The 57,671-nt window shown below is 68.5% G+C and carries 43 protein-coding genes; 28 read left to right on the top strand and 15 right to left on the bottom strand.

Going from position 1 to position 57,671, the window contains the following annotated elements; genetic code table 11:
• Positions 1-211 precede the first annotated feature (211 nt).
• The 6 genes from HKD39_RS13475 (at position 212) to ahcY (ending at position 5,807) form a co-directional block, all read left to right on the top strand.
• Positions 212-799: a recombinase family protein gene (locus HKD39_RS13475; RefSeq protein WP_212754546.1), complete on the top strand. Its 588-nt coding sequence runs from the start codon at positions 212-214 to the stop codon at positions 797-799.
• Positions 796-1,323: a hypothetical protein gene (locus HKD39_RS13470; protein WP_171200386.1), complete on the top strand. Its 528-nt coding sequence runs from the start codon at positions 796-798 to the stop codon at positions 1,321-1,323. Before HKD39_RS13475 ends, HKD39_RS13470 begins: the two co-directional genes overlap by 4 nt.
• A 252-nt stretch (positions 1,324-1,575) precedes the next feature.
• A complete protein-coding gene (locus tag HKD39_RS13465) occupies positions 1,576-2,274 on the top strand; it encodes a hypothetical protein (RefSeq protein ID WP_171200385.1) in 699 nt (232 codons plus the stop codon).
• A 105-nt stretch (positions 2,275-2,379) separates the two neighbouring features.
• The gene (locus HKD39_RS13460; RefSeq protein WP_171200384.1) at positions 2,380-3,045 is read left to right on the top strand and encodes an N-acetyltransferase; all 666 of its coding nucleotides are present in this window, start codon (positions 2,380-2,382) and stop codon (positions 3,043-3,045) included.
• A gap of 155 nt (positions 3,046-3,200) precedes the next feature.
• Positions 3,201-4,106, top strand: a complete 906-nt coding sequence (locus tag HKD39_RS13455) for an SGNH/GDSL hydrolase family protein (protein ID WP_171200383.1) — start codon at positions 3,201-3,203, stop codon at positions 4,104-4,106.
• Between the two features lie 210 nt (positions 4,107-4,316).
• Positions 4,317-5,807 carry an adenosylhomocysteinase gene (ahcY, locus tag HKD39_RS13450; RefSeq protein WP_171200416.1) on the top strand — a complete coding sequence of 497 codons (1,491 nt, stop codon included), beginning with the start codon at positions 4,317-4,319 and terminating at the stop codon, positions 5,805-5,807.
• A 120-nt stretch (positions 5,808-5,927) separates the two neighbouring features.
• Here ahcY and HKD39_RS13445 read toward each other — a convergent pair whose 3' ends face one another.
• Complete coding sequence (locus tag HKD39_RS13445) at positions 5,928-7,541, bottom strand: discoidin domain-containing protein (RefSeq protein ID WP_171200382.1); 1,614 nt, start codon at positions 7,539-7,541, stop codon at positions 5,928-5,930.
• Between the two features lie 21 nt (positions 7,542-7,562).
• Here HKD39_RS13445 and HKD39_RS13440 point away from each other — a divergent pair, with 21 nt between their 5' ends.
• On the top strand, positions 7,563-7,925 hold the full coding sequence (locus HKD39_RS13440; RefSeq protein ID WP_171200381.1) for a hypothetical protein: 363 nt from the start codon (positions 7,563-7,565) through the stop codon (positions 7,923-7,925).
• A gap of 821 nt (positions 7,926-8,746) precedes the next feature.
• Positions 8,747-9,394: a LuxR C-terminal-related transcriptional regulator gene (locus tag HKD39_RS20595; protein WP_171200380.1), complete on the top strand. Its 648-nt coding sequence runs from the start codon at positions 8,747-8,749 to the stop codon at positions 9,392-9,394.
• 400 nt (positions 9,395-9,794) lie between these two features.
• Here the strand turns inward: HKD39_RS20595 and HKD39_RS13430 are convergent, their stop codons facing one another.
• The 3 genes from HKD39_RS13430 to HKD39_RS13420 are packed head-to-tail and all read right to left on the bottom strand — an operon-like array spanning position 9,795 to position 15,328.
• Positions 9,795-11,600: an FAD/NAD(P)-binding protein gene (locus HKD39_RS13430; RefSeq protein ID WP_171200379.1), complete on the bottom strand. Its 1,806-nt coding sequence runs from the start codon at positions 11,598-11,600 to the stop codon at positions 9,795-9,797.
• Between the two features lie 54 nt (positions 11,601-11,654).
• Positions 11,655-14,396, bottom strand: a complete 2,742-nt coding sequence (locus HKD39_RS13425) for an aldehyde dehydrogenase family protein (protein ID WP_171200378.1) — start codon at positions 14,394-14,396, stop codon at positions 11,655-11,657.
• Positions 14,393-15,328: a ribonucleotide-diphosphate reductase subunit beta gene (locus tag HKD39_RS13420; RefSeq protein ID WP_171200377.1), complete on the bottom strand. Its 936-nt coding sequence runs from the start codon at positions 15,326-15,328 to the stop codon at positions 14,393-14,395. Before HKD39_RS13420 ends, HKD39_RS13425 begins: the two co-directional genes overlap by 4 nt.
• Before the next feature lie 648 nt (positions 15,329-15,976).
• Between HKD39_RS13420 and HKD39_RS13410 the strand changes: the two genes are divergently transcribed.
• The 9 genes from HKD39_RS13410 (at position 15,977) to HKD39_RS13370 (ending at position 28,675) form a co-directional block, all read left to right on the top strand.
• Entirely contained in the window at positions 15,977-16,642 is a 666-nt protein-coding gene (locus HKD39_RS13410) for a GNAT family N-acetyltransferase (RefSeq protein ID WP_171200375.1), read from the top strand.
• Positions 16,643-16,683: 41 nt separating this feature from the next.
• Entirely contained in the window at positions 16,684-19,551 is a 2,868-nt protein-coding gene (lanKC, locus tag HKD39_RS13405) for a class III lanthionine synthetase LanKC (RefSeq protein ID WP_171200374.1), read from the top strand.
• A gap of 577 nt (positions 19,552-20,128) precedes the next feature.
• Positions 20,129-21,538, top strand: coding sequence for an MFS transporter (locus HKD39_RS13400; RefSeq protein ID WP_171200373.1), 1,410 nt, complete (start codon positions 20,129-20,131; stop codon positions 21,536-21,538).
• Positions 21,535-22,590 (top strand): ACP S-malonyltransferase, encoded by a 1,056-nt coding sequence (locus tag HKD39_RS13395; protein ID WP_171200372.1) that lies wholly within the window; start codon positions 21,535-21,537, stop codon positions 22,588-22,590. Before HKD39_RS13400 ends, HKD39_RS13395 begins: the two co-directional genes overlap by 4 nt.
• Positions 22,587-24,323, top strand: coding sequence for a thiamine pyrophosphate-binding protein (locus tag HKD39_RS13390; RefSeq protein WP_171200371.1), 1,737 nt, complete (start codon positions 22,587-22,589; stop codon positions 24,321-24,323). Before HKD39_RS13395 ends, HKD39_RS13390 begins: the two co-directional genes overlap by 4 nt.
• A 7-nt stretch (positions 24,324-24,330) precedes the next feature.
• A complete protein-coding gene (gene fabF / locus HKD39_RS13385) occupies positions 24,331-25,590 on the top strand; it encodes a beta-ketoacyl-ACP synthase II (RefSeq protein ID WP_171200370.1) in 1,260 nt (419 codons plus the stop codon).
• The gene (gene fabI / locus HKD39_RS13380) at positions 25,587-26,399 is read left to right on the top strand and encodes an enoyl-ACP reductase FabI (protein WP_343074709.1); all 813 of its coding nucleotides are present in this window, start codon (positions 25,587-25,589) and stop codon (positions 26,397-26,399) included. Before fabF ends, fabI begins: the two co-directional genes overlap by 4 nt.
• 326 nt (positions 26,400-26,725) lie before the next feature.
• Positions 26,726-28,339 carry an MFS transporter gene (locus tag HKD39_RS13375; RefSeq protein WP_212754521.1) on the top strand — a complete coding sequence of 538 codons (1,614 nt, stop codon included), beginning with the start codon at positions 26,726-26,728 and terminating at the stop codon, positions 28,337-28,339.
• A 129-nt stretch (positions 28,340-28,468) separates the two neighbouring features.
• The gene (locus HKD39_RS13370) at positions 28,469-28,675 is read left to right on the top strand and encodes a DUF5708 family protein (RefSeq protein WP_171200368.1); all 207 of its coding nucleotides are present in this window, start codon (positions 28,469-28,471) and stop codon (positions 28,673-28,675) included.
• A 127-nt stretch (positions 28,676-28,802) separates the two neighbouring features.
• On the opposite strand, the gene HKD39_RS13365 is transcribed toward HKD39_RS13370, so the two are convergent.
• Entirely contained in the window at positions 28,803-30,413 is a 1,611-nt protein-coding gene (locus HKD39_RS13365; protein WP_171200367.1) for a serine hydrolase domain-containing protein, read from the bottom strand.
• An 87-nt stretch (positions 30,414-30,500) separates the two neighbouring features.
• A complete protein-coding gene (locus tag HKD39_RS13360) occupies positions 30,501-30,875 on the bottom strand; it encodes an FKBP-type peptidyl-prolyl cis-trans isomerase (protein WP_171200366.1) in 375 nt (124 codons plus the stop codon).
• 199 nt (positions 30,876-31,074) lie between these two features.
• Between HKD39_RS13360 and HKD39_RS13355 the strand changes: the two genes are divergently transcribed.
• Positions 31,075-31,824 (top strand): dTMP kinase, encoded by a 750-nt coding sequence (locus HKD39_RS13355; protein WP_171200365.1) that lies wholly within the window; start codon positions 31,075-31,077, stop codon positions 31,822-31,824.
• Positions 31,825-31,964: 140 nt separating this feature from the next.
• Here the strand turns inward: HKD39_RS13355 and HKD39_RS13350 are convergent, their stop codons facing one another.
• Positions 31,965-32,837, bottom strand: a complete 873-nt coding sequence (locus HKD39_RS13350) for a hypothetical protein (RefSeq protein WP_171200364.1) — start codon at positions 32,835-32,837, stop codon at positions 31,965-31,967.
• A 172-nt stretch (positions 32,838-33,009) separates the two neighbouring features.
• Between HKD39_RS13350 and mtrA the strand changes: the two genes are divergently transcribed.
• The 6 genes from mtrA (at position 33,010) to secA (ending at position 42,912) form a co-directional block, all read left to right on the top strand.
• Entirely contained in the window at positions 33,010-33,687 is a 678-nt protein-coding gene (gene mtrA / locus HKD39_RS13345; RefSeq protein ID WP_171200363.1) for an MtrAB system response regulator MtrA, read from the top strand.
• Positions 33,688-33,700: 13 nt separating this feature from the next.
• Entirely contained in the window at positions 33,701-35,563 is a 1,863-nt protein-coding gene (gene mtrB / locus HKD39_RS13340; RefSeq protein WP_171200362.1) for an MtrAB system histidine kinase MtrB, read from the top strand.
• A gap of 103 nt (positions 35,564-35,666) precedes the next feature.
• Positions 35,667-37,463 carry an LpqB family beta-propeller domain-containing protein gene (locus tag HKD39_RS13335; RefSeq protein WP_171200361.1) on the top strand — a complete coding sequence of 599 codons (1,797 nt, stop codon included), beginning with the start codon at positions 35,667-35,669 and terminating at the stop codon, positions 37,461-37,463.
• 135 nt (positions 37,464-37,598) lie between these two features.
• Positions 37,599-38,354, top strand: coding sequence for a ComF family protein (locus HKD39_RS13330; RefSeq protein ID WP_212754520.1), 756 nt, complete (start codon positions 37,599-37,601; stop codon positions 38,352-38,354).
• A gap of 291 nt (positions 38,355-38,645) precedes the next feature.
• Positions 38,646-39,398: a ribosome hibernation-promoting factor, HPF/YfiA family gene (gene hpf, locus HKD39_RS13325; RefSeq protein WP_212754519.1), complete on the top strand. Its 753-nt coding sequence runs from the start codon at positions 38,646-38,648 to the stop codon at positions 39,396-39,398.
• A 232-nt stretch (positions 39,399-39,630) separates the two neighbouring features.
• On the top strand, positions 39,631-42,912 hold the full coding sequence (gene secA, locus HKD39_RS13320; protein ID WP_171200359.1) for a preprotein translocase subunit SecA: 3,282 nt from the start codon (positions 39,631-39,633) through the stop codon (positions 42,910-42,912).
• A gap of 157 nt (positions 42,913-43,069) precedes the next feature.
• Here secA and HKD39_RS13315 read toward each other — a convergent pair whose 3' ends face one another.
• The 6 genes from HKD39_RS13315 to HKD39_RS13290 form a co-directional block, all read right to left on the bottom strand.
• Entirely contained in the window at positions 43,070-43,759 is a 690-nt protein-coding gene (locus HKD39_RS13315; protein ID WP_171200358.1) for an Rv3235 family protein, read from the bottom strand.
• 101 nt (positions 43,760-43,860) lie between these two features.
• Entirely contained in the window at positions 43,861-45,252 is a 1,392-nt protein-coding gene (locus HKD39_RS13310; protein WP_171200357.1) for a LysM peptidoglycan-binding domain-containing protein, read from the bottom strand.
• A gap of 256 nt (positions 45,253-45,508) precedes the next feature.
• On the bottom strand, positions 45,509-46,585 hold the full coding sequence (locus tag HKD39_RS13305) for a LacI family DNA-binding transcriptional regulator (RefSeq protein ID WP_171200356.1): 1,077 nt from the start codon (positions 46,583-46,585) through the stop codon (positions 45,509-45,511).
• 41 nt (positions 46,586-46,626) lie between these two features.
• Entirely contained in the window at positions 46,627-47,538 is a 912-nt protein-coding gene (locus HKD39_RS13300) for a carbohydrate ABC transporter permease (RefSeq protein WP_246232635.1), read from the bottom strand.
• Positions 47,539-47,555: 17 nt separating this feature from the next.
• Positions 47,556-48,560: a carbohydrate ABC transporter permease gene (locus HKD39_RS13295; protein ID WP_171200354.1), complete on the bottom strand. Its 1,005-nt coding sequence runs from the start codon at positions 48,558-48,560 to the stop codon at positions 47,556-47,558.
• A 282-nt stretch (positions 48,561-48,842) separates the two neighbouring features.
• Complete coding sequence (locus HKD39_RS13290; RefSeq protein WP_171200353.1) at positions 48,843-50,411, bottom strand: ABC transporter substrate-binding protein; 1,569 nt, start codon at positions 50,409-50,411, stop codon at positions 48,843-48,845.
• Positions 50,412-50,834: 423 nt separating this feature from the next.
• On the opposite strand from HKD39_RS13290, the gene HKD39_RS13285 reads away from it, so the two are divergent.
• A complete protein-coding gene (locus HKD39_RS13285) occupies positions 50,835-51,413 on the top strand; it encodes a hypothetical protein (protein WP_171200352.1) in 579 nt (192 codons plus the stop codon).
• Between the two features lie 242 nt (positions 51,414-51,655).
• On the opposite strand, the gene HKD39_RS13280 is transcribed toward HKD39_RS13285, so the two are convergent.
• Positions 51,656-51,958, bottom strand: coding sequence for a helix-turn-helix domain-containing protein (locus HKD39_RS13280; protein WP_343074718.1), 303 nt, complete (start codon positions 51,956-51,958; stop codon positions 51,656-51,658).
• Between the two features lie 374 nt (positions 51,959-52,332).
• On the opposite strand from HKD39_RS13280, the gene HKD39_RS13275 reads away from it, so the two are divergent.
• The 3 genes from HKD39_RS13275 (at position 52,333) to HKD39_RS13265 (ending at position 56,034) form a co-directional block, all read left to right on the top strand.
• Positions 52,333-53,037 (top strand): SAF domain-containing protein, encoded by a 705-nt coding sequence (locus HKD39_RS13275; protein ID WP_171200350.1) that lies wholly within the window; start codon positions 52,333-52,335, stop codon positions 53,035-53,037.
• Entirely contained in the window at positions 53,034-54,320 is a 1,287-nt protein-coding gene (locus HKD39_RS13270; RefSeq protein ID WP_171200349.1) for a nucleotide-binding protein, read from the top strand. The genes HKD39_RS13275 and HKD39_RS13270 overlap by 4 nt, the downstream gene beginning before the upstream one ends.
• Positions 54,321-54,453: 133 nt before the next feature.
• Positions 54,454-56,034 carry a wax ester/triacylglycerol synthase domain-containing protein gene (locus HKD39_RS13265; RefSeq protein ID WP_171200348.1) on the top strand — a complete coding sequence of 527 codons (1,581 nt, stop codon included), beginning with the start codon at positions 54,454-54,456 and terminating at the stop codon, positions 56,032-56,034.
• Positions 56,035-56,300: 266 nt separating this feature from the next.
• Here the strand turns inward: HKD39_RS13265 and HKD39_RS13260 are convergent, their stop codons facing one another.
• Positions 56,301-56,885 carry a YceI family protein gene (locus tag HKD39_RS13260; RefSeq protein ID WP_171200347.1) on the bottom strand — a complete coding sequence of 195 codons (585 nt, stop codon included), beginning with the start codon at positions 56,883-56,885 and terminating at the stop codon, positions 56,301-56,303.
• Positions 56,886-57,671: the final 786 nt, after the last annotated feature.

The raw sequence follows: 57,671 nt of genomic DNA, 5'->3' as shown, positions 1-57,671 counted from the left end.
AACGTCGCCGAAAGTGGGCTTCCAGTCGCCGGCGCCGTCCAGACCCGCGTCGTGCGCGTCCCGCGAGAGGAACGGCATACGGGACACCTGCGACGACGCTCGATGACACGAAAGCCAGCAGCGTTCGTCGGCAGCGGCGAATCCCACAACACCCGCCCGCAATAAAGCCCGGTGAAGCCGGCTCAACCGCTACAGTCCTGCGGTGGCCAGGATGCTCGTCGGATACGCCCGCTGCTCGACCGACGCCCAAGACCTGACCGCGCAGCGAGACGCGCTCGCCGCGCTCGGCGTGAAGCCGAACCGGATCTACGTCGACCACGGGCTGACCGGCACCAACCGCGCCCGCCCAGGGCTGCGCGAAGCGCTCGCCGCATGCCGCTCCGGCGACACCCTGGTCGTCACCAAGCTCGACCGGCTCGCCCGATCGCTGACCGATGCCCGCAACATCGACGAGGAGCTCACCGAGGCCGGCGTAAAGCTCAACATCGGCGGCTCCGTGCACGACCCGACCGACCCAGTCGGGCGGTTGCTGTTCAACGTCCTCGGAATGATCGCCGAATTCGAGTCCGACTTGATCCGGATGCGGACCAGGGAAGGCATGAAGGTCGCCAAGGCCAAGGGCCGGTTGCGTGGCAAACAGCCCAAGCTCAAGCCCGCGCAAGAGAAGCACCTCGTCGAACTGTGGCGCGGCGGCACGCACACCAGCGCCGAACTCGCCGAGCTGTTCTCCGTCGCCCGCTCCACCGTGTACCGCGCCGTCCAACGCGCCGGCGAGCCGAAGCCAACCCGCCGCGCGTGAGCAGCCACGTCTTCGTCGACGAGACCAAACGCCGCGGCTATCTACTCGTCGCCAGCGCTGTCGTCACCGGCGACCTCGCCGACACCCGCCGCATGCTGCGCGGCCTCGTGCTGCCCGGGCAGCGTCGCCTGCACATGAAGGACGAGAGCGACTCCCGCAAGCGATCCATCGCCACCGCGATCGCCGTCAGTGGAATCAGCGCGACGATCTATGACGCCGGCCGACGCCACCAGAGCGAGCGCGAACGGCGAGCCGAATGCCTACGGACCCTCGTCAGCGATCTTGCAGGACGCGACATCGCGATGCTGGTCCTCGAGCAAGACGACACCCTGGTCGCTTCCGACCGCAAGCTGCTGTACCGCGCTACTCGCGACGCCGGCTGCGCCGAGCTGCGCTATGAACACCACCGCGCCGCCACCGAGCAGCTGCTCGCCCTACCAGACGCCATCGCCTGGTGCTGGGCCAAGGGAGAAGACTGGCGACGGCGCATCGAACCTGTCGTCACCGACGTCCGAACGGTGTAAATCCACCCGGAAAGCGCGAAGCCCGAGCGCCACGGTCGTCCGGCCGGGTCTCGGGCTCACTTCCCGCAGCTAATGCCACGGACCGCCCAAGCATAGAACACTGCCGGCCTCGTCGTCACCCATCTCCGGAACGCCAGCTCGGCCAAGGGACCAGATTTGTTCCGCTGCTAAGGGGACCCCTATCTGGTCGGCACCTTCAACGGCAAGCTGGGAATCGCGCGCTACAGCGAGGCGTCCGGAAAGATGTCGACGGTGACGACGCTCGCCGCGGGCGGTACCGACGGCACCGTGGTCGCCTCGCGGGGCAAGTGGTGGGCCGTCTGGGCCGAGAACGGCAACCTGTACCAGCGCCGCACCATGTACACACCGCAGCCGCGCACCCAGATCACCTCCGACTTCCGGCACGACTCCGCGCCCCGCATCGGCCTGCGCAACGGCGTCGCCACCTTGGTGTGGCTGCGCTCCGGACCGATGGTGTACTACGAGAACCGGGTTGCCGAGTCGATCAACGGCGGATCGTGGACGTCACGGACGCTGGAGGTCGGAGCGGGTGTCGCGGACGTGACAGCGCCGGATCTTCGGGTGGCCAGCAATGCCGGTGGCATCGCCTGGTCGCGCTACGACGGGGAGCAGACCACCAAGTCGGTCCAGGAGATCGGGTCGGACGAACGCCGCGACACCTCGGCGTGGCTCGGCGGCGACGACGACGGCTCGGCAGCGGCGAACATGAAGGTGTTCGGCGGCCGGAACCACACCATCTTCTGGAACGACATCGCCGAGCGGGTCATCCGCATGGGCGAGTTCTTCGACGCCGACGGTCCCGGGTACGGCTGGCACATCAGCACGCTGCCGGTAACAGGGAAGCTGCAGGGCGTCGCCGAGGTGGGTAGCAGGATGGGCGTGCTGTACTCCACCGGCAACCAGCTGCGCCTGATCATCCGCACCTCATGAACGGCTGGTGAGGCAACGGTTTTCGGGCGGCCAACCGGCCCGCCGGTGTGACTGAATGCGCTTTCAACGGCGGGTGCCGAGGGGCGGCGCGGCTAGGCTTTCGCCATGCCGCGCCGCCCTCATCCCTTGCAGCACACCATTTCCGCGATCGCAGCCGGCCGGTATCCGGAGGTGGACGGTGGCTGGACCAGAGTGCCGCGCTGGCGCCAAGGGGTGGACGCAGTGCTCGCCGTCACCGGACGCGCTTACCTCGCGCTGCCCTCGCCGCCGGACGGACCGTCCGATGCCGACCTTGATGCCTTGGGCTGCAACGGTTTCGGGGGAGCGCACGATCCCCGGGTGGCCTTGGCCATCGCCGGCACTGATGGCCGGTGCGGCGTTCTCGACATGCTGATGGCCGCCACCGCCTCCGGCGCGGAGCAGCGGCTGGTCCGGCGGGACGACCTTGCATCGCATCCGCGGGTGCGCTCGGCCGCCGACGTGCGCGACGAGGTGACCAGCTGGGGCTACCACGACAAGGCCAGCGGCGACGTCGCCAGCATCGGCCGGGGAGTTGCCGGTCTCACCGAGATCGGCATCGAGGCGGAACATCCGGGCGGCGGCTCCCGGTTGGCTGCCGACGTGTTGGCCACGCTGCCGGCGGGCGAGCTGGTGCTCGCCGCGGTCTCGCCCGGAAACGCCAGATCGGTGCTTTCGTTGCTGCGGGCCGGGTTCCGTCCCATCGGCTCCGTGCAACTGATCACCCACCCCGCAGGTGCGGACGCGCCGTAACCGCAACCGGCCGGCCACACCTGCGTGCCGAGATCAGCCACGATCAGCCGGCCGGGACCAGCCGAGCCCAGCCTGCGTTGCCGGGTCGCCAACTCGGGTCGCCAACTCGGGTTGCCTGCTCTGGGTTGCTTGTTCTGGGTGCCTATTCTGAGTTCATGATCACTTGCCGCACCCGCAGGTCCGTCCGCGCGCTGGTGCTGGCTGTCGCGACGCTCGCCGCGGCGGGCACGGTGGCGGCCACCCCGGCGCGCGCGGCCGAACCCGCCTACCGCTACGCCGCTCTCGGCGACTCGGGCGCCTCCGGCAACGGAACGGGGGAGTACATCGGCGGCAATGCCGACGGCTGCTACCGGTCGGAGTATGCATACCCGTCGCTGCTGGCCGCCAAGTACTCGATCCCGCTGACCTTCGCCGCCTGCGCCGGGGCATCGATGTGGAGCGTCGCCGACCTGCAGCTGCCGCACGTGCCCACCGACACCGGCTACATCTCGCTCGAGGTCGGCGCGAACGACGCTCAGCTCGGCAACGCCGTGAACTACTGCAGCTATTCGACACCGCAGGCCTGCGAGCAGGCGTTCGCGACCAGCAGTGGGCTGATCGCCAACGAGATTCCCGGCTGGTACCGGCAGCTGCTCACCATGATCCGACAGCGGGCGCCGCTCGCCAGGGTGGTGATCGTCGGCTACCCGCTGATGTTCTCCGGGGCCAGCTGCGCCGACCAGCGGTTGGACGCCACTATGCAGTCCAGACTGAACAGCCTCACCGACAGGCTGAACGAGGCGATGAAGCAGGCCGCGGCGGCCACCGGCGTCGGCTATGTGGAGACCCGGCCGGCGTTCACTTCGCACGCGTTGTGCTCACCCGACCCGTGGATCCTGCCGGGCAACGTGCAGCCGTGGGAGGCCCTGCACCCGAACCGGGCCGGCCATCGGCTGGGCCTGGCACCGGCCGTCGAGGCGGCGCTGTCCAGCCCGGCCAGCGCGGCTCCGAGCCGGTCGGCAGCGCGCGCCGGCGCCGCCCCCGTTCCGGCGCTGGCGCAGCTGGAGCCGGCAACGCGCTGACCGGACACCCCGTCACGAAGCGGTAACATCAGCGGTGACACGCACGTCCCGTCGGCCCATGGCGCGACGTCCGGTGCAGGGTCAGCCGCCAGTCGGCGGGCCCGAGTCCGACCCTCCCATCACAGGCAGCCGCCGTTGTTCGACGTCGGTGGTGCCTGTCCGCAGTCGTCAAGGAGACCTGTGTCCGCCCCCACTACCGATTCCGCCGAGCTGACCGTCGATCTGCAGCCCGATGTGGTCAACGGCCTCGACTTCAAGGTTGCCGACCTGTCGCTGGCCGACTTCGGCCGCAAGGAAATCACCCTTGCCGAGCATGAAATGCCGGGCCTGATGAGCCTGCGCAAGGAGTACGCCGACGTCCAGCCGCTCAAGGGCGCCAGGATCGCCGGCAGCCTGCACATGACGGTGCAGACCGCTGTGCTGATCGAGACCCTGGTGGCGCTCGGCGCCGACGTGCGCTGGGTGAGCTGCAACATCTACTCGACGCAGGATCACGCCGCCGCCGCTGTTGTGGTCGGCCCGCACGGCACCCCGGAGGACCCCAAGGGCGTGTCGGTGTACGCCTGGAAGGGCGAGACGCTGCCCGAGTACTGGTGGTGCACCGAGCAGATGCTGCACTGGCAGGGACCGGAGGGCGCCAGCAACAACGGCGGCCCGGAGGGCCCGAACATGATCCTGGACGACGGTGGCGACGCCACCCTGCTGATTCACAAGGGTCTGCAGTACGAGAAGGCCGGCGCGGTGCCGTCCGCCGCCGAGGACGACTCCGACGAGTACAAGGTGATTCTCGAGCTGCTGCGCAACTCGGTGGCCAAGGATCCCGGCTTCTTCTCCCGCACCGCCCCCGAGATCAAGGGCGTCACCGAAGAGACCACCACCGGTGTGCTGCGGCTCTACCAGTTGGCTGCCGCCGGCGAGTTGCTGTTCCCCGCGATCAACGTGAACGACTCGGTCACCAAGAGCAAGTTCGACAACAAGTACGGCTGCCGGCATTCGCTGATCGACGGCATCAACCGCGCCACCGACACCCTGATCGGCGGCAAGGTGGCGCTGATCGCCGGCTACGGCGACGTCGGCAAGGGTTCGGCGGAATCGCTGCGCGGCCAGGGCGCCCGGGTGATCGTTGCCGAGATCGACCCGATCTGCGCGCTGCAGGCGCTGATGGACGGCTACGAGGTGGACACCGTCGACAACGCCATCGGCAAGGCCGACATCGTGGTCACCACCACCGGCAACAAGGACATCATCACCGTCGACCACATGAAGCAGATGAAGCACCAGGCGATCCTGGGCAACATCGGTCACTTCGACAACGAGATCGACATGGCCGCGCTGGCCCGCAGCGGCGCCACCAAGATCGAGATCAAGCCGCAGGTGCACCTGTGGACCTTCCCGAACGGCAACACCATCCTGGTGCTGAGCGAGGGCCGGCTGCTGAACCTCGGTAACGCCACCGGGCATCCGTCATTCGTGATGAGCTCGTCGTTCGCCAACCAGACGATCGCCCAGATCGAGCTGTTCACCAAGAACAACGAGTACGACAAAGAGGTCTACCGGCTGCCCAAGAACCTGGACGAGAAGGTCGCCAAGATTCACGTGGAAGCGTTGGGCGGCAACCTGACCAAGCTCACCAAGGACCAGGCCGAGTACATCGGTGTGGACGTCGAGGGCCCGTACAAGCCCGACCACTACCGCTACTGACCGCCTGGCAGGCAACGGATCTCGTTGCCGCGCCCGCCTTGGCGGCGGCCGGAACATCGCACCGGAAGGCCCGGACACCATCGGTGTCCGGGCCTTCCGGCGCTGCTGCGTTGTTGAGCGTCAGCCGATGCTGACGTTGTCGTAGCTGTGCTCGATGTTGATGTCGGTGTCGTTGATGCCGGTGCTCGGCCGGAATCCGTTGAAGCTGGCAACGGTGCCGGCCTTGACGTCGGTGGTGACCGCGTCACCGGACACGGTCACCGTCGCCGAGTCGGCGGTCGCCGAGATGGAGATCGGGAAGAAGTTGTAGTTCTCCACCCAGGTGCCGATATTGCCGAGCGAGACCCATGCGGTGCCGTTCCAGGCCGACAGCTTGAACGCCTTGTTGGCGAAATCCGGTGCCAGGTGGAACTTCCAGCCCGTCACCGCATTCCCGGAGGCGTCCTTGCCGATCAGCTCCCAGACCGGGCCGGCGCCGTAGCCCTGCCCCGAGTAGTCGAACGCGACGGTGGTTTTCGCGCGTGCCGACATTTCGAAGGTGGCGCGGGCGCGGGAGTCCGGATCGGAGTCGATCAGGTTCAACCGCCGCTGGGAGTGGGCGCTGCCCATGTACCGGAAGGTGTCTGCGGTGAGCGCGTGCAGGGTGTCCTTCAGGCCGCGTGGCACCGCGTTCACCGGGTCGTTCTCGAAGGTGTACGTGTCGGCGTAGAGCTCCACCTCGTTCACCGCGGTGAGCGGTGCGCCGGCGTCGCTGGTGATGCGTACGTATTTGGCGGTGACCGGCTGGCTCAGCTGGTGGTAGCGCACCGCGTAGTCGGTGGAGTTGCGTTGCTGGACAACGGGTCTGCCCCAGTTCTTGCCATCGGTGGAGAGTTGTACTTTGGCGCTGTTGGCGGTTCCGCGGTCCAGCATCAGGCCGATCTTGTTGATCGGGTAGGCCTTGTCCAGCTCGATCACCAGGCCGCGGTTGGCGGCGCCGGCATTGGCGAACCTGGCGGCGGCGCGGTACTCGCTTGACCCGTCGACCGCGCCCTCCAGCCGCTGCTGCGCGAAGCGGGCGTCGGCGGCGGTCACCGATCCGGACAGCTTCGTCACGCCCTGCCGGACACCGGTGGCAAGGTCGATTTTGCCGACGCCACCGGTGGCGGCGTCGACGCGGCGCACCCAGATCCCGGTCTGCTGGCCGTATTCCGAGCACGACCAGATGTTGTGGCAGATGTCGCCGAAGTTCAGCGAGTAGTTGGCCTCCGCCGGGGCCAGCGACGTGTTGCCGGACGAGCCCATCCAGCGTCCCACCTTGGTGTCACGAATGTAGTTGGAGTACACCAGCTTTCCGTCGTCCCAGGTGCGGCCGGTGCCGTCCCACGAGACGGCGACATAGTTGTCCGGTCGGCCGTAGGTGAGCAGCAACGCGCCGTTGGGCTGCAGCACCAACTCCGGCATGATGCCGAACTTCGGGTAGCCGGCCGGCGGTACGTACGGCTGCTTGGTCCAGGTGAGGCCGTCGTCGTCGGAGTAGAACTGCCACATCGGCTTGGTCGGGGTGCCCCCGGCTTCGGCGGCCCTGGAGATGCCGACCAGCCGCCCGTCGCTGGTGCGGGACAGCGCCAGCTCTGTGGAATCGCCGTCGGTGTTGAGCAGACTGCGCTGGGTCCAAGACTTACCGCGATCGGTGGACTGCATGATGAGCGTGTAGCTGCCCTTGACGCCATTGATGGTGGCCCCGCCGTACATCCCTGCAGCAGTGTCCCGTCGTTGAGTTCGATGGTTCCGCGGGTGGTGCGGTACCAGTCGAACTTCCACTTGTTCTCGGTGATGGGCCCGGTGACCAGCGACCAGGTCTTGCCGTTGTCGGTGCTCCACGCGCTGCGCAGGCCGCCGCGCGGCGTCCCGGCGACTGGCTTCGGAGTGAAATCTATGTTCACCAGGGCACCGTCGCGCAGCTGCGCACCCTGGTTCATGGAGAAGTCTGCCGGCAGCGCCGGATCATCGACGAAGCGGTTTCCATTGTCCTCCGCGGACATCTTGGTGTTGAAGATCTGGGCGCCGGACGAGTCCTCGTTGCGGGTGATCGTCAGCATCGTCTTCTTGGTGCGACGACCGTCGTTCAGCACCTGATCCCAGGTCATTGTTCCAGGGACGGCTCCCATCTCGCCGGGACGGGCGCTGTAGGCCCACCACTGGTCGCCAAGGCTGAGCTGGTTGGTGTTCGGGTCGGTGCCGTCGGCGGCAGTGTTGCCCTTGCCGCCGCTGGGCGCCGGATAATTGGCCCAGTGCTCCCAGGCCGGTGGTGCCGCGGCCAGGGCCATCGGCGCCACCAGCACGCTGACGGCCGCCACCGGTACCGCGGTCCGCCACCAGCGCCGTTGTCCGAGTTGTCGGTTACGTATAACTGCCTTTCGATGGTTGAGGTCAACGCCGCGTTGCGTTGTGAAAATGCATTCCACTTTCTTAGCCGATCGGAAGGCCACAGGGAAGAGTCGTGCCTGGCCGGGCAGCTGCTGGCGGAGATCGAACTCGGCGCTGGCACCGGATCGCGCACGCCCCGCCCCCCCGTGCAGAGTGACCGGCCCCGTTGCGATCTGGGCAGGGCTGGGCCAGCCGGAGTGTGTCGTCGAAGATGCACACCGAGCCCGGTCTGACCCGTGTGGTGGGCGAATCGCCGGTCACTGTGACAGTTGCCGGGTCGGCGCACTCGACTGATTGCGCCAAATGGATGACGTGACGCGCGCTCCCTGAGCGCCGGGAACGGCTGTGTTAGCGTGTGGGTGTTCGGCCCACCCGCGCCGTACTGCCGTCTTTTGTTCGGACAAGAGCGCCATAGTGCCGGTGGGGCAACGTTGTCGGTCGGAGGATTGACTCGATGTCGGGACTGCAGGTCGATGCCCGCTTGGTGGCGGCCGATGGCTGAGCTCGGACGCCCCGGCGAGCAGCAGGACGTGGTCGAGACCGTCGCGGTGCAGCGCGTCGAAGATCCCAATGAGGTGCGCCAAGTACTGCTACGTCTCGGCCAGCAGGCCAAACGTCAGATGTGTAGCGCCCTACCCGGTTCGCCGAGGGTCGACTACCTGCGCAGCAGTTGGGAAGACGACGTCGGCGTGCTGCGGCGCGGTGTCGAGGTCAAGGAACTTGTCACCCCGCAGGCGATCAACACTCCGGCCGGACTTGGCTACTTCACCGAGCTTGCCGAACAGGGCGCGCAGCTGCGGATGTCGCACCGGGTGCTGCAGCGCGTTTTCCTGGTCGACCGCAAGGTGGCGGTGGTCCCGGCGGCGGTGGAGGCCAGGGGCGGCGCTGCTCTGGTGGTCCGCGAGCCTGCGATGCTGCTCAGTCTCTATCAGCAGTTCGACGCCATCTGGCGCAACGCTGTGCCGATCGGAAACGGGCCGTCGGACGTTTTGCAGGTGGAGGGCGTCACCGAAGTATTGAAATTGCTGGCGCAGGGGCTCACCGACGATGCTATTGCTCGCCGGTTGCAAGTTTCGCATCGCACGGTACAACGGCGGGTGGGTGCCGTAATGGAAATGCTGGGCGCCTCGAGCAGATTCTCGGCGGGCGCCGCCGCCCAGGAGATGGGTTGGTTGTAGCTGGTGACGCTCTCAGTGTCCAAGCCGCCGGCTGCGTGATATGGCTCGTGGAACTGAGAGTTGTTGCACGCGAATCGATTTGCAAGTCTCAGACGTCGTCCCAGCACTGCATGCACAAGGGTGGCGGTGTCAGTGTAAGAGAGCCGGACACTGTTGCGCGCGTGCCCGCTGGTTTGCGGAGATCATTCTCTGATTCGCTGTCGCCGCCGGTAAAGATGAAGACGAACCCGACAGCTGCACTGGTGACGAGCGTTTTGAACATGGTGCATCCTTTCGTTTGATATAATTGACATTTGTTGATTCGAAGAACGGAACCGGCGCCCTATCGAACGCGCCCAGTGGGGGCTGTGTTCGGTGTATTCACCGGAAGGAGTGCTGAACGTGTCCTTATTCTCGCAGGTCAACTGGCAGATCGGATTGCTGTTGACGCAAAGGCGTCAGCAGCCCCCGGTGTTCTTGACAGCCCGCGTTCCAGCAGCCCGACGAGCTGGTCGACCACCACAGTGTCGACCTGTCTCGGCGCCGGCACCGACAGCTCGGGTCGGCTGGCTGCGCCGGCCATGGCTGAGGGCGGCAGGCGCCGGACCAGCGGGCCCACTGCCCAACGCCGGGGATGCGCCCGACCGCCGCGACTGAGTAGCCGCTGCCGGTGGTCCACCGCGATTGCGGTGATGGGTCGGTGGGCGTCGCCTGGGTTGCTCAGGCCGTCAGTGACGCCGATTGCGCTCCCGCTGCTCAGCAGCTCGCAGATGAGCCGGTCGCGGGTGTGCGCCAAATCCGGGCTGGCCAACCTGGCCTCGACCAGGGCGTCGACGGCAGTTGGCCCTGAACTGGCCATTCCCCATACGCGCAGCCCGCTGGTACTGGAGCGAGCCGCCATTGCTCCGCCGAGGAATCGAACGACGCCGGCGTCGGCCAAGGCGACCAACTGCTGCAGTCGGCCGCGGGGCGGCCCGCTGGTCAACGCGCTGGACATCGGCTCAAACCATCCTGCGACGTCGCGCTCGACGGATCGCCGCGACAGCCAACCTCCGTGGTGCAGGGCGATCACCGCCTCGGTGGCGCGAACGAATGCGGACCGAGCTGCCAGGCGCGCCGGATAGTCGGGAAGTTGGCACTGGGCCAAGTCACGCAGCACTGCGCGGCGTACGTCAACCGCCGGTGCGCTGTCCGGCAGGTATCCCTCCCACCAGCCGTCTGCCCGCCGGAAGGTGGCGTGTGGAAGCGCGAGACGCCGCGACCAGCTGCCCATGGCGCGAACGTGGTGGCGATATGCGGCCGAGACTTCGGCGCGCACCAAGGGCCACACATCTGACCGGAAGTCGTAGCACGCGTACTTGGCCGGGTCGAACGCCTCTTGGGTCAGGAACCAGGGTGTTTGGCGAGCCGAGACCGGTCTGCCGGGCGGAGGTTTTGCCCGATGAGGCAGGCCGCGCCTCGACCCGATCCAGATGGTCGGCTCGTCACCGGAGGGCAGGTAACGCAGGCTCCGCCCGGAGTCAACGGCAAACCGGCCTCCGCGGCCCTTGGTCAGGAGAGTGAGCAGGTCGATGGCGGCTAAACCGAAGCCTCGCAAGGCGATCGGCCGCCCGGCCGGCAGCGCCGCTGCACGGTCCGCCGTTGTCATACCGCTGGGTTGATAGTTCCAGCCGTGCCGCTCGGCCGCAGCCGCCCAGCGCTGCTCTGTCGGTGAGATCCCGGCGCTGGCGTGGCCTTGCGCGAGGACAACGGCGTCCACGTGCAATTCGGTCCCGTCGGCGAGCTCGAGAAGCTGCCTGTCGCCGACATTATCGGCATCGCGAAGCCGCACAGCGGTGCTGTTGTGCACCACGACCCTGACGGCCGGGTTGGCGCGGCTCAGCCGGTCGAAGACCTCTCGCAGATATCGACCGACCGTCCGGCGTGGGGTGAAGCCGGGGCAGAACTCGTCGCCGTCGAAGGTGCGGCCGGCCAACCAACCGGCGAAGTCCGGCACCGCGGCCGAGCCCTCGCTGACGAGCAGATCCGTTGGGCCCGAAGGAGAGTTCATCAGCAACTCCGTCGGCTGGGAAGTTGCCCACACCTGGCCGGCACCAGGTTCACCCGGCTCCACCACATGTACCCGCACCAGGTCTTCCTGGTTACCTCGAAGCCTGCCGGTCAACTGTTGGACGAGTGCGGTGCCGCGTGGACCGCCACCCACCATGGCCACTCGCAGATCGGTCATCAGGGCTCCCGGACTTCACAGGCCAGTAGGAATCCGAGCTCAACGTGCCGCGCGTCAGGCACTCGCCGGACGAACCGGACCGTGGGCAGCGGGCTGCCCCGCCGGCTTGGCATACTCGGCGATCGCCTTGGACAGCAGTAGTGGCTCGGCGTACCGGGCGCCGCGAACGGCGATGTAATTGGCGCGGATGCCGCGCCCCCCGAAAGGCGAGTTGCCGTCGTCCTCATCGAGCAGCGTCGTCTCGACGCACACGTGATGCCGCTCGCGCAGGAGCTCGACGGTCGCCTCGCCGCAGCCGTACACCATGGCACCCATGGCGCGTTCGGCAAAGTACGGCGAACGCAGTACCCGGTGCAGCGACGCGTCGTCCGGATAGGTGACGACGTTGAAGATCGGTGCGAACAGTTCTTCGCAGGTGAGTTTCGACGGCAACGGGCGCCGCAGCACCGTCGGTTCCAGGTGGCGCTGCCGCAACTGGACCGCACCACCGTGCACGATCGTGTCGGCCATCCGCTGTAGATGTTCGACCGCACCCCCGAAGGCTTGCTCGTACAACAGCGGGCCGTAATCAGCGGTCGGATCGGCATATTCACCGAACCGCAGCGCGGTGAGCTTGGCCTGCAAGCGGGCAACGAACTCGTCGGCGATGCTGTCGTGCACCAGAATCACGTCAGGACCGAAACAGTCCTGGCCGTTGTTGATCATCCTGATCCTGAGTACGTCGGCGACCGCCGCCGCCAGGTCGGCATCAGTACCGACCACCACGGGGTTCACACCCTGACCGAAGAACAGCATCAGCTGATCCGGTCGCAGCTCATCGCGGATCCTCTCGGCGTTGGCGTAGGTCCCGGTGAAGACAACGACATCGCTGTTCGCCACCGGCCCTGTCAGGAACTCCCGCTGGGTCTGCAGGCTCAACTCGATGTCCAAGCCATGCAGCCCCGACAGATACTCATGCAGCGCGACGGTGGCGTCGCGGATATGGCTCGACGGCCGGAACGCAATGCGATCGGTGTAGAGCGACGGAACCAACAGATGCAAGACGTAGGAGTACAGCGGGATATTCGATGGCATGAACACGGCGAGGCGGTCGATCTGACCGGGCTGGTAGCGCAGCACCTCGTCCCGAGCGCCGCGCAGTGTCGCCACTGCGGCGTCCACTTCGTCCGCGGCGGCCTGGTGGCCGACCACCGCCGTCAACAGCGAGATCGCCAATGCCCTGTCCTGCTCCAGCCGATCAGCGACAACTGACAGCCGGTCCCACCGAGCTTGCGCGCGAGCCGGCCAGCTCTTGACGGCCGATGACGCAGGCGAAACGGTCTGGCCGGCTAATTCTCCCTCAGCGTGTCTGGTGCCGAAGCCGTTGTCCCGCACCAATTCTCGCAGCCCGTCCAACGACGGCTTCCCTGTGGAGCCAGTCGGGAACCGGTCGACGACCAGCACCCGGTTGGGCCATTCCGCGCGGTCGAGCACCGAGCAAAAGCGACGGCGCCAGTCGGCCGCCGAGCCGCGGTCAGGCTCGGCCGCCACCACAAAAGTCAATCGACTGCCGGTGCGCTCGTCGGCGTCCGCGATCACCTGGACCGGGGCTCCGCACACCTCAGCGCGAGCCGCAATCGCTTCGGGGTACAGCGTGTGTCCGAGCCGGTGCACGGCCTTGGCCCGGCCAATGACCGTCAACCGACCGTGCTCGTCGAGCCGGCCGAGGTCACCGGTCGCGAAGTAGCCGGCAGCCACCGGCTGCCAAGGCTCGCCGACCGGCTTACGGGCAATGAGTTGATCGGGGGAGGCGACCAGGATGCGTCCGACTGTGCCGGGCGCTACGGGGCTGCCGTCTTCGTCAACAATCTGCACGCTGACTCCGTCCAACGGTCGGCCGCAGCCGATCGGGTCCTGCGGATCCGCCAGTGCGATGTTGCCCAGCTCACTGCTGCCGTAGCCGTCCAACAACGGACGACCGAATGCATCGGACATCGCCGTGCGCAGCGCCGCGCCCACAGGTGAACCGCCGACGCACCACATGCGGACTGCCGAGAGGTCGAGCTTGTTCTGGGCAGCGTTGCCGGTGAACCGGATCAACCGCAGCAAGCTGTGATAGCTGGCCGGGGTCGCGTCGACAACAGTGACCTGGCACGCCGCGGCGGCCTGCAGCGCGGTACCCAAAGACTGCGGAGCAATACTGACCAACGCGCACCCGGACAGCCACCACAGCAGCACCATCGAGAATCCGTACTGATGCGAGTACGGCAACAGCGGCATGAGCACATCCGTTGTCCGGTAACCCATTCGCCGCTGAGTACGCGCGAGGTTTTCGCGCAATCCCGGCCCAGGACGGACGATCGCACATGGCGTTCCGGTGGTTCCGGACGAGAACACCACCAAGGCGTCAGAGCGGCGCCACCATGCGGTGACGTCGAGCTGCCGTGAGCTGTCGCGCTGGTTGGCCACGGATAGCTGCTCGGTGCTCAGAACGTCGACGCCGGCCAACTGACGGTCGGTGTCGCTGACGACCAGATCGGTCCCGGCCTGGTGGCAGCGTTCGGCGACCCGACGGTCGTCAAGGGTCGGGTCGATCAGCACGATCGATGCGTCGGCGTGCATCAAGGCCAACGCCGCTGCGACGAAGCCCGGCCCGTTCCGGCACAGTAATCCGATCCGGTCGCCGGGCTCGCCGCCGCGCTGGGCAAGTCGCGCGGCTATTGCCAGCGCCCCGTCGACCAGCTGCTCGCGTTCCAGTCTGGTGGCAGTCGATATGGTTGTCGCGCCGACCCAATCGTGCAGCGGCCCACCCCTCATGACGCCTCCTTGGTTCGGCGCTCCCACGGCGCCATCAGGTGGTTGGCGAACTGCTGATCAGCGCCGATCGACGTGAGGTGCCGGCGCGCCATGGTCGTTGTCATGTCGTGGAACTCGGTCGAGATGTTGCTGAACTCGCTGTCGAATCGGAACACCAGCGGTACCGCCTTCTCGAGTACTTCGTAAATGGTCTCGGCGTGTCCTTCGGCCATCCCGGTGCGGAGGGCGTGCAAGCCGAATCCGATGTGTCTGGATTCGTCGCGGCACATGGCCAGGAACACCGATTTGGTTGAGTCGAACATCGGAACGTCGCGGAGCAGATGCACCAGCGCGCGTTGGCCGACCAGGGCCAGCAGCCCTTCGGTGATGAAGTGGAACAGCGTTACCGCCTGCAACCACCGCCGGTAATCCAGTGGCCGCGAGTTGAGCTCGCGGACGATAGAGGTCTCCAGCATCGCAAGCTCGGCGTGAGCGGGACTCACCATTTGCCAGGCACTGGCCAATTGGGTCCTCGGGTCCGGCGGAAGTCCCAGCACCTCCTCGCCCATTCGGAACACCACGCGCGAATGTCTTGTCTCATCGGCGATCTGGGTGCCGAGAAACAGCGAGTAGCTCTCGTCGGGGGAGCCGGTGAGAATCGGTCCGAGCATGTCGAGCCCGGTGTACTCACCGATGATGAAGGTCGCAATGGAGTCTCGCAGGGCCGACTTCAGATGTGATGGAAGCCGTCGATTGGAGTACAGCGCACGATCCCGATCGAAGGTCAGCTGCTCCGCTGACCACTGCTGCTGCTCCCATCTGCGATACAGGTCCAACGGCACCGGCCGTTGTGCCGCTACCAGATCCGCATGCCGGAAGGCCTCCGCCACAGGGACTTTCGGCAGTTCGGACAACTGCGCGGAGTCCATCAGCAGAGTGCTCCACCTGCTCATCGAACGCTCCTTCACCGTGGTGGGCTGATCCGCCGCCACGCAGGCGGCGCTGGTGCCGAGTCAATCGATCAGTCCTTGCGGCGGCAACCGAGCTGTCGCAATCACGTCAGCGCAGGTCAGGTGGCTGACGTGATTGCGACAGCCTGACCCGGAATCGTTGACGACCGCCGCCGAGCTCGGTCAGAGTCGATGCCAGTCATCGCCCCGCCCAGCGGGTTCCGCAGTTGCAGTGACGTTGGACCAACGGGATCGCAGAACATCTTTCAGCACAAGCGATCTCACTCCGTACACCGCGACAGTTCAACGATGACCCACAGTCTGCACGTGCTCTGGGTAATTCCGAGCAAGGTTCATCACCGGGAGGAGGTGTCACGGTGTTGCTTCGTTGCTTGTGGTGTTTCGGAATGTGGTGTCGCGGTGTATCGACGCGGTCTGCACCGCGACGGCACGGATGAGCGCGCATCAGTTGCTGCGGACGGCAGCCATGCAATTCCCGCTCGACGGCCGGCTGGACGAGCCCCTGGTCCCGCTGCCGACAGCGCCGCGTCGTAAGCGTTGGTGGCGCCGTGCCGCTGGGCAACCGTCCGATGCGCCGGCAGCGACCGAACAGCTCAGCGCGACCCCAGCTCGAGAACTGGAGGAACAGAAATGAAGAGCCAACGGTGCCGCCTGGACTGGCCGGTCGAGGATGAGTACGAGCTGATCGAGAGCTGGCTGCGGCCGACCTCGACGGCCGCCGGCTTGACCGGTGATACAGCGGAAATCGTGACAGCAAAGGCGATCCGGGACATCAATGAGTCCGGACAGGTTCGCTATCTGATGGTCAAGGATGCTGCCGGGTCCCCGGTCGGGGTGGTGAACTATCGGCGCCTGAACATTGCGGCCGGGTCGTTCTCGATAGGCGGCGCCATCGGCGAGACCACGTTGTGGGGCTCGGGGATCGGCTTCGAAGCGTTGCGGCTGTTGGTGGATCACCTGTTCCACGGCGAGAACGCTCACCGCGTCGAGTTCGTCACGGCGGGTTACAACCGGCACACCCTCGGGATGCTGACCAAAGGCGGCTTCGTGTTGGAGGGCGTCCTGCGTGACTACCACTACCTGGACGGCAGTTACCACCACCGCACCGTGTGGTCGATCCTGCGCGACGAATTCGAGCGGTCCGTCGCCGAGTACGGCGAGCGATACCCCATCCATGACGTGGTGCCGGCGGACGACAAGAGGACGGCGGAACTCGCGCTGGTGCGTTACCTCGCCACCCACCCCTCCACCTCGTTCGACAGGGTCGCGATGGTCTCGACCGGCATGGCCCAGTAGCAATCCATCGACACCCGAAGCGATCTCGGAAAGGAGTAGCGATGCGAGCCAACACCGAGTTGTTCAGCCTCGCCGACCCGGTCTTCTTCGACCACCCGGCGCGGTGGAATGCTGAGCGGCCGGCGTTCGCCCTTGCGACCGGGCCGGTACCAGCCGGCTGGCGGCGCGGCGAGCGGGACGGTTGGGTGAGCTTGTCACCGATCGGGTGTCAGCTGCCCTGGCAGGGGTGGAAGATCCACGTGAGCAGCACCCCGGAAGCGGCGGAACGCTGCCTGGCAAAGGCTTCCGCGCTACTCACCGATGAGGGGGTGGCCTTCAAATTTCTGCGCAGCCCTGCGCTGGTGCGTGCGGTCAACCTGAAGTACGCGGCCAGGTCCTCCAGCGGCAAGTTCATCACTGTATATCCGAGCGATCTATCCGTCTTCGAAGAGTTGCTACCGGCTTTGGCCTCGGCGCTCGACGGGCTCGACGGGCCCTACATCCTGAGCGACCAACGCTTCCGGAACGGCCCGGTCTTCGCCCGCTACGGCGGGTTCCGGTCGCGCTTTTGCTACCGGCCGGACGGCGAGCGCTGCTTGGCCGTGGAACAACCCGACGGAGTGCTGGTACCGGACGAGCGAGCCCCTGGCGCGGTCGCGCCCAACTGGGCAGAATCACCAAAAGTCCTGCGCGACACGACCATCGAGGCCGGGGACGGCCCGGTGACCGAGTTTCCCTACCGGGTGGAATCGGCGCTGCACTTCTCCAACGGCGGCGGCGTCTATCTGGCGCGGACACGGTCTGCCGACGGGGCCGGGACCGAGGTGATCCTCAAGGAAGCGCGCCCCCTTGCTGGCTGCTCCGGCGACGGCGTTGACGCCGTCACGCGGCTGCGCAAAGAGGCTGCCGCGCTGCTGGCGTTGCATGAGGTGCCTGGGGTTCCCGGTCTTCTGGGAGAACATCAGGTCTGGGAGCACCACTTCATCGCAGTCGAGAAGATGCCTGGCATCACTCTGCAAGCATGGGTGGCCAGCAACAATCCGTTGATCGGGTTCGAGCCGAACACCACGGACTGCCAGGCATACACGCGCCGTGCCGCCCGAGTGCTGACCCGCCTGCGGGGAGTTGTCGACCGGGTGCACCGCGCCGGGTACGTGGTCGGCGATGTGCACCCGGCAAACATCATGGTGGATGCCGACGATCAGGTCAGCCTGGTCGATTTCGAGGCAGCCGTCCCGGTGGAAGCGGCCGTCCGTCAGCACAATGGGCATGCCGGCTTCGTTGATCGCACCGCCAAAGGATTCGAGATCGACGAGCGGGCCATCGACGTGGTGGCGCTATGGCTGCTGCTGCCCATGACCGAACTTCTTGCGCTTGATCCAGGGCGACGCCCTGCGCTGACGCAGATTGCCCTGCAGCACTTTCCGTCGGCCGCCGCGTGGTTGCCGCAGCAGCATGCTGCGGAGCCCGACAACACGTCAACCCGCAGCGGTACGGCCGGTGCCGGCCGTCCGGATCGCCGCGGGCGGCCCCTGGCAGCTGCCAAGCGGACGGGGCCTGCCGACGCATCACTCGGCCCGGATCTCGGCTCGGCCGCCGCGCGTGCGGCGATGGCCGAGGCCCTGCGGATGTCCATGACCCTCGACCGTGCCGACCGGCTCTTTCCCGGCGACTTCATCCAGTTCGAGCCTGGGCAGGCCGCCGCCTTCGGGCACGGCGCTGCCGGTGTGCTGTGGTCGTTGCGGTTGACCGGTCACCCGGCGCCGGACGGCGCGGTGGAGTGGCTGCGCCGCCGGGCGTTCCCACCTGGAACCGGACCGGGCTTCATGGACGGTTCGGCCGGCGTTGCCTATGTGTTGGCACAGCTCGGCTGTACCGAAACCGCCGATTCGCTGTTGGACAGCAGCCTTTCACAGGCAGCCGCCGTCACCGACGTGTCCTTGCACTCCGGACTCGCCGGCATCGGTTGGGCGCTGCTGCACACTCAGGCCGGCGACGCCGCCGAACGGCTGACAGCCGCAAAAGGACTGGGCGACAGACTGATCGCGCTGATCGACGACGGACTACCGCACGGTGTCGACGTGCCGAGCGGATCGGCTGGACGGCCGGCCGATGCCGGCACCAACGCCGGCCTGCTGCGCGGCTGGTCGGGTGTTGCCCTGTTCCTGCAACATCTGCAGGCAACCACCGGCGAATGGCGATGGGGTGCGGCAGCAACCCGAGCCGTCCGCCGCGATCTGGCGCTGTGCGTACGTGCGCACAACGGCACCCTGCAGGTCGACGGCGGATTCCGGAGCTGGCCCTACTTGGAGGTGGGCAGCGCTGGTATCGCGCTGGTGCTGGACGAGTTGATCGCACACCAGCTGCCTGGATCGCCCCAGCACCGACAGGAGCTCGCTGAACTGCACGCCGAGCTGCCGTTGCTCGCCGCTGCGTTGCGGAGCACCTTCGTCATCGATGCCCATCTGCGCCGCGGCCGGGCCGGGTTGATGGCCGCAGCCGCACGCCTGGCCCAGACCCGCCCGGAGCTCGGCACCGCGGAGTTGGCCGCGAACCACCTCAGCCGACTGCGTTGGCACGCGATTGATTGGCGCGGGGCGCTGGCGTTCCCCGCGGACGGATTGCATCGATTGTCAATGGATTACTTGACAGGGACGGCTGGGGTACTGGCCGCCGTCACCGCGACGGTTGACCCGACCAAGCCGTTCCTGCCGTTTTTCGATGCGGCCGCAGGCCAGATCGACCCGCAAACCACCGGGACCGGCACCGAGACGCTGATGCGTGTCGGTGCCGGCGCCCGGGCACAACTCCCCGTAACCCCGCGGCCCACCCAGCGCACCCACAAGGTGCTGGTGCCGGCGGACGGGCCACGGAGAGAAACCAGCGCCGGCCGACAGTGTGTGCCTGGCGTACCGACAGAACCGGTGTGATCACCGTTCGGCCCGACCAAGCGAACGCCTTGCACCGGCGAATGTTTCAGAGAGGAGGAACGACATGTCCGTGCTCGACCTGCAGCAGCTGCCGACCACCGCGGCGGAGACCCAGACGCTGGGAAGCACCATCTCGAACGCCTGCTGAGCAGGCCCCGCGTCCACTCCGACCACTTCGTGAGCCCGGAAAGGAGGATCACCATGTCTGTCCTGGACCTGCAGCAGCTGCCGACCACCGTTGAGGAGTCGCAGACGCTGGGAAGCACCATCTCGAACAGCTGCTGAAAGCGGCCTGCTCGGCGCTGAGCGCCGAGCCGACGGTTCGGCCGGACCACCCGCGTTGGTGGTCCGGCCGGGCCGGCGGGGTCAACAGCGTCGCGACCTCGCGAGAACGACATCCAACAAGCAGTGAGCAGCAAACAACAAGTGTGCCAACAACAACGGCAACATTCACCAACTGATACGCGGGCCACCGACGACCGACCCAGGTTGTCCGCCGAACCATCAACCCAGACCAGCATCTGACAACCATCAGACAAGCATCAGACAAGTTCGAAACAACCGAGAGGTACCCGTCATGAGCGACCAAGCAGCCGCAGTGGGACTTCGTGCAGTCTTGCCGCTGCACGCTGCATTCGGTCTGAACCTGCTGGGTAACGCCGTCGGTACCTGCGGTCTTCCGGTGGTGGCTCTGGCAGTCACCAACAACATTGCGGCCGCCGGCGTGGCGGTGGCCGCCGCGGTGATCGGGGCGACGATCTCCGGCTTGCTGTCCGGCCCGATCATCGACCGGGTGGGGGCCAGGATTGCCTGGCTGTGCTCGATCACCGCCGGTTCGCTACTGGCGCTGCTGACCTGCGTGCTCTGGCTTGCTGACTCGCTGACGTCCGCCGCGTTCATCGGCCTGTGCGGACTGCGTGCTCTCGCCGAGGAGCCCGGTCGACTGGCCACCTATGGCTGGATGCCCGAACTCGCTCGCCGAGGTGGCATGCGGTTGGAGCGGGCCAACGCCGTTGTCCGGATGCTCAATTCCGTTGCGCAGATTGCAGGTCCTGCGGTGTCCGGGCTGATCCTGATCGGCTGGCACCCGATTGCCACGGTCGCGGTGGACGCCGGGCTCGGGTTTCTGGCCGCCGCGATCATCGTGGCAAGTGGCAGGGCAAAGGCGCCGGCGCCGGCATTGCGTGATGCCCGGTCGCAACCCCGGCAGGCCCAGTCGTATCGCCGCACGTTCCGGTCCGCGCTGTCGGTGCTGGCCAGAGACCCCCTGCTGATCAGCATGACGGTGGCGATGACGGTGTTCGGTGCGCTGGACACCAGCCTGGCGACGGTGGGACTCACCTCCTACAGCGCGGAGGTGCTCGGCCAGGTCAACTGGTACAGCGCGCTGCTGTTCGCCTTCGGAATCGGTGGCATCCTCGGCGTAGCCGGGTTCGGGGTGATCGGCCATCGGCTACCGCGCCGCGCTGCCTTCCTCGGCGGCTACATCGGGGTTGCCGCGCTGAGCGGGCTGCTGGCCTGGGGAGTGCCCTTCGGCGTGGCGTTCGTGTTAGTCCTGCTGGTCGGGATGCTGACCAGCCCGATCGACCTGATCTACTTGATCAGTCTCCAGGAACGGGTGCCACCCGCGCTGTTGAACTCCGTGACCGGGGTGGCCACCACCATCGCGTCGGCGCCGAGCCCGCTGTTGATCCCGATCGTCGCCACCATGCTCGCCGAGGCCGGCCCCAAGGCGACCTTCGCCGTGCTCGGACTGATCTACCTGATCACCCTGTCGATCTGCTGGATTCTGCCCGCCATGCGCACGCCGGAGAACGCGATCCCTGCTGCCAGGGCGTCCGGTAGGCCGGCGACGCAGGGTCAGCCAAAACCCGTTCAGCCGCAGGGATCCGATGCTGATGCGAGCGAACTCGCCACTCGTGGATCAACGCCCACCCCGGCACCGGCACCAACACCGACAACAGAAGTGAGGGGTGAGTCCGGATGAGCAGCCAGGCCGTCCCCGTCGATCCGGCAACCAATACCCGCGTTGACCACGTCGGCAGCGCCGAGAACACAGAGAGTGCCGAGAGCGCCCGCTCAGGTGCCCGGACTGGTTCGCACCCCGGCACCGGTTCAGGTGACGCCTTCTATTTTCCTGGACTGGTCCCGGTGCGCTTCGAAACTCTTGAACCCTTCCTGCGGGCTGACCCACACATCCGGGATCTGCTGCCAACTGTCGACCGCGTTCTTGGTTATCCGTTGCTGGAGCGCGCGGCCGACGCCGAGATCTACGACTGGGAGGTGTTCGAGGCAGTCCACGTGGTCGTGGGTCTTGCGTTGGCACGTGGCCTGACCTCGCGGTCGGCCGTTCGGCCGGAACTGGTTGGTGGACAAAGCTTCGGCGCCGTCACCGCCGCCATTCACGCCGGCGCTCTCGACCTCGCCGACGGCATGAGGTTGATCGCCGCGAGTACCGAGGTGGAGGTCGACTACTTCGCCGGGCTGGATCGACAGGTCGGAACGCTGTTCTTCTACCGGCTCGCCACCCACCAGGTCGATCAACTGGTCGCCGCTGCGCGTGCGGCCGGCCATCAGCTGGAGATCAGCGTCTATCTCGACAACCTGGTCCATGCCGTGTGTGGACCGTTGGACGAGCTGAACATCTTCGCGGACCAGGTCCGTCACCATGGCGGGCATGTCTTCTACCTGATGAACCGTGCCGAACACTGTGGTTCCCTCGCCGAACTGCGACACCGGCTGGAAATCGAGGTGTACCAACACTTCCGGTGGAACGACCCGACCGTACCGGCCATCTCCGACGTCGACGGGTCAACGCTGACCACCGGCGCGCAGATCAGCGCGGATCTGACCAAGGGCTGGGTCACGCCGGTCCGCTGGTCTTTGGTCGCCGACAGTCTGATTGCCAGCGGGGTCCAGCGGATCTTCGTGATCGGGCCGCCATCCATGTTCACCCGACTGGTCGGGCGCAGTGTGCCCACCGTCGAGGTATCTCCCCGCCAACCCGGCCCTGTGCCGACTTCTGGAGGTTCACGATGAACGAGTCTCATTCAGGTGCGTCGTTCGACGGTTGCTGGTCGGCGGTCGCACAGTTCTTGCGCGCAGCGCACGTCAGCGACGTCTTCGGCCTGCCCTCCGACGACCTGACCGCCCTCGCTGAGCTGAGCAGCGCGGGCGTCCGGATGGTGGTCTGCCGCGACCAGCGCAATGCGATGCACATGGCCACCGGTTATGCCCAACGGCTGGGCAAGCCGGCGGTGTGCATCGTCGGCAAGGGGCCGGCTGTCAGCAACCTCGTCACCGGTCTGCTGGAGGCCGCCACCTCGCGCACCCCGGTGCTGGTGCTCGCGGTTTCCACCCCTCCCGACCGGCAACACGCCGGCGCTTTCCAAGACTGCGACCAGCTCGCGATGGTGCGCGCAACCGTGAAGCGGGCGCTCCGTGTCGACGATGCCGGCCGGGTGCCTGCTGTACTCCAGCAGGCGTGGTCGGCGGCCTCCAGTGGGGCTCCAGGCCCGGTGTTCGTCGAGTTCGGTGAACAGCTGCTGAGCGCAGCGATCCCGCCTCCAGTGAGCTGGGCGATCGGTCCGGAACGGACCGAAGGCTTTGTGCCGCCGGCTGATTCGGCGGCCCTTGCCCTGCTGGGTCAGGCCAGCCGGCCGCTCATCGTCGTCGGTGGGGGAGCCCGCAGGGCAGACGCCGGTGCCGCGGTTCTCGAGCTTGCCGAGATGATCGGCGCCGGCATCGTGTGCACGGCCTCCGGCCGAGGCGCTGTCGACGAAACGCACACTCAGTTCCTCGGTCTCGTCGGCCTGTACGGACGACCGGTGGTGACCGAGCTGCTGGCCAGCACTGACCTGGTGATCAGCATCGGGTCGCGGTTGGAGGAAACCGCCACCGTCGGTTGGCCGGTCCCGGCCTCGACCCCGGTGATCCAAGTCAACATCGCAGCTGACGACTGCCTGCATGAGTTTTGCGGTCCGGTGGTCGAGGGCGATGCCGGAGCCGTGATCGGAGCCTGGACCAGGGAACTCAAGGTGGGTGATCCGGGTGGCCGGCTTGATCCCGGCTGGACCGCTGGTATCGCCAACTGCCGATCACTGCTCTTCGAGGAGTCGGCCACCACGGTGTGGGAGCAACAGCGCGAACCGGGGATCAAGATCGCGGAACTGTTGTGGGCGCTGCGATCCGCGACGAGTACCGACATCACCCTGGTCCAGGAAAACGGCTTGCTGGACATGTGGACCTACTTCTTCCCGTACTTCCTGGCGAGCCAGGGCGATCGGGTTGTCGCGCCGTCGGAGCAGACCGCGCTCGGCTTCGGCGCGGCAGCAGCGGTGGGGGCCGGTGTGGCAGCCCCCGATGTGCCGGTGGTCGCGGTGGTCGGCGACGGCGCCTTCACCATGTTCGCGGCCGACTTGCCGACGGCAGCCGAGAACCGTGCAGGCGTCGTATATCTGGTGCTGTGCAACGGCGGATACGGCTGGTTGCAGGCCGAGGCGGATGCCCACGGCACCGATGACTACCGGTTCGCCGATCCGCAACGGCCGTTGCCGCTGATCAGCGCTGCGGGCGTGAGCACGGTGACCGTCCTGGACAAGAACAAGATGCTCGACCAGCTGACCACCGCCATCGACCTGGCCGCTGAAGGCGAGGTGGTGGTGGCGCTGGTGCCCACCGACCTGGCGGACATGCCGCCGGGAATTGCGGATTTCGTCAACGGCACGGAGCGGGTTGCCCAGACGGTAGCCCAGACCCCGCCGAAGGAGTGAATCGACCATGTTGCAAGCAATTCGTGAGCGCCGGAACCGAGTGCTGGTGACCGGAGTGGGTGCAGTGACTCCACTGGCGCCGACGGCTGAGGAGAGCTGGTCGCAACTGCTGCTCGGGCAGAGCGGCATCGGACCGATCACTTCCTTCGATGTATCGGACCTGCCCACCAAGATCGGCGGCGAGATCCGCAGGTTCGAGATCTCGGACTACCTGCCGCGCAACGTTTCCCGGCGAATGGACAGCTATGCGCAGTATGCGGTTGCCGCCGCGGCCCAGGCGGTCGAGTCGGCGAAGCTGCAGGTGGAAACCACTGACTCGACCCGGGTCGGGGTGGTGATCGGTACCGGCTACGGCCCGGTGCGCAGCAACCATGAGGTGGCCGCGATCCTGCAAGAGAAGGGCCCTCGCGGAATCAGTCCGCTGTCGCAGGTGATGGGCGCCCATGACAGTGCCGCGGGTGAGGTCAGCCTGCTGTTCGGCGCCAAGGGGCCGACCCGCGCCATCTCGACCGCCTGCGCCACCGGTACCGACGCCATCGGTGAGGCAGCCAGGTTGATCCAGCTCGGGGTCTGTGACGTCGTCATCGCCGGTGGTGCCGATAATTGTTTGACCAGAGTCGATTTCGCCGGTACCGGGAAGGCCGGTGCCCTCTCCACCCGGAACGACCATCCGGAACTTGCGTCCCGTCCCTTCGATGCGGCTCGCGACGGTTTCGTGATGAGCGCAGGCGCCGGGGTAGTGGTGTTGGAAAGCGCCGACCATGCCATCGAACGGGGAGCCAGTGGCCTTGCCGAGTTCGCGGGCTACGCCGCAACGTCCGACGCACACCACTGGACGGCGCCACATCCGCAGGCCGAAGGAGCGCGCCGCGCCATGGTGCAAGCTCTTGCCGACGCGGAGCTGCAGCCAACTGAGCTCGATTACGTGAATGCCCACGGCACCAGCACCAGCATCGGTGACGAACGCGAGCTGTGGGCGATCCGGCAGGTACTGGGTGAGCACGCCGAGCGCGTCCCGATCAGCGCGACCAAGTCCATGACCGGCCACATGATCGGTGCGTCCGGAGCGGTGGAGTTGATCTCGTGTGTGCTGGCCATCAGGGACGGCATCGTCCCACCGACGGTCAACCTCATCGACCCGATCGATTCGGCGCTGAATCTGGTCCCGCAGGTAGCGCAGAAGCTGCGGGTGTCGACCGCGATGAGCAACTCCTTCGGATTCGGCGGGCACAATGCTGTCGCCGTGCTGAAGCGGTGGTCGTGGTGACGACGACGGAGCCACGGGTAGCGCCGACGCCGGCGCTGTCGGCGCCCAGCGGATTGTTGACCGGCAAACGCCTTTTGGTCACCGGACTGCTGACCGAGTCGTCCATCGGCTACGCGGTTGCGGCTGCCGCGCAGCGGGCGGGCGCCTCGGTGCTGGTGAGCGGCTTCGGTCGGATGCGTCTGGTCGAGCGTGTTGCAGCGCGACTGCCGTATCCGGCGCCGGTGCTGGAGCTGGATGTGACAGCGCAGAGTCAGCTGGACGACCTGGCCGAGCGGGTGCGTGCCCACGTCGATGGTCTCGACGGCGTCGTGCACTCGGTCGCCTACGCCCCAGCGGCCTGCTTCCAAGGCTTCCAGCACGCACCGTGGCCCGATGTCGCTGCGGCGCTGCAGGTGTCGGCCTACTCGCTGCCCGCACTGGTCCGCTCGGTCCGGGGACTGCTGGGCCGGGGAAGTTCAGTGGTCGGGCTCGACTTCGACGCCAGGGTGACGTGGCAGCACTACGACTGGATGGGGGTGGCGAAAGCCGCGCTGGAGTCGGCGAGCCGTTACCTTGCCCGTGATCTCGGACCGAGTGGCATCAGGGTGAACCTGGTCGCATCGGGGCCGTTGCGGTCGTTGGCGGCCCGTTCCATTCCCGACTTCGACTCTCTCGGCGCAGCCTGGGACGCCAGGGCTCCGCTGGGCTGGGACGACAACGATCCGCAGGCGGTGGCGACCACCGTCTGCGCGCTGTTGTCCGACTGGCTGCCGGCCACGACCGGATCGGTGGTGTGGGCCGACGGCGGTGTGCACTCGACCGGCCAGTGAGCACCGAAACGCCGTGCCCAGTCGCACAGCGATTGAGACGCAACGAAAGTGGTTCCGACGATGCCGGGATCGCCGATCCGAAGCGAGTCCGTTGGGCGTGACAGGAGCGGGGAGCGGCGAATGCCGGGAGCCGCCATCCGCAGAACCTGACCCGGTAGGTGGCAACTATGACCGAGCGAGGTAAGCCGAAGATGACAACTTCCACATCGAAGCCGGCGCCGACCGAATCCGGTGAGTCCCGTGCCGCCGAATCCCCTGCGGGCCAAAGGATCAGCCCCCCCGGCGAAGAGCGACGGACTGGCTCGCCGAGTTCGCTGCCCGCTCGATTGACCTGGCCGGCCGGGTTGCTGCGCGGTCCGGCCGATCTGCTGGACTTCCTGCTGCCGTTGTGGGTTGGGACCCAATGGGGTCTGTCTCCCGCGCTGGTGGGGCTGTTGATGGCCGCCGAGGCGACCACCTCGTTGATCGGCCGTCCGCTGGCCGGCATGCTCGTCGACCGTGGCCGCCCAGCCACGGTGGCGGCCACCGGCGCGGCACTGTATGCACTCTCCTTCGCCGGCTATGCCCTGACTCCGCATCCGGCCGGCCTTTTCGCCGCCGCTGCGGTGGGCGGAGTTGGCGGTGCCCTGGCGTGGGTCGCTCTGCGGGCCATGGTCGCGGCCAGTGCCGAAGAGCGGGGGCGTGCCTTCAGCGAGCTGGTGTCGGTGGAGGGCACCGGGACCTGGATCGCGTTCGTCGCAGGTCTTTCCGTTCTGCAGCAGGTGGACTACCGCGGAGTGTTCGCGGGCTGCGCCGCAGCCTGTGCCGTTGGCGCGATGTTGCTGGCCAGGTCGGGAGGTCGGGCGGGTTCGATGCCGGTGTCTGGCGGGCAGCAACGTGTCGTTCTCAGCGCAGCGGTGCGGAAGCTCCGGCCGCTGCTTGGTGTTGTCGTCGTCACCGCAGCCGCCGAGGCCGGTGTCGGGTTGTTGATGCTGTTGCACCTGCAGCGCGGTTTCGGGCTCGATGTCGGAGCGATCGCGGCGGCGTTCCTACCCGGCTTCGTGGTTTACACCTTTGCCCCGCCGTATCTGAACCGGGGCGTGCAGCGATTCGGCCGGGTTCCTGTGCTCACGGCCGCGCTGGCCTGCTCGGCAATCTTCGCCGCCGGACTCGCATTCGCGCCCAATCCCTGGGTGATCTCGGCGATGTGGATCATGGCCGCATTCGCTTGGGCCGCAGCGCTTCCGATCCAGCAGGCGGTGGTAGCGGAAGCCGCCCCGACCATGCCCGGCAAGGCGATGGCGCTGTACGAGACCGCGGCGTTGGTTGGTGTGCTGATCGGCTCCGGTGTTCTTGGCGCGCTGTACGGCCTGCGCCACGGGTGGGTGATCGGTTGTGTTTTCATCGCGGCCGGCCTGCTGATCGCCACCGTGCTGGCGCCCGCCGCGCTGAAGCGGACCGGCCATGCCAATGGCCGCGGCGTCGGCGCGGTGAGTGACCGCCCGGATCCGGCGCGAACGGCACCGGCTGGTTCGACCGGGTCGGCGGCCCCAACGGAGCCCCGCGGGCTGAGCGCCCCGGGTGAACCCGCGGGATCCTGGGAATCGCACGATGAGACGGTGTCACCCGACGTGCAGCTGGGGGCGGCCGGGGCGGTCTCCGGTCAACAAGAGCGGGTACCCGAGAAGGGCGCTCGATTCGATGCCAGCAACTATCTGTTCCACGTGGCGGTATGGCTGATCGCCCAGGTCGGCCTTGGCATTGCGGGATATTCCTGGCCACTCGAGGCCCTGTTCGGCGGCCCGCACGACGCGAACTGGCTGTGGAACGACAGCGGACACTGGCTGCTCAACGTTGACCGCATTTGGACGGCCGTGCTTGTCCTCGACACGCTCTACACGCTGACCCGTTGGGCGCTGAGCAGGATGCGTCGACATCGCGACGGCCGGCGCGCGGGTTGAGGTGCCCGATGGCGGAAATGCGTCAGAAGGCTGGCATGCGTGACGACCCGATGGTCCGCTGGAGTCAGCAAGCGGCACCACAGGTTTCAGCATCACAAGTTCAACACTACGAGAAGGGAAGCGATTCAGATGTCGAAGAACAGTGGTCACCTGGTGATCGGCGGGGTCATGCTTGCGCTGGGAACCGTGCTGGCCTTGACCACCAAAAATGTTGAGACACCGATCGTTTCGCTGGACAAGGTCGGCATCGTGCTGATCGTGCTCGGCGCGATCGAGGTGCTGTGGACGCTGAAGGTGATGCTGTTCCCGTCACCCAACTCGCGCAGCCAGCAGTAGCCCTCCGGGTCGGGTGACAGCCCGCCGCGAACCAGTTGGCCTGCCACGCGGAGCCCCCAGCGCCACCGCCGCGACACCCCAGCACCGCGGCGCTATGGCGGGCCGGCCGGGTTGAAACCCGGAGAGTTCAGCCCGGGTACTGCGCTGGGTCGTTGCCGTGCAGCACCAGTTCGCGCCAGCTGGCGCGGAACTCGCCGGCGGCGGGGTCGACCGTCACCAGCATCAGATGCGGGGTGGACACCATCCGCAGCTGTGCGGTGAACACACCGTCCGACCAACCGCCGGCCGACATCATGGTGGTGTCCGAGCCAAAGACGTTGGGCCACTTGCCCTCAGCCCAGGTTCGGCTGCCGACCGGCAACTCCACCATGCCGGATTCGGTGGTCAGTCGCAGGAGATAACCACCGGCTTCGCGGACTACCTGGGCGGCACGCAGAGTGCTGGGCAGCGACGGGGACACCACCGGGACACCGTCCTTGACGGTAAGGCCTTCGTCGCCGCTCGCCGGTCCGGCGTCAGCCATCGACCCATCGCCGGACGCGGCTCTGGGGATCCGCTCGGTGTCTGCGGCGGACCCGTCGTCCGGCGGGGTCGGCAGGGCAGCCGCTGAGAGACGTTGGGCGAGAACGGCTTCGGCCGCCTCGCTCGGCTCAAAGGTCGACCTGGGTTCGTGCAGTGCTGGCAGCAGGTGCCGCCACGCGAGTTCCAGCACCGCCTGCATGTCGACGGTGCAACCGGTCAGCACCAGCACCGCCCGTTGCTCCGGCAGCACGGCGCAGAACTGGCCGTAGGCGCCGTCGCCCCGGTACCCGTGCCTGGCCCGCCAGAACTGGAATCCGTAGCCCTGCGACCAGTCCGGCGCCTGCAGTGGCCCGTCCGGCCGGCGATGCTGCTGGTCGCTCGGCACCTGCGCGGCGGTGGCCGCCGCCACCCACTCGGCCGACACCAACTGCTGCCCGGCGGCCCGGCCGCCGTCGAGGTACAACTGGCCGAATGCCGCAAGGGCTTCGGTGGTCAGATGCAGGCCGGAGTAGCCGATCTCGATGTCGTCCTGCCGGAGCCAGGGTCCCGGCTCGATGCCGAGCGGCTCAAACAGTCGCGGCCGCAGATAGTCGGTGAGCGACTGGCCGGTGGCCTGCTGGACGGCCCTGCCGGCGGCATAGGTGGCGAGTTGGTTGTAGGTGAAGACGCTGCCGGGATCGGCCTCCGGCGGCAGCGAAAGGAAGGCGGCCATCTCGTCCGACGCCGCGCCACTGGCTCGCAACTGGCTGACCGCGAAGACCGGATCGTCGTAGTGGCCGGTCGTCATGGTGAGGGCATGCCGCAGCGTGATAGCCGCGGTGCGCGGATCGACCGGGTCCGGTGCTTGCTCGGGGAACAGCTCAACCAGGGTGTCGTCCAGCGAGAGCAGACCGTCGGCGATCGCCTGCCCGACCGCGGTCGAGGAGAAGCTCTTGCTCAACGAGTACAACAGCTGCGCGCGATCGGCCGTGTACGGCGCCCACCAGCCCTCGGCCACCACGCTGCCGTTGCGGACCAGCATCAGGCTGTGCAGCTCGATGCCGGCCGTCCCGATCGCGTCGAGGAAGTCGAGCACCCCGGCAGCGTTGACGCCCTGCAGCTGTGGCGCGCTCCTTGGCAGGGCATGGCCCGGGGCCATCCCGGACGGCTGGGCCGGGCCACCCACCTCCGCGGTGTCGACGGCATCGGCGGCCGCGGGTAAAGCGCTTTGCGTCATGGGGCGAGCCTACGACCTCGCTGCGGCCGGGGTGCACTCGCGGGACAGGCCGCGATGGCAAGCCCCGGCGAGCGCCTCGAACAACACTCAGGAAACGCCGAGCAGATCGATGACGAAGATCAGCGTCTTGCCCGAGAGTCGGTGCCCGGCACCGGCTTCGCCGTAGGCCAGCGCGGGCGGGATGGTCAGCTTGCGGCGGCCGCCGACCCGCATGCCAGGAATCCCTTCCTGCCAGCCGGCGATCAGGCCCTGCAGCGGGAACTCGATGGTCTGGCCGCGGTTCCAGGAGGAATCGAACTCCTCGCCGGTGTCGTACTCGACGCCGACGTAGTGCACCTCGACGTTGGCGCCGGGCTGGGCCTCCGCGCCCTCGCCGACGACGATGTCTTCGATTTGCAGGTCGGTCGGCGCTGGTCCCTGCGGGAAGTCGATCTCGGGCTTGCTGAGCTGGGGATCGGTCATGGCGTCCATCCAACAACATGATCGTTCGGTTGTCGCATCCAACCCGACCACGCACCCGGACCGGGCCACCAGGACGGGACTGCGCGGTCACCCGCCGCCCGAGGCCGGGTGTGTCAAACGCCGGCTGCCAGATGCCAGAGACAGCGCCGCCACCCGGCTTGGGTGCGGCCCGGAACCCGCGCCGGTCTAGGGTGGGCGAGTGGGACGGCTGATCGTCATCGAGGGGCTGGACGGCTCCGGCAAGAACACGCTCGCGGCTCGGCTGCAGCACCAGGTGACGGCCGATGGCGGCCGAATGCACCGCATCGACTTCCCGAGATATCAGGCCAGCATCTACGCAGAGTTGGTGCGCGACATGCTGTACGGCCGTCTCGGGGATGTGTCGGAATCGGTGTACGGCGGTGCCCTGCTGTTCGCCCTCGACCGCCGCGATGCCGCCGATGACATCCGGAAAGCATTGCGGGACAACGATATTGTCCTGCTGGATCGGTACGTCAGCTCCAACGCCGCCTACGGTGCGGCGCGGCTGGGCGGACCGGCCGAGTCGGGGGAGGCGATCGACTTCCCGGCATGGATACAGCGGCTCGAGATCGACCGGTTCGGCCTGCCGGTGCCGGATCGGCAGGTGCTGCTCGGCACCCCGGTGGAACTCGCGCAGCAGCGGGCCAGAAGCCGCGCCGACGCCGATGCGCAGCGGCAGCTTGATCGATTCGAATCCGATCAACAGCTGCAACGGCGGACCGCCGCGATGTACGCCGAACTGGCTGCGCAGCAGTATCTTTCACCCTGGGTGGTGCTGGACGGCAGCACCGACCGTGCCCCCGCTGCGGACGCAGCTGACTCCCGCTCCGCCGCTGACGCCGACGCCGCTGGCTCAGATTCCGCCGCTGGCTCTGATTCCGCCGCTGTGGCGGACACTGCCGCGCAACTACGCCGGCTGCTGTCCTGACGCGGCTCGGTTCCGCCCACCGGCGAACGTCCTGCCGTCTGCGGCCGACGCCCAGCCGCCCAGCCGCCCAGCCGCACAGACGCCCGGCCGCCGCGACGCGCAGACGCGCAGACGCCGCGAGCGAGCTGAGCCGGTGCGGTTCAGGCCGCGGCGGCCGCGAGCGTCGGCCCGAGGTTCTCCTTGCGGATCCGCAGGTCGACGTAGGCCAGCGCGATCACCGACGCCAGCCAGGTGGTGGTCACCGTGGCGAGCAGCGCCGACAAGATCTGCATCACCCACCAACCGCCACCGCTGGCGATGTCCAGGCCCATGCCGCCGGCCAGTATGCCGAGGACGAACCCGACCGCCATCAGGATGCCGACCATGGCAGCGAGCATTCCGAACAACCGGCCGCGTTCGCCCTGGGTCAGCCGGACGCTGCGGTTCAGTGCCACCGGGATCGAGGCCCGTTCCAGCACCAGCACCGATGGTGCGGCCAGCCAGATCAGGAAGATCAGCACGCCGGGAACGATCAGCACCAGCAGCCCGAGTGACACCGCCACCGCGATGATCAGCGCGAGGCCGAGCAGCGGCAGCAGCACCGGCCGGATCCGCCCGCGCAGCTCCGCGACGCTGGTCGGGCGCCCCAGTACGTCCTGGGCGCAGTACACCGTCGCCACGGCGGTGATCACCACACTGGCCAGCAGCGAGATCAACAGGTCGACCAGCAGCGGCACCCACACCGCCGCCGTCAACCGCACCTGCCCGGTCTCCAGCATCCGGTTCAGTTGGGCGTCGAAGTCGACGTTGACGGTGGCCAGCCGAGTCACGATGCCGAGGGCCGAGAACACCAGGGACACGATCGCCAGCACCGGGTAGTGCCGGCGCACCACCGCCAGCCCACCGGTCAACAACTCCCCGATTCCCAGCGGCCGTAGCGGGACGATGCCCGGCTGCGCCGGGGCGCCGGGGCGCCGGCCGCCGAACCGATCCGGGTAGGGCGGGTACCGCGGATCGGAAGGCGGGGTGCTCATCCGGCCATCGTCCCACGCGGTCACGACGGACCCGGTCGGCGTCCGGCTGGAATCGGCGGGCTCCGGCAACGCCAGCGCAATCGGCGGGCTCCCGCAACGACGAGGGCACCGGGAAAGCGCGAACGCCAGCGAGGTCCACCGCCGGTCAGCTGCGGGATGCCACCATGGAGGGATGAGACCAAGGGTTCTGGTTGTTGACGACGATCCCGCGCTGGCCGAGATGCTCACCATCGTGCTGCGTGGCGAGGGCTTCGACGCCGTTGTGGTGCGCGACGGTGCCCGCGCTGTTGATGCCTTCCACGACACCAACCCTGACCTGATCCTGCTCGACCTGATGCTGCCCGGCGTCTCCGGCCTGGACATCTGCAAGGAGATCCGGCAGGAGTCGGGCGTTCCGATCATCATGCTGACCGCCAAGACCGACACCGTCGACGTGGTGCTCGGGCTGGAGTCCGGGGCGGACGACTACGTGATGAAGCCGTTCAAACCCAAGGAGCTGACGGCCAGGATCCGGGCACGGTTGCGACGCAGCGACGCCGGCGCGGCCGAACGACTGCAGGTGGCCGACGTCGAGATCGACGTCCCGGGCCATCAGGTGACCAGGGGTGGCGAGCCGATCCCGTTGACCCCGTTGGAGTTCGACCTGCTGGTCGCGCTGGCCCGCAAGCCGCGCCAGGTGTTCACCAGGGAGGTGCTGCTCGAGCAGGTCTGGGGGTATCGGCACGCCGCCGACACCCGGCTGGTGAACGTGCACGTCCAGCGGCTGCGCAGCAAGATCGAGAAGGATCCGGAACGGCCGGAGGTCGTCGTCACGGTGCGTGGGGTGGGCTACAAGGCCGGGGTGTCATGACCGGAGCGGGGCCATGACCTCCGCGGGGCCGCCGCCGGAGTCCGCCCCCGACCCGGCCGGAACACCGGCGGCGCTGCCGGCCTGGCAGCGGGCCATTCAGCAACGGGCGCTGCGCCGCCGGGCCTGGCTCGGCCGCTTCGCCGACGCCATCGCCTCCGCAGTGAGGTTCTGGGGCCGCTCGCTGCGGCTGCGGGTGCTGGTGTTGACCGCGGTGTTGTCGTCGCTGGTGGTGCTCGGACTCGGGTTCGTCCTGCAACAGCAGATTGTCGAGGGACTGCTGCGCAGCAAGATCGACGCGGCGGTCGCCGAGACCAGGAACGCGGCGGTACGCGTCGGCGACCAGTTGGCCACCGTCGACCCGGACCGGGAGGCGCTGCGGCTGGCGTTGAACCGGGCCCAGCAGGACATCGGGCAGCCAACGGCGGACCCCAACAGCGACGCTCAGACCAGCGCGGCCGGCGTCTTCCAGCCGGTGATCATCGCGACAACAACGCCCGACGTCGATGCCGGGCAGGTGCGCTACGTCCCCGCCGATCTGCAGGCCAGCGTCAGCGCCGGAAACGTTGCGCGGCAATACATCTCGACGACGGTCGGTGGGGTAAGCCGGCCGGCGCTCGCGGTGGGCGCACCGGTGGCCACCAGTACCGAGGTGTTCGGGGTTTACCTGATCTTCCCGCTCACCTCCGAGCAGGCGACGGTGGCCGTTGTGCAGCGCACGCTGCTGCTCGGCGGCCTGGCGCTGGCGTTGGCGATGACGGTGATCGCGACGCTGGTGGCCTTCCAGGTGGTGCGGCCGGTGCGGCAGGCGGCGCGGGTCGCCGAGCGGGTGGCGGCCGGTGCCCTCGACGAGCGGATGCCGGTGCGCGGCGCCATCGAACTCACCACCATGGCCAGGTCTTTCAACGGCATGGCCGAGGCGATCAGGGCGCAGATTCGCCAGCTCGAGGAGTTCGGCCGGCTCCAGCGGCGCTTCACCTCCGACGTCAGCCACGAGCTGCGGACGCCGGTCACCACCGTCCGGATGGCCGCTGATCTGCTCTACGCCGACCGCGACGAGTTCCCGCCGCACCTGGCCAGGGCGACCGAGTTGCTGGTGGACGAGCTCGACAGGTTCGAGGGGCTGCTCGGTGACCTGCTGGAGATCAGCAGGCACGACGCCGGCATGGCCGAGTTGAACGCCGAGCGGATCGACATTCGCACCCATGTGAACGCCAGCGTCGAGGCGATGCGCCCGTTGGCCGACAAGGCCGGTGTACAGGTGCGGATCGTCGCGCCGGACCGGCCGGTGGTGGCCGAGGTCGACTCGCGCCGGTTGGAGCGCATCCTGCGCAACCTGGTGGGGAACGCCATCGACCACGCCGAGGGCCAGCCCGTCACGGTGCAGGTCGGGCAGGACGACCAAGCCGTCGCCGTCACCGTCACCGACACCGGCGTCGGCCTCAAGCCGGGTGAGGCAACGCTGGTGTTCCACCGGTTCTGGCGGGCCGATCCGTCGCGGCAGCGGCAGACCGGCGGGACCGGTCTCGGCCTGGCGATCTCGCTGGAGGACGCCAGGCTGCACGGTGGCTGGCTGCAGGCGTACGGGCTGGCCGGGGTGGGTGCGCGGTTCCGGTTGACGCTGCCCAAGGAACCGGGCACGCTGCTGCCGGCGTCACCGCTGCCGCTCGACTTCAGCGCCCCGGCTGCGGACGCCAAGGCGGCCGGCCGGTCGCTGCGCGGCGCCGGCGCCGCGGCCAATGGCGCCCAAGGACCGGTCAATGGCGCTGCGGCCAGCCACGTCCGGCCCGGCGGCGAGTCGGGCGAAGACCAGCAGCCCGCCGGTCTTGGCCGCGCTGCCGGTACGACGCTGCGCGGGGGTGCTGACGATGCGCACTGATCAGCGTCGTCGGCTCCAGTGCCGGAACTCCCAATGCCGGAACTCCCAGCGCCGAAACTCCCAGTGCCGCAACCGGAACGGGCGCGACCGGAACGGCCGGCGGTTGATCACGCCGCTGCTGATGGCGTTGCTCGCCGTGCTGATTGCCGGCTGCACCGGGGTGCCCGGCACCGGTCCGGTGGTGGCCGTCGGTACCGGCCCGTCCGAGCCGGTGGCCCCGACGCCGGCCGAGGTCGACAAGAACCTGGCGCCGGACCAGGTGGTGCGGCAGTTCCTGGAAAGCTCGGCCGACACCAGCAGGGACGTCAGCCGCACCGCGCCGTTCCAAACCGCACGCAACTACCTCACCGAGGCGGCATCGAAAAGCTGGCAGCCGCAGAACAACACCACCCAGGTGGTGGTGCTCGACGCGGTCAGGGTGAACGCGCCGACCGCCGGCCGGGCCGCCGCGAACCAGGCCGAGGTGGACGTGCAGGGCACCCAACTGGCTGTGCTGGACGCGGACAACGCCTACCGCGCGACCGCGCCGACGGAGTACAACCACTCCTTCGGCCTGGTCCGCGAACAGGGGGAGTGGCGGATCAGCAACCCGCCGAATGCCTTGGTGCTCACCCAGTCTCAGTTCGACGCCGCCTTCAAGCAGCGAATGCTGTACTTCGTCAGCCAGGACGGCGAGGTGCTGGTGCCCGACCCGCGGTGGATCATCCCGGGGCCGAGCCCGAAGGACCGGGCGGCGGCGCTGGTCGATCTGCTGCTCGGCGGGGCCAGCATCGGCCTCTCGCCGGCCGTGCAGAACCGCCTTGACGGCGGCCGGTTGCGGGGCAACGTCGAACTTGACCCGCAGAACGGCGATGTCAAGGTCGATCTGACCGGCGTCCAGCCGGCCAACCAGCAGGCGCAGCTGCAACTGATCGGCCAGCTGGTGGACACCCTGGCGCCGACCGAGGCGCCCGGTGTGCAGATCAGCATCGACGGGCAGCTGCTGGGCGGGCGCGCCTACACCCCGCGCGACACGCAATCGCTTGACGCGGAACAGATTCCGGCCGTCGGGCCGTCCGTCCCCGCCGACGCCTACTACGTGAACTCGGGTGGCCATGTGCTGAGCCTGAGCAGCGGCGAGGCGATGTGGGGCGAGCTGGGGCATTCGGCGCAGGTGAAAGCCGCATCGATGTCGGCGGCCAACGGTGCGGTCGCGGCCGTCGTCACGTCGGGGGAGCAGCAAAAGCTCACCATCGGACGTCCGCTGCAGTACCAGCCCAGCACAACGGTGCTGACCGCCGACCGGCTCACCGCGCCGACCTTCGACCGGTCCGGCAGCTCCGTCTGGGTGGTGCAGCAAACCGACGACAAGACCGACGTGCGGCAGCTGACCACCACCGCGCCGTTCGGCCAGCAGTCGGTGACGGTGCCCGATCTGGCCGACCTCGGCCAGGTGACGGCGCTGGAGCGCTCGCCGGACGGCGCCAGGGTGGCGTTGGTGGCGGACAAGAAGCTGTATCTGGGCACCGTTGTCGAGTCCGACGCCGCTGACGGCGCCGAGACCGGCCGCCGCGCCGTGTCGATCGTCGGGCCCACCGAGATCAACCCGCGGCTGACCGACGTCGGCCCGATCGCGTTCCAGTCGGCCAGCACCCTGCTGGTCGGCGGGAAGCAGGATCCCAGCTCGGTGTTCGTCACGCTGCTGCAGGTCACCGTCGACGGCGTCGTCACCACCCCGAACGCCAGCAGCGACATCTCCGACGACGTCACCGACATCGCCGTCGGCAACCAGGACATCTTCGTCTGCTTCCAAGGGCGGGTCTGGAAACTCGACGGCACCCTGCTGGCGGGTGTCTGGGAGCCGGCCGGTTCGCAGGCCGGTGCCCAGACCCTCGGTTCCCGCCCGTTCGCACCGAACTAAACCCGCACTCACCCCCCGGCAGGTGCCCCCGGCGGATATCCACAAACAGCAGGGCCCGGCGCCCGTCCGGCGAGTTGTCCACCGCCTGCGGACGGGAGCGTTGCTGCACGACGGCCGACCGGGCAGCCTGGCCGGGTGACCCGGTCAGCATCGGACCCCGAGCCGCACCGACGGTTGGCCGGGCTCGGCCACGAGCTGGCCGACCTGGTGCTGCCGCGCAGCTGCCCTGGCTGCGGTGCGGCACAGCCATGGTGCGCCGGCTGTGCCCGCACGCTTGCCGACCGGCCACGAGAGCCGATGCTGGGCGAATCCACCCTTGACGGTTTCGCGGCCGCGGCGATGGCGCTGCCGCAGTTCCGGGCCCTGGCGCGGTACCGCGGCCCGGCCAGGGCAGCCGTCATCGCCGGCAAGGAGCACGGACGCCGCGATCTGCCGCCACGCCTCGGCCGGGCGCTGGCCACCGGCCTGCTCCGGCTGCAGCGCATCGGCCTGGCCCCGCCGACGGAACTGTGGTTGCTGCCGGCGCCCACCAAATCGACGGCGGCCCGCGGCCGCGGCGGCGACCCGGTCACCGCGATGGCCTGCGCGGTGGCCCGGCAGCTGGCCGCGACGGGCCAGCGGGTGAGCGTCGCGCGGACCCTGCGCACCGGTGCCGGCGCCGCGGACTCGGCCGGCCTGTCGGCGGCGGCAAGGGCGGACAACCTCGCCGGCCGGATCAAGGTCAGGCGGTCGGCGTTGCCGCCGCCGGACGCCGCACTGGTGCTGCTCGACGACGTGCTCACCACCGGCGCAACGGCATTGGCGTCCTGCCTGGCCCTTGCCGCCCACCAGCGGCAGGTGAGCCTGGTGCTGACGGTGGCCGCGGTTCCGGACTGGCGCCGCACCGGATGAACCGGGGCAGCGGCGGTGACGCGGCTCGTCGTCACACAGGGTCAGCCGAGTTCGTCGGGCCGTGGGAACCCGGCGAGAGTCGGGTGGAATCCGCGCTTTCGGTCTTGCCTTCCGGGCGGCGCTCGGTAGGTTCGGTGTCATCCCGGGTACACCCCGGATTCACCCTTCGTTCCGGTGGGTTTTGCCCAGCGGCACCACTGGAGCGGGGGCCGGCAGCGACAGCACGACGCCGCAGCCCGGGACCGCAGCAGCCGGTGCCCGGGCTCGTCCGGGCACCAGGCGACATGCCAGATGCCAGGAGATGGAGGACACGTGGACATCGTCGTGAAGGGCCGGAACGTGGAGGTGCCTGAGCACTTCCGGACTCGCGTTGAAGACAAGCTGGAACGCGCAGAGCGCTACGACTCCAAGATCATTCGGGTGGACGTTGAGTTGTCCCACGAGCCCAACCGACGGCAGTCCAAGACCTGCCAGCGGGTCCAGATCACGCTGGTGTCCAAGGGGCCCGCGGTTCGCGCCGAGGCCTGCGACGACACCTTCATCTCGGCGCTGGACGGCGCCGCCAGCAAGCTGGAGTCGCAGCTGCGCAAGGCCAGCGACCGCCGGCACAAGCGGGAACGCACCCCGGCCGTCGCCGTCGCCGCCACCCCCGACGAGTTGCTTCCCCCGGTGCAGGACACCGACGACGAGGCCGCTGAGCCCGCCGACGACGGTCCCGGCCGCATCGTCCGGATCAAGGACCATCCCGGGGACCCGATCAGCGTCGAGGAAGCGCTGTACCAGATGGAACTGGTCGGGCACGACTTTTACCTGTTCAACGACGTCGAGACCGGGCGCAGCTCGGTGGTGTACCGCCGCCACGGCTTCGACTACGGCCTGCTGCGACTGGCTCCGGCAGCACCGGACGCGGCCCTTGACGGGCACGACGGCGCCGGCTCCTCGTCCGGAACCGCATCCGGCACAGCACAGTCGAACGGCGGCTACCGCGGCGGGTCGCAGGCCGCGCCGGTCGGCACCGGCAGCGGGTCAGAGGCCGCCGGCTGACCGAGCTGGACGCCGCCGCCCTCGCCACCCCGCGGCAGCGCCTACCATGGACACGGCCGGAGGTCTGTCCTCCGGCCGTGCCTGTGTGCTCGGGGTTCTTCGCGGGGCTCCGGCCCGCCACTGGCGGGTCCGCCGGACGTACCAATCGGCGGTCACACTGGTGATTGCGCTGATCGGACACCATCCGGGCAGCCAAACCATCCGAGAGCATTTGAGACGACGAGGTTGAAACGTGGTTCTGTCCCGAATCCTGCGGGCCGGCGAGGCCAAGACCGTCAAGCGACTGCGCGGCATCGCCGACCACATCAACTCGATCGAGAGTGATTACACCGATCTCACCGACGCCGAGTTGCGGGCGCTCACCGACACCTTCCGGCAGCGGGTGGCCGACGGGGAAGATCTGGACGATCTGCTGCCCGAGACGTTCGCGACCGTCCGCGAGGCGGCGCAGCGCACCATCGGCCAACGGCCCTACGACGTGCAGCTGATGGGCGGCGCGGCACTGCACCTCGGCAACGTCGCCGAGATGAAGACCGGTGAGGGCAAGACCCTGGTCGGCACCATGCCGCTGTACCTCAATGCGATGACGGGCAAGGGCGTTCACCTCGTCACCGTCAACGACTACCTGGCCCGCTACCAGTCCGAGTGGATGGGCCGCATCTTCCACTTCCTCGGCGTGTCCACCGGCGTCATCCTCGCCGGCGAGAGCCCCGAGCACCGCCGCACCCAGTACGCCTGCGACATCACCTACGGCACCAACAACGAGTTCGGGTTCGACTACCTGCGCGACAACATGGCGTGGAGCAACACCGAACTGGTGCAGCGCGGTCACCACTTCGCCGTCGTCGACGAGGTCGACTCGATCCTCATCGACGAGGCCCGTACCCCGCTGATCATTTCCGGGCCGGCCGACCAGTCGTCGAAGTGGTACTCGGAGTTCGCCAGGCTGGCGCCGCGGATGATCCGCGATGTCGACTACGAGGTGGACGAGTCCAAGCGCACCGTCGGCGTCACCGAGTCCGGTGTTGAGAAGGTCGAACGCGCGCTCGGCATCGACAACCTGTACGAGTCGGTGAACACCCCACTGGTCGGCTTCCTCAACAACGCGTTGAAGGCCAAGGAGCTGTACAAGAAGGACCGCGACTACATCGTGGTCTCCGGCGAGGTGCTGATCGTCGACGAGTTCACCGGCCGGGTGCTGCACGGGCGGCGCTACAACGAGGGCATGCACCAGGCCATCGAGGCCAAAGAGGGCGTGGAGATCAAGGCCGAGAACCAGACCCTTGCCACCATCACGCTGCAGAACTACTTCCGGCTGTACGACAAGCTCGCCGGCATGACGGGTACCGCCCAGACCGAGGCGGCCGAGCTGCACCAGACCTACAAGCTCGGTGTTGTGCCGATCCCGACCAACAAGCCGGTGGTACGGGTTGATGCCGGCGACGTGATCTACCGCAGCGAGGACGCCAAGTTCAACGCGGTGGTCGCCGACATCGTCGAGCGCAACGTGGCCGGCCAGCCGGTGCTGGTCGGTACCGCTTCGGTGGAGAAATCCGAGCGGCTGAGCAAGCTGCTGCTGCATGCCGGGGTGCCGCACGAGGTGCTGAACGCCAAGAACCACGAGCGGGAGGCCGCGATCATCGCGCAGGCCGGCCGTCCCGGCGCCGTCACCATCGCCACCAACATGGCCGGTCGCGGCACCGACATCATCCTCGGTGGCAACCCCGACTTCCAGGCCGACCTCGACCTGCGCGACCGCGGGCTGAACCCGACCGACACTCCGGAGGAGTACGAGGCGGCCTGGGGCGACGCCCTTGAAGAGGCCACCCGCAACTCCAAGGCCGAGGCGGAGAAGGTCCGCGAGGCCGGTGGCCTCTACGTGCTCGGCACCGAGCGGCACGAGGCCCGCCGCATCGACAACCAGCTGCGCGGCCGCTCCGGCCGCCAGGGCGATCCGGGCGAGTCACGGTTCTACCTGTCGCTGGGTGATGAGCTGATGCAGCGGGTCGGCGGCAACACCGTCGACATGCTGATGATGCGGCTGCGGGTCGAGGAAGACATGCCGATCGAGCATCGGTTCGTCTCCAAGGCCATCAAGAGCGCCCAGACCCAGGTCGAACAGCAGAACTTCGAAATCCGCAAGAACGTCCTCAAGTACGACGAGGTGATGAACCAGCAGCGCACCGTCATCTACGCCGAGCGGCGGAGGGTGCTGGCCGGTGAAGACCTGCAGGACCAGGTCAAGAACATGATCGACGACGTGGTGACCGCGTACGTCGACGGCGCCACCGCCACCGGCTACGCCGAGGACTGGGACCTCGAGACGCTGTGGACAGCGCTGCGCACCCTGTACCCGGTGTCCCTCGACCTCGCCGAGGTCAAGCAAAAGGGCGACCTGACAAGGGAATCGCTGCGCGAGCTGGTGCTGGAGGATGCCCGCGAGCAGTGGGCAAAGCGTGAGGAGACCCTGACCCCCGAGGTGACCCGCGAGCTCGAGCGCCGGGTGGTGCTCAGCGTGCTTGACCGCAAGTGGCGCGAGCACCTGTACGAGATGGACTACCTGAAGGAGGGCATCGGGCTGCGGGCGATGGCGCAGCGCGACCCGCTGGTGGAGTACCAGCGCGAGGGCTTCGACATGTTCTCCGCGATGCTCGACTCCCTCAAGGAGGAGTCGGTCGGCTTCCTGTTCAACCTGCAGGTCGAGGTGGTGGCTCCGGACGGTTCCCAGGTCGCGTCCGTCGAGGGCACCGGTGACGGTGCTGCCGGTGCCGCCGGCGCGATGGGCACCGCGGCGCCCGAGTCGGCGACGGTGGCGGCGCCTCCGGGCAAGCGGGCGCTGCCGCGGCCGAAGATCGGCCGCAAGAAGGCCGGTGCCGCCGCCGCTGCCACCAACGGCGCCGCCAGCCCCGACACCGCCGACGACGGTGTGGTTGACGCCGAATACGTTGATGCCGAGTTCGTCGGTACCGACAATTCCGGTGCCGGCGATTCCGGCACTGACGATTCCGGTGCTGCGGCCGGCAACGGCGCGTCACCGGCGGGGAGTGCCGCTGGAGCTGCTGGTGCCAATGCCGATGCCGACTCGGCTGACGCCGGCGCTGCTGATGCCGCCGCCGCGCAGTCGGCGAACGGTGCCGCCGGCGACGAAACCGCCGCGGCCGCAACGCCTTCGGCTTCCGCAGCGGGTGCGCAGCCTGCGGTCGGTGACGGGCCAGAGGTGGGCGCCTCGCCGACGCTGGGTGACGGACCCAGCATCGGCGCCACCCCGACCGTGCGGGCCAAGGGTCTTGACCAGCCGCGCTCCGACCGCGGGCTCACCTATTCCGGCCCTGACGAGGACACTCCCGGCGCCACCACGAGCACCAGCGACCGCGCGGAGCGCGGCAGCGCCGCCAGCGACGTCTCCGGGGTCGTGACCGGCACCAAGCAGCCGGCCCGCAACGCCCCGTGCCCGTGCGGCTCCGGCAAAAAGTACAAGCAGTGCCACGGGCGGCCGGGCTCGGCCGCACTCTGAGCCACTGCTGGCCGGCCAGCCGGTGAGTCAGCAGGCCGGCTGACTCTCGGGAGCTGCCTCGGCTGTACCACTGGCGAACTGGTCAACGGCAAGGGTCTCGGCCAGCTCGCCGGCTGCCGCGTCACCATCGTGTTCGGTCCGCCCGCGTCGCCGGCGGCTAGCCCACTTGGAGCGCGGTGATCCGCCAGCGGCCGTCCATACCGGCCAGTCGAAAAGCCATGGCCCTGGCCCGTTCTCCCAGCCGGAACACCGCCGCGACCTCGGCGACCCCGTCGGCGGGGTGGCAGACGTGAGCCGACTGCAGCCGCAGCGCCCGTCCACCGCTGATCCGCGGCTGCTTCTCCAGTCCGGCGTACACCGTTGGCGTGCAATGGATTCGCAAGTGGGCAACCGGCCGGGTGCCGGCCAAGGCCTCGATCAGTGCCCTGGCCAGCACGCTGCTGACCCGGCCGGCCGGCGGTAGCCCACTGGTGGCCGTGTGCTGGACGCCGACGTCACCGGCTTGGGACATCTCGGGTACGGCGTCCTGGATCAGCGGAGCGATCGGTGTGCCGGCTCGTCGCGGGCCAGTCAGATCCGTTGCATCGTCGCCGGTTTCGGTGAGCTTCGGCTGGCCGGTCGCTCGCCGCAGCGGTGCCGAACGCAACGCCCGCAAGCGCAGCGCCGGCGTGCACTCGTCGTCGAACGGTGGCTCGGCGTCCGGCACCGGGACCAACCGTAGCGCCGGCCGGGGGTGGCGGTGAACCGGTCGCGGGATTCCGGCGCTCGGTGCGGTGACGCCGGCCGCGGGGGTCTTTGCGCCGGCGGTGTCGGGAGTCGAGCCTGGCGTGGCGAGTGCGCTGGTCATGGTTTCTCCTTTGGGTGGTGGGTGAGTGGGCGTGGCTGCGTGCTGGTGGATCGGTGGGTGGCGGCGGATGAGGGGTCGCGACAAGGGTTTCGTTGAGCCGGTCAGCGGTGCGGAGGCAGTGATTGCGGTGTTGGCCAGCCGGCGGGCGGCTTCAGGTGTTGGCCAGGCAGGATCAGATCGGGGTCGGCACCGATCAGCGCACGGTTGGCGCGGTACCACTCACGCCAGCAGGCGTCGACCGCGGCGGGGTCGCTGCCTCCGTCGGCGCCGAGCACGCGTTCGGCGATGGACCACAGCGAGTCGCCGGGACGGACGATCACCCCGGACGCGATGCTCTCGCCCGGCCGGTTGCCGCTGCTCGGCCCCTGACCGGCCGGGCGGCCAGCCGCGTCGGTATCTTTTGCCGCGGCGGTGTCGTGTGCCGCGGCCTGCCGGGCCGCGCTGTCTTGGTCGGCTGGTGCGGTGCGGTGAGCGGGCGGCGCATCCGGTGTTGTCGGCGCCGGTGAGTTCGGTTGCTCCGTCGATGCTGCGGCGGTGCCCCGACGTTGCGATGGTGCCGACGCTGTGGCCGAGCTCGGTGCAGCTGGGGTTGACCGCGGCGGGTCTGTCTGCCGTGTTGGCTGAGGCTGCGGGGTTGCCGGTGGGGTCTGCTGCGGGACCTGCTGAGTGCTCGCGGAACCGGACAGCGGAGGGTGCGGCGCCGTCGGCTGCTCAGCGTTCCGACCGGCCGCGGCCGGCCAATCCAGTTCGATCTGCCCGGGTGCGTCGGAGGCTGCCGTCGTGACAGGGACGGAGCCGGCAGGTGTTGTCGGTACCGGGGTGGTGGACACGGTGCCGGTCGGCCGTTGCACCGGCCAGTCGACACCGTCGGTGAGCGGGTCGGAGCCGGTGCGGACGCTGCCGGGGCTCGGCGAGCCGGGAGTCGGTGCCGGCTGGCCTGCGGTGGTGGCGGGGGAGTCCGCACCACCACCGGGAGTCGGAGCGGCACCAGCGGTCGAAGCGAACAGCACCGCGGCTGTTGACGTCGGCGCCGTCGTCGTGGGGGCGCTCGCTGCGATTGCGGGTGCAGCGCCCGCCAGCGCCGGGCTGCCCGTCAGCGCGACACCACCGGCGATCGAGACGCCGACGCCCGCGATCAACGCCCGACGCACCACCGCCGGCGCCACTCGTCGCAGCACGGCAGTCGACCAGTGGCCGGCCGCGCCCGGAAGGCGCGCGGCGCCGGCCAGCAACAGCAGGACGCCGGCCCACGCCAGCACACCCCAGACCGTGATGGACGCCGCGAGCAGGCCGGCAGCATCGATCACGCTGAGACCGGCTCCGGCGCCCGCACCGATCGCGCCGGCGGCAGTCGGCGTCAGCAGCGCGCGTAGCACCGCGGCGGGCCCGGGGAGTACCGCGGCCAACAGCGCAGTCCCCACCAACGCCGCTGCCAACAGCACGCGATGAGCGCGAACTGAAGCCGAATCGCTGGGTTTGATGCCGTTAGACATGAATTGACCATAGACCGCACCAACTGGCTGCAGTCAAGCGAAAGTCGTCGGTTTCTTGTCAAATCGGATCAAATCCCACTCAACCGAGTGATGGAGCAGCTGTCGTCCCGGGAGGTCCCGCTGCTCGGCCGCCCGCGGCCCGCGGTGGAATGCCGGGTCGCGTCGACTCGCAGCTGGCGCGCTGCCACCGTCCGGTACCAGGCCGGTACGGCGCCGGTTGATGCGTGCGGTTGCTGCCTGCGGTCGATGCTGTCGGTCAGTGCCGGCCGTTACGGCGGTCGGCCAGTGGGGCGGTGGTGCCCCGCACCATCAGGGCCGACTCGGCCCAGACGTTGGCCCACGGCACGACCGGAACCTTGGCCGGCTGCGGCAGCCCGGCCGCAGCGCTCAGCCGGGTGAGCAACATGGCGGCAGCGGTTGCGCCCATCTCGTGCACCGGCTGGCTGACGGTGGACAGCCCGATCACCGCGCCGATCTCGTGCCCGTCGACGCCGATCACCGACAACTGCTCAGGCACGCGCACCCGGTGCTGCCGCGCCGCGAGCGCAATGCCCATGGCGACCTCGTCGCACACCGCGAAGACCGCACTCGGCAGTGCCCGCGGCGTAGCGGCGGCCCGTCGCCACAGCTGCTCAAAGGCGGCGATGCCGTCCTCGATGGTCCAGCCGGCGCCCACGGCGGGGCGGGACCGGAGCCCGGCGCCGCGCAGCGCCGCCCGGTAGCCGGCGTAGCGGCCGGTTGCCGCACCATCGGCCAGTCGCCCGTCCTCGATGCCGCCGACAAACGCGATCTCCCGGTGCCCGAGCTCGAGCAGATGCCCGGTGGCCAGCTCGCCGACCCTGCGGTCGTCCGTCATCACCGACCCGGCACCGGCCCAGCGGTGTCCGACCACAACAACCGGCAACCGCGCCGGGTCAACGCCGGACCGGGTCAGCTCCGGCGGCAGACAGAGCGCGAGCATGCCGTCCATCCGCTTGCTCAGCGCCGAGACCTGGCTCGCCAACCGGGCCGAAGGAACGTGCTGCAGGACCAGCTCGAAACCGGCATCGCCGAGAATCTGTTGAGCGCCGTCCAGCGCGGCGGCGAAGAACCATTTGGTCATCGAGGCGGCCAGCACCCCGACCGAACTCGTCCGCCCGCTGGACAGCGTCGCGGCAGCCGGCGACGCCGAATAGCCCAACTCGACGGCGGCCGTGCGCACCGCAGCGCGGGTGCTTGGCGAGACACCGGGCTGGTCCCGCAATGCCCGTGACACCGTCGCGGGTGAAACCCCGGCCCGCGCTGCGACTTCCAGGATTCCGGCTGGTGCGGCCGGTAAACCTCGTCGGGACATCAGCAACTCCGTTGTGCTGGACCGTTTTCCATGGGTGGGCGTCAGCCCTTGACGGACCCCGCGAGCAGTCCGCGGACGAAGAAGCGTTGCAGCGAAAGGAAAACGATCAGCGGGACGATCAGCGCGATCATCGCGCCCGCAGGCAGAATGTCTGCGGCGGAAGCGAACTGCGTTGTCAGTCCCTGGATGCCTGGTGTGATCGGCTTGGTGTTGGCGCCGGAGGCGAAGGTGAGCGCCACCAGCAGGTCGTTCCAGACCCAGAGGAACTGGAAGATCGCGAACGAGGCGATCGCCGGCACCAGCAGCGGAAGCATCACCCTGAAGAAGATCCCGACGTGCCCCGCGCCGTCGATCCTGGCGGCCTCCACCAGCGATCCGGGGATCTCCTTGATGAAGTTGTGCAGCAGGAAGGTGGCCAGTGGCAGGGCAAACATCGTGTGCGAGAGCCAGATCGGCCAGAACGAACCCGTCAGCCCCCACCCGTTGTACAGCTTGAGCAGCGGGATCAACGCGACCTGGATCGGCACGATCTGCAGCGCGAACACCATCACGAACAACACGTTCCGGCCGCGGAACGGGATCCAGGCGAAGGCATAGGCGGCGCCAAGGGCGAGTGCGATCGGAATCACTGTCGCCGGGATGACGATGACGAAGGTGTTGAGCAGAAACCCGCCCAATGCGTTGGCGGGCACACCGTTTCCGGTCCAGGCTGCCGAGTAGTTGCTGAACGTGAACGGGCTCTCGGCGGAGAAGAAGTGCCACCAGCCGCTGCTCGACGGGCCGGGCGCTCCGCGCAGCGAGTTCACCAACAGCCCGAAAGTCGGGATGGTCCACAGGATCGCGATCACCACGGCGATCAACGACGCCCACGGCGACGACAGTCTGGTTTTGGCGTCGTTGGCACGCTGCTGGCGCCGCAGCCGACGTCCGCCGACCTGCTCCTCGATCGGCATCGGGGCTATCGCAGCACTCATCGGTACGAGTCCGCCTTCCGCATCTGCAGCACGTTGTAGGCGATCACCGGGATCACCAGGATGAAGATCAGCACAGCGGCCGCCCCGGCCTTGCCGTAGTTCAACGTCGACTGGGCGTTGTAGAAGGCGCTGGCGAGAATGTCGTTGCTCGGCAGGTTGCTGCCCATGGTGAAGACCACGTCGAACGACTTGAGTGCGGCGATAGCCACCGTGGTCACCACCACCACCAAGGTGGTGCGAATGCTCGGCACGGTGATCTTGGTGAACAGCTTCCAGCCGGAGGCCCCGTCGATCCTGGCGGCCTCGACGATGTCGTCAGGCACCGCCTTGATCGCCGCAGAGAGCACCGTCATGGCGAAACCGGTCTGGATCCACACCATCACGATGATCATCGCGAAGGTGCCCTGTGGGTACTTGATCAGCCAGTTGGTCGGTTCACCGCCGACGAGCGACCACAAGAAGTTGAGCAGCCCGATCTGGCTGTCGCCCTTGGGCGCCGGCTGGTAGTAGATGTAGCGCCACGCAATGCCGGCCGCCACCATCGAGATGGCCATCGGCAGGAAAACCAGTGCCTTGGCGAACTTCTCGCCCCGCACCCGGTCGACCAGGGTGGCGTACACCAGCCCGAGGCCGGTGGCCAGAATCGGAACGAGGAACAACCACAGGACGGTGTTGATTAGCATTCTGCGGTTGCCCTGGCCGGAAAAATAGCTGGTGTAGTTGTCCAGGCCGTTCCAACCGACCGCCTGGCCAACCGAGTTGAACTGGTGGAACGAGTCGAGCACGGTGCGGATGAACGGGTAGATCAGGCCGAGCGACACCGCGATCAGCACCGGGCCGGCAAACCCCAAGAACACCAACCAGGTCGGCACCCTTGGCCGGCCGATCAGCCACATGATCAACGCGACCAAGGCCACGAACAGTGCCATCGCGAAGATCATCACGACGATCTTCTGCACCGTCGACTGCGGCTGGAAGATCATGTCGTGCAACCAGTCCATTGGCCTTGTCTCCCTTGACGTATGGAGGTCTGTGCGCTGGGTCGTCCGCCGCGCTGAACAGTTGAACGCTGAACGCTGACCGGTGCGGAGCGGGTGCGGAACGGAACCGAACGGCGCCGTCCGGCGCGGACGAGCGCCGGACGGGCGGCGGACGGGTGCGCGGGGGCGGCGGTGCTGTCGGGTCAGTGGCCGGTCGGCTGACCGGCCGGAACCGATGCCGGCCGCCGGCCGCGGGAACCCGCGACCGGCAGCCGGCGGATCAACTGGATATCGGCAACCTGATCAGTTCGCCGGCCAGGCGGCATCGATGGCCGCCAGCGTGGTTTCGTCGTCCTGACCGGTGATCCACTGGGTGAGCTGCTTCCACTCCGCACCGGAGCCGACGGCGGCCGGCATCATGTCGGAGGCGTCGAACCGCGACACCGCCTTGGGATCCTGCAGGATCTGCACGCTCAGCCGACCGATCTCGTCCTTGACGTTGGCCGGGTCAAGACCCTTGTTCGCCGAGATGCGGCTGGCCGACACCTTCGACTGGTTGTTCGCCCAGTGCGCGGTGGACAGGTAGTACTGGAATGCCTGCACCTCAGGACGATTGGCGAAGGCGACGGTGAACTCACCGCCCACCTCCGTGGGCTTGCCGAACTGGTCACCCATCTGCGGCAGGTAGAACGCGTAGATGTCGCCCTCCGGGGCGATCTCGGGGTCGTTCTTGAAGTTGGTGCCGTAGAAGTTGGCCTGCTGATGCATCATGCACTTGCCGGTCTGGATGGGCAGACCACCGTCGGCGAATGGGGTGGTGGCAATGGAAGCGACGTCGCCGATACCGGCGTTCACGTACTTCTCGTTCTTCCAGATGCTGCCGACGGTCTTGAGGGCATTGGCGATCGGCTCGTCGGCGAACTTGACCTCGCCGGTGACCCACTTGTCGTAGACGTCTGGGCCGGCCTGGCGCATCACCACTTCCTCGAGCCAGTCGGTGGCGGGCCATCCGGTGGCGACACCGGACTCGATGCCGGCGCACCACGGCATGTTTCCGTCGGCCGCCATCTTGTCGCTGAGCTTGATCATGTCGTCCCAGGTGGTCGGGACGGTGTAGCCCTTCTCCTTGAACGTCTTGGGGGAGTACCAGACCAGCGACTTGACGTTGGCGCCCAGCGGGGCCGCGTAGAACTTGCCGTCGACGGTGGCGTAGCCCTTCCACGACGGATCCCAGTACTTGTCAACGTTGGCGGCCACCTGGGCGGGTGCCGCGACCACCTTGCCGGTGGCGACCAGCGTCTTCAGCAGACCGGGCTGCGGCACGAACGAGATGTCCGACACCGAGCCGGACTGGGCCTGCACGACCACCTGCTGCTCAAAGTTCTTGTCGGAGTTGTATTTCACGTTCACACCGGAGCACTCGGTGAAGTCTTTCCACGAGTTCTCCAGCTCGGTGCCCTCCTTGCCGGTGATGCCGGCGTAGATCGACACGGTCTTGCCGGAGATGCCGGGCCAGTCCTTCTTCACGGTGTCGCACCAGGTGTCGTCGTCGCCGGCGACCGCCGCTCCGGTGGCACCAGTGGCGCCGCTCCCGCCGGAGGCTGCCGGCTGGGACGACCCTGCGCCGCCGGATGATCCGGCCCCGCCGGACGACTCGGCGCCGGACGACGCCCCGTTCATGCCGGCACTGGACTCGCCGCCGGCCGCAGGTGAGCTGCCGCTGGGAGCCCCGGCGTCGGTGGTGCCGCCGGTAGTGGTGGTGGCGGCGCTGTTGTTGCCGGCATTGTCGGAGCTGCCGCAGGCGCTTGCCAGCAGGGCGATGACGCCGACAGTTGCTACCGCCGCGGCGGCCCTGGTTTTGTGCATCCGCATCCTTGCGGACCTCCTTCGAACTGTGACCACCCCACCGGCCCCGGTGCGCTCTGTTCGGATCGCGGGCTCGGCTCCGGAGGTGTGGTGACGGGTCGTCGATGGACACGGGTGATCCCCGCACCCTGGTGCGTTCTGAATTGGAAACGTTTTCGCGTTGCGGGGCAAGAGGTTTGGCTCTAACGATTCGATAACGCACCCGATCGGGTGGCGTCCGAACGGCGCTCAGCCGCCCTCATTCGGGTGGCGTCCGAACGGCGCTCAGCCGCGCTCATTCGGCCGGGTGTGCGGCTCGGCCCGGCCGAAGCCGCCGGAACAGCGGGCGGCGAAATCGCTTGGCGGCCACCGTCATCGGTCGGTGTCGGTGCGGCGCGCGGCGATGGCGGTTGTTGACCTGATGGTGGGAACGCTGACACGGTGTGCGCCATGCGCTGGGAACAACTGTTCGCCGATCTTGAGGCGCAGTACGACGAACTGGCCGAGGCGGCACTGTGGGCCGACCTGGCCGACCGGCAGCGCCTTGAGTTCGGCGCGGTGGGGATGGTCGCCAGGCTGCTGGGTGCGGTGGAGCAGCCGGTGCGGCTGCGGGCCGGCGCCGTCACCGTCTCCGGCATTCTCAAAACGGTGGGGCCGGACTGGGTACTGGTGGCCGAAGCGCCGGGACGGGACGCCGTGGTCGCGTTGGCGCACTTGACGATTGCCGAGGGGCTGACCGCCAAGACCGGTCGGCCACTGGGTCCGGTGGCCCAGAAGCTGACGCTGCGCAGCGCGCTGCGCGGGTTGGCGCTCGACCGGGCGCCGGTGTCGCTGGTGCTGGCGGACACCTCGGCCGGGCAGAGCGCCGGCGCCGGAGACGTCACCGGGACACTTGACCGGATCGGCGCCGATTTCGTGGAAATGGCGGTACATGCCGCGTGGGAGCTCCGGCGTCCGGCCGGGGTTCGGCGTTCGGCCCTGGTGCCGCTGCCGGCCATCGCGGTGGTCCGCTCGCAGCCACTCGGGTAGCGCCGGCCACCGGACGAGCGCCGGCCGCCGGACGAGTGTCGACCGCCGGACGAGCGCGGCCGCCGCTGGTGACGTCGGCGCCGGCCGCCGGACGAGCGCCGGCCGCCGGACGAGCGCGGCCGCCGCGGGTGACGTCGGCGCCGGCCGCCGGACGAGCGCCGGCCGCCGGACGAGCGCGGCCGCCGCTGTGACGTCGACGCCAGCCTGATCGTGAGCATCACAGCCGGCGGGCGAGCGGTGGGTCAGCGCCGCGCTGACTTGGCTCCCGCCGCGCTGCGGGCGTCTCGGGTGTCCGGGACGTCGTTGGCGTCCTGAGTGTCCGCGGCGCCGGCGCCGCGACCGGAGCTGGCGAGCTGCGCCTCGGTCTTGGCGTAGGCCTGCTCGATGTACTCCTCGAGCTTGCTGCGTTCCACCCGCCACTGCCGCCGGCCACCGATCTGAATGCCCTTCAGATCGCCGTTGTGCAGCAGCGCGGTGACCTGGTCCAACGACACGTTGAGTACGTCAGCCACGTCCGCCAGGGTCAGAAATCGGTCGTTAGCCACGGTCGGAGCCGCCCTTTCCGCGTTGTGCCGTCCCGGTGCGGTGCGGCCGTCAGCGCCCACCACCAACCCGCGCAGCCGCGCACCGGGCATCCGCACCGTGCACTTCGCGCGGCGGGCATTCACGCCGGCGCCTGCGCCGGTGTCGCGCCGCTCGGTGCGCTGGCAACGTCTCCACTCTATCGGAGGCAAATCGGCGCAAACCAGGTTGTCAACCGTCCAACTGGACGACGGTGGTTGTCCACACGCTCGGGTGATTTATCCACAGTCGCGACTTTCGTGCTTGCCCCGGGCGGTTGCTACCGGGCAGGCTGCGCAGAAGTTTCGCGCTCGCTACCCGTGGCGCCTGCTGCCTTCCGATCTAGAGGGGGATCGCGATGTCCGCTACCCAAGCCGGAGTCGATGCTGAGCCGGCAGCATCGTCGAGTCCTGCGCTGCCGCCGGCGCCGACGCCGCGCCGGATGGGCCGCCCCAAGTGGCTGGACCCGCGGGTACTGATCGGGCTGGTGCTGGTGGTGGCGGCAGTGGTGGTCGGCATCAAGGTGGTCGGTGCCAGCAAACACACGACACCGATGTGGACCACCACCAGGGCGCTGGCCGCCGGGACCGTGCTGCAACCGGACGACGTCGACCCGGTCGAGGTGAGCATCGGCGATCTCACCGGGTATCTGCCGGCAAATGTCGCTCCGCCGGTCGGCAAGGTGCTCAATCATGCTGTGGGACAAGGGGAGTTGTTGCCCGCGGCCGCGGTCACCGCGCAGAGTTCCGGCCACCGGATCGTCCCGTTGAACGTGTCGGCGCGCAGCATGCCTCCGGGGGTGGGACACGGCTCCAAGGTCGATCTGTACCTGACGGTGGGAGGCGGGTCGGGCTCGGCGGCTGACAGCGCCACCGAACTGCTGTTGCGTCAGGTCACGGTGCAGCAGGTGCAGGCTCCGTCGTCCGGTGGGCTGTCCGGTGCCGGTTCTGACGACTATCTGGTCACCCTGATGTTGAGCGCTGCCCAGGCCGACACCCTGGTGCGCAAGCTGCCGCAGGGCAGCCCGATGCTGGTGCTGGATCCGAGTTCGGGGCCACGGTGAGCGGCCTGCTCACCGCGGGGTCCGGCCGGCCGTGGGAAAACGACCTGGTGGCCGAGCTGAGCCGACCGGGAGCGCCGCTGCCGGTGATCCGGCGGTGCGTCGATGTGAGCGAGCTGCTCGCGGTCGCCAGTACCGGGCAGGCCTCCGTCGCCGTGGTCTCCGCCGACCTGCGCCGGTTGTCCAGCGACACCGTCGGGCGGCTGGTTGCCGCCGGGATCAGCGTCGTCGGCGTTTACCCCGCCGGGGACGAGCGGGCCAGGGTGCGGCTGGAACGCATGGGCGTTCCGGCGGCTGTTGCCGACGACGTGGGCGCGCTGGCGATCACCGACCTGGCCAGGACCGCGGCTCTGGACGCCGAGTTGGGCCCACCGGCGCAGTGGTCCGCGGCGTCGGTCGCCCCGTACGCGGCCGGCCCGGTGCCGCCGACAGGTCTGTCCGACGACATCATCACCGGGGTACCGGAACCGGAACCGCCCGCCGCGTCCGGCACGGTCTTGGCGGTGTGGGGCCCGGCCGGCGCGCCGGGACGAACGACGGTCGCGTTGAACCTGGCCGCGGAGGCGGCCGAGGCGGGCGTGCGCACCCTGTTGATCGACGCCGACGTGTACGGCGGCGTGGTGGCGAATGCCCTTGGGCTGCTTGATGAATCGCCGGGTCTTGCCGGTGCCTGCCGACAGGCCGCGAACGGCCGGCTGGACCGGGCCGGGCTCGCCGGCCTGAGTTGGCAGGTGGGTCCGTTGCGAGTGCTCACCGGCATCGCAAGGGCTGACCGCTGGCCTGAAGTTCGGCCGTCGGCCATTCCAGCGGTGCTGGATCTCGCCAGAGCCAGCGCCGAACTGGTAGTCGTCGACTGCGCATTCGCGATCGAGGCGGACGAGGAGATCTCGTTCGACACGGCGGCGCCACGCCGCAACGGCGCGACGCTCACGCTGCTCGAACATGCCGACGGCGTGCTGGTGGTCGGCGCGGCCGACCCGCCCGGAGTGGAACGGCTGGTGCGCGGCCTTGCCGAGTTGGGCGACCTGCTGCCGCAGGTCGACCCGCGGGTGTTGTTGAACAAGCAGCGGCGCACCGCTGCCGGCGCGGACGAAGCCGTGCAGGCGGTCTCGCGGTTCGCGGGCGTCGGAGTGCTCGCGGTGCTGCCGGAGGACCGTGCCGCCACCGACAAGGCTTGGCGCAGTGCGCTGCCGCTGTTGCAGGCCGCGCCCGCGTCGCCGCTGCGCTCGGCCATTCGCGACTTGTTCAAAACTGTTGCGCCAGTGCGGGTTCGAGCTGACGCGTAGTTTCCACGGAGCGTCGCCAGGCCCGGCAGGTACCGGCCAGCGCACCTACTGCTGCGGCCGGTCGGGGCCGGCCGGTCGCGGCGGCAGGGTTGTGCGGCTGTGCGGGCGCGGCGCGCTGTGACAGCATGACCGCATGGCTGATCGGCTGTCGGCGCAGGACACGGTATTCCTTTACGCGCAACGGGAGTCGCAACCCAGCCACGTCGGCGGCGTCGTCATCCTGGAACCGCTGGAGAAGTCCCGTCGCCGGCGATCGGGCGCTGACGGACGGCCGGCTACGCAGCCGGATCCGGCAGCCGAAGCGACCAGCGACTACGAGCGCATTCTCGCGCACATCTCGGCCAGGCTGCCGCTGGTGCCGCGGTACCGACAGCGAGTGCGCGCCGTGCCGGGGCGGCTGGCCCGGCCGGTGTGGATCGACGACGAATCGTTCGACATCACCTATCACGTGCGGCGGTCCGCGCTGCCGTCGCCAGGTACCGACGCGCAGCTGAACGACCTGGTCGGCCGGCTGATCTCGCGCCCGCTCGATCTCGACCGGCCGCTCTGGGAGATCTATGTGGTCGAGGGCCTGGCGGGCGGCAGGGTGGCCATCGTCAACAAGACCCACGAGGCGATGGTGGACCGGCTCGGTGCCGTCGACCTGGCCGCCGCCATCCTCGACCTTTCTGCCGAGCCGCGGGCCACCGAGCCGGTCGATCTGTGGGTGCCGGAACCGGCCCCGTCGGACGCCGACCTGTTGGTGGACGCGGTGTCCGATCTGCTGGCCCGGCCCAGCGACATGGCCGATGTGCTGCGGCTCGGTGTTGCCGATCTGCGCAGCACCGCGGGACGGGTGGCCCGGACCGTCAGCGGGATCGCCGGGATCGTTCAGCAAACAATCTCGCCGGCGCCGCGCAACATGCTGGGCGGCGCGGGCGCCGGCAGTCGCCGGTTCGGTACCTACGCCGCCGACCTCGATGAGTTCAGAGCCATCAGGGCCGCGGCGGCCGGCGCGACCGGCGGCCAGCAGCAGGCACAGACGTCGGGCCAGACTCGGGCCGTGCCCGCCGATCGTCGCGGCCACGGCCAGCGCGGTGGAGCGCCGGATGCCGGTCGGGTGGCCACCGTCCACGACGTGATGCTGACGGTGCTGACCGGGGCGCTGCGCGGATGGTTGCTGGCCCACGGCGAGCCGACAACAGATGCCAGCGGAATCCGCGCTCTGGTGCCGATGTCGGTACGCGCCCCAGGCGGTGTCGCAACGGTGACGTCACTGTTGGTCGACCTGCCGGTCGGTGAACCCAACCCGGCGGTGCGGTTGCACCAGATCGCTTTCCAGACAGAGGCTTTCACCACCAGGGTGGTCGGCGAGTCGGGCCGGCAGCTGGGCGCGGACACGCTCGCCGCCCTCGGTCGCTACACCCCGCCGACGTTGCATGCCCTCGGTGCCAGACTCGGCGCGCAACTGTCCCGCCGTTCGTACAACCTGCTGGTGACCAACGTGCCAGGGCCGCAGGTACCGCTGTACATCGCAGGCAGCCTGGTGTCGGCGATGTACCCGGTGGCGCCGCTGGTGACCGGGCAGGCGCTCGCGGTGGCGTGCACGTCGTACCGCGGCAAGGTGTTCTACGGGCTCACCACCGACCGGATGGCAGTTCCGGACACCAGCGACTTCACCGAACTGCTCGGTGACGCCACCGCCGAACTTGCCGCCGCTGTCGGCGTCCCGTGAGCCGCGCGTTTCTGGCGAGGACGCCCGCGTACTCCCGGCGAGCACAACCGTTCTGGTACGGCACAACCGTTTCAGGGCGCTGGAACGGTTGTGATGTGCGAATCGGGTTGTGATCGTGGGTCGGGGCTCTGAAGCGTCCCGGCCGGTGGTCGGTTTTTGTTCCGGCGTACCGGGCGGTGCCGATACGTCGGATCCCCGCCGACGATGAAGTCGGCGGGGATCTGAGGTGATGACCGGGCGCGGACTCAGCCGCGCGGGCAGGCGGGTCAGCTGGCGGACTGGTCGCCCTGCTCGCCCTGGTCGAGGACGAACTCGATGTCGAGGGAGATCTCGATCTTGTCGGCCACCACGGCGTTACCGGCGCCGAAGCCCATCTGGATGTCCACGCCGAACTCGGCACGGGACAGCGTGGTGGAGGCGGAGAATCCGGCGCGCTGCATGCCGTAAGCGTCGGTGCCGGCGCCGAGGAACTCGGTGGCCAGCTCGATCGGCTTGGTGGTGCCGTGCACGGTCAGATCGCCGGTCAGGGTGAAGGTCTCGCCGTCGAAGTCCTTGACGCCGGTGGACCGGAACTCGATGGTCGGGTACGTCGCGACGTCGAGGAACTCGGGCGACTTGATGTGCTCGTTGCGCTGGTCGTTACGGGTGTCGACGGAGGTGGCGTCGATGACGGCCGTCACGGTGCCATCGGCGAGACCACCGTCACCGATGGTCAGCTGGGCAGACTGCAGCTGGAACGAACCACGGGCCTTGCCAACGCCCATGTGCCGCACCTTGAAGGAAACGTCGGAGTGAGCCGGGTCGCCGGTCCAGGTGCCCGGAGCCATCGTGGTGGTAGTAGGGGTGGTCATGAGCGTCCTTTCGATGGTCACCGTCGGCAGTCGACGGCGGATTTACATGAGCTCTCAACAAACGGTAGGCGACGTTATTCCTGACATGTCAACTAAATGTCGGCGAGTTGTGCTGCGCCCGTGCGGCGGAGTGAGCAACGCCACTGCGAGCTCCACGGCACCGCGCTGCCAGGTCCAGCCAGTTCGCGCTGCGCTGCGAACTCGGTGCACTGCGAACTCGGTGCACTGCGAACTCTAGGACGATCGGCCTCGCAGCGCACCGGCAGGGCCGGGTCCGGGCCGACCCCCGGCCCGGTCCGCGCGGCCTGGGCGGCTGGTAGCCCGGTTGTACCCCGTCGTGTTGTAGACCGCCCGATCCGCGCGGGTCTGGGCGGCTGGCATCGAATCGCGTGTCGAGCCCGACTGTGATCGCGCGGCGACCGCGTCGCGTCTCAGCGCGGAAGATAGTGTCCCGTAGACGGTGCACGATCTTCCGCGGAAGCGCCACCGCCGCAAACACCTGTCAGCCGTGGCCGCCCACTTCGCGGACGAAGCGCCAGCGGAACTTCATGTGCCTCGCCCCGCCGCGAACCCGGCCCGCGCTTCCGCGGAGGCGCTTTGCGCCAGCCTTCGCGGACGAAGTGCGGCGGGGCTTCGCCCGCCTGCGCCGGCCGGGCGCTCCACCCGCGCTTCCGCGGAAGCGCCTGCACACTCGATGCCCCTCGGGCGGGTACCTCTATCCAACCGGCTGCGCTGCTATCCAACCGGCTGCGCTGCGAAGCGGCCGCGCCGTGTCTGAGCGCGGAA

Origin of the sequence: Nakamurella aerolata (genome assembly GCF_013002705.1) — a bacterium.
Taxonomy (GTDB): domain Bacteria; phylum Actinomycetota; class Actinomycetes; order Mycobacteriales; family Nakamurellaceae; genus Nakamurella; species Nakamurella aerolata.
Note: the sequence above shows the minus strand (reverse complement) of the source record. Positions and strands in the feature narration are given on the sequence as shown.

What these genes read in the sequence shown, in the direction of transcription:
- HKD39_RS13300 (WP_246232635.1), bottom strand. Translation starts at nt 47,538, where the DNA reads ATGCCGATCGAGGAGCAGGTCGGCGGACGTCGGCTGCGGCGCCAGCAG.
- HKD39_RS13460 (WP_171200384.1), top strand. Translation starts at nt 2,380, where the DNA reads ATGCCGCGCCGCCCTCATCCCTTGCAGCACACCATTTCCGCGATCGCA.
- mtrA (WP_171200363.1), top strand. Translation starts at nt 33,010, where the DNA reads ATGAGACCAAGGGTTCTGGTTGTTGACGACGATCCCGCGCTGGCCGAG.
- HKD39_RS13315 (WP_171200358.1), bottom strand. Translation starts at nt 43,759, where the DNA reads ATGACCAGCGCACTCGCCACGCCAGGCTCGACTCCCGACACCGCCGGC.
- HKD39_RS13310 (WP_171200357.1), bottom strand. Translation starts at nt 45,252, where the DNA reads ATGTCTAACGGCATCAAACCCAGCGATTCGGCTTCAGTTCGCGCTCAT.
- HKD39_RS13275 (WP_171200350.1), top strand. Translation starts at nt 52,333, where the DNA reads ATGTCCGCTACCCAAGCCGGAGTCGATGCTGAGCCGGCAGCATCGTCG.
- HKD39_RS13390 (WP_171200371.1), top strand. Translation starts at nt 22,587, where the DNA reads ATGAACGAGTCTCATTCAGGTGCGTCGTTCGACGGTTGCTGGTCGGCG.
- HKD39_RS13430 (WP_171200379.1), bottom strand. Translation starts at nt 11,600, where the DNA reads ATGACCGATCTGCGAGTGGCCATGGTGGGTGGCGGTCCACGCGGCACC.
- HKD39_RS13290 (WP_171200353.1), bottom strand. Translation starts at nt 50,411, where the DNA reads ATGCGGATGCACAAAACCAGGGCCGCCGCGGCGGTAGCAACTGTCGGC.
- HKD39_RS13365 (WP_171200367.1), bottom strand. Translation starts at nt 30,413, where the DNA reads ATGACGCAAAGCGCTTTACCCGCGGCCGCCGATGCCGTCGACACCGCG.
- mtrB (WP_171200362.1), top strand. Translation starts at nt 33,701, where the DNA reads ATGACCTCCGCGGGGCCGCCGCCGGAGTCCGCCCCCGACCCGGCCGGA.
- HKD39_RS13260 (WP_171200347.1), bottom strand. Translation starts at nt 56,885, where the DNA reads ATGACCACCCCTACTACCACCACGATGGCTCCGGGCACCTGGACCGGC.
- HKD39_RS13265 (WP_171200348.1), top strand. Translation starts at nt 54,454, where the DNA reads ATGGCTGATCGGCTGTCGGCGCAGGACACGGTATTCCTTTACGCGCAA.
- HKD39_RS13455 (WP_171200383.1), top strand. Translation starts at nt 3,201, where the DNA reads ATGATCACTTGCCGCACCCGCAGGTCCGTCCGCGCGCTGGTGCTGGCT.
- hpf (WP_212754519.1), top strand. Translation starts at nt 38,646, where the DNA reads ATGCCAGGAGATGGAGGACACGTGGACATCGTCGTGAAGGGCCGGAAC.
- HKD39_RS13420 (WP_171200377.1), bottom strand. Translation starts at nt 15,328, where the DNA reads ATGAGCAGGTGGAGCACTCTGCTGATGGACTCCGCGCAGTTGTCCGAA.
- HKD39_RS13395 (WP_171200372.1), top strand. Translation starts at nt 21,535, where the DNA reads ATGAGCAGCCAGGCCGTCCCCGTCGATCCGGCAACCAATACCCGCGTT.
- HKD39_RS13360 (WP_171200366.1), bottom strand. Translation starts at nt 30,875, where the DNA reads ATGACCGATCCCCAGCTCAGCAAGCCCGAGATCGACTTCCCGCAGGGA.
- HKD39_RS13305 (WP_171200356.1), bottom strand. Translation starts at nt 46,585, where the DNA reads ATGTCCCGACGAGGTTTACCGGCCGCACCAGCCGGAATCCTGGAAGTC.
- HKD39_RS13425 (WP_171200378.1), bottom strand. Translation starts at nt 14,396, where the DNA reads ATGAGGGGTGGGCCGCTGCACGATTGGGTCGGCGCGACAACCATATCG.
- lanKC (WP_171200374.1), top strand. Translation starts at nt 16,684, where the DNA reads ATGCGAGCCAACACCGAGTTGTTCAGCCTCGCCGACCCGGTCTTCTTC.
- HKD39_RS13410 (WP_171200375.1), top strand. Translation starts at nt 15,977, where the DNA reads ATGAAGAGCCAACGGTGCCGCCTGGACTGGCCGGTCGAGGATGAGTAC.
- HKD39_RS13370 (WP_171200368.1), top strand. Translation starts at nt 28,469, where the DNA reads ATGTCGAAGAACAGTGGTCACCTGGTGATCGGCGGGGTCATGCTTGCG.
- HKD39_RS13475 (WP_212754546.1), top strand. Translation starts at nt 212, where the DNA reads ATGCTCGTCGGATACGCCCGCTGCTCGACCGACGCCCAAGACCTGACC.
- HKD39_RS13445 (WP_171200382.1), bottom strand. Translation starts at nt 7,541, where the DNA reads ATGTACGGCGGGGCCACCATCAATGGCGTCAAGGGCAGCTACACGCTC.
- HKD39_RS13350 (WP_171200364.1), bottom strand. Translation starts at nt 32,837, where the DNA reads ATGAGCACCCCGCCTTCCGATCCGCGGTACCCGCCCTACCCGGATCGG.
- fabF (WP_171200370.1), top strand. Translation starts at nt 24,331, where the DNA reads ATGTTGCAAGCAATTCGTGAGCGCCGGAACCGAGTGCTGGTGACCGGA.
- HKD39_RS13295 (WP_171200354.1), bottom strand. Translation starts at nt 48,560, where the DNA reads ATGGACTGGTTGCACGACATGATCTTCCAGCCGCAGTCGACGGTGCAG.
- HKD39_RS13285 (WP_171200352.1), top strand. Translation starts at nt 50,835, where the DNA reads ATGCGCTGGGAACAACTGTTCGCCGATCTTGAGGCGCAGTACGACGAA.
- HKD39_RS13400 (WP_171200373.1), top strand. Translation starts at nt 20,129, where the DNA reads ATGAGCGACCAAGCAGCCGCAGTGGGACTTCGTGCAGTCTTGCCGCTG.